A 57671-nucleotide genomic window follows, 5' to 3' on the forward strand; every position below is an offset into this window, starting at 1 on the left:
CGAGGAGGGCGAGGCCGCCGAGGACGGCCGCGATCCGGCTGCGCCGGGCGAGGGTGACGGCGGCGAGCGCGCCGCCGATGGTGAGGTACTCGGAGATCTTGCGCAGGTGGTGCGGCTCGCCGTGGGTGTACGTCGTCAGCTCGAACTCCGGCTTGCGGTCGATGCGCAGGGCCGCCGCGATCTCGATCGCCGCGCCGACGACCGCGAGCCGCCGGGCCGGGGCCGCCTCGGACACCGGTGCGCAGACCATCCCCAGCCCGGCTCCGCTGGCGGCGGCGGAGCCGGTGAACACGAACGGCAGTTCCCGGTACGCCTCGTGCCAGGCGGGCACCGCCGTGTCGGCGAGCAGGACGGCCGTGTACGAGGCGAGCGCGGGCGCGATCACGGCGGCGGAGATGCCGCTCACCCGTGCCGTCCACTTCACGATGCCGCCGATCTTCCCCTGCGTCCGCCATGCCTTCGGCAGCAGCTCGGCCATCCCGGCCAGCGAACAGCCCGGACCGTACGACATGAGAATCCAGGTGCCCATCGACATCGGGGAGGTCGGCTTGGCCACCCGCATCATGTGGTGGAAGCGCAGCGGCCGTCCGAGGTCGCCGATGAGCAGGTAGCTGCTGGCGAGCAGCGCGCCGAAGCTGCCGATCCGGCAGGACCGGCACAGGGCGGGCCGCTTGGTCACGTCGGCGCCGACCGACAGCAGGATGGCGCCCGCCGACAGCCCGCCGGTGAGGAGGTAGGCGGGGACCATCCACTCCCACACCGGGGGCTTGAGGACGGGCCGTCCGTAGTACGACTTGAAGTCGGCGTCGGGGACCATCGACTCCTCTCCGCCGCCCTTGTGGCCCTTGCGCTTCTTGCCTCCGTTGCCCTGCGGGGAGAACCCGGCGGGGGACCGCAGCTCGTGCCGCTGCTCGTCGCGTGCGCCGTCGCCCTCGCTCATCGGCGGCCTCCCTTGAAGAACACGGCGGCGGTCGCGGCCACCATGAGCGCACCGGCTACACCCGCGTGCTTCCACATGGAGACCACGTCCCGGGTGGTGACGATCGGGTCTGGCGGCAGTCCGTAGACCTCGGGCTCGTCCAGGAGCAGGAAGAAGGCGCCGTCGCCGCCCACGCCGTCGTCGGGGTCGCGGCCGTACAGCTGGGCGGAGGGGAAGCCCGCTTCCTGGAGGTCGACCAGGCGGCGGTCCGCCCGCTCGCGGAGTTCGTCGACCTCGCCGAACTGGATGGAGTCGGTGGGGCACGCCTTGGCGCAGGCCGGTTCCATGCCGTCCTTGAGCCGGTCGTAGCAGAGGGTGCACTTGAAGGCGCGGCCGTCGTCGGGGCGCCGGTCGATGACGCCGTAGGGGCAGGCGGAGACGCAGTAGCCGCAGCCGTTGCAGATGTCGGGCTGGACGACCACGGTGCCGAACTCCGTGCGGAACAGGGCGCCGGTGGGGCAGACGTCGAGGCAGCCCGCGTGGGTGCAGTGCTTGCACACGTCGGACTCCATCAGCCAGCGGAAGTCCTGCCGGGTCTCCTCGCCGCTCCCCGCGCCGGGCAGGTCGAAGCTGGGGAAGCCCAGGTCGACCGGCTCGGTGCCGAGTTCGCCTCCGGCGCGGTGGCCCTTGCTGATGGCCCCGGCGACCGTCTCGGCGGCCGTGTCGGTGCCGGACGGCCCGGTGGGCAGCCCCACCAGACCGGCGTCCTGGCTGCCCAGTCTCAGGTCCTGCTCGATGAAGGCGACATGCCGCCAACTGCTGGCGCCGAGCGAGCCGGTGTTGTCGTAGGACATGCCGAGGAGTTCGTAGCCGTCGGTGGGGACGGCGTTCCACTCCTTGCAGGCCACCTCGCACGCCTTGCAGCCGATGCAGATGGAGGTGTCGGTGAAGAACCCCATCCTGGGCGGATGGTCCTCGGGGTAACCGGCGTTCCCGGACGGGTCGGCGAGCGGGCCGAAGAGGCTGTTCTCGCTGTCGTCGACGCCGTCGCCGAGGGGCGTCCTGTCGTCTTCGATGGTCATGAGGAGTCCTCCGACCCGTGTCCGTCCGTGCCTTCGGCCGTCGGGACACCGTCGATGGTCAGCTCGTGCGTGCCGGTGTCGAGGGTGATCCCGGCGCGCTGCCGGTAGCCCGCGACGTAGTCCAGGAGTTCGGGGCCGCGCGGCCGCCGACCGGGCTGGATGTCGCAGGTGATCACCTTGCTCTCCTGGATCAGCACGTTGGCGTCGAGCACCACGCCGATCAGGTCGTTGGTGACGTCGCCCGTGGTGATCCCGAGGTTGCCCCAGTGGATGGGCATCCAGAGCTGGTGGACCTTGCGGCCCTCCAGCCTCAGTGGCGCCAGCCGGTCGGTGACGACCACCTTGGCCTCCACCGCGGTACGGCTGGTGATGACGTGCGCCCAGCCCATGTGGTGCAGACCCCGCTCGGCGGCCAGTTCCGGGGAGACCTCCACGGTCAGGCCCGGCTGCAGCTCCGAGAGGTAGGGCAGGGTACGGCTCATCGCACCGGCCGTGTGGTGCTCGGTGTACCGCGAGGCGGTGAACACGAACGGGAACACCTGGTCGTGCGGCTGGGGCGGCGAGGGGTTGTACGGGTTGTAGGTCTTGGCGTAGATCTTCCGCGTCGGGTTGGACTGCTGGGGGTAGAGCGGGTTGCGGACCGGGGACTCCTCCGGCTCGTAGTGGGTGGGCATCGGCCCGTCCACCAGGCCGGTCGGGGTGAACAGCGCCGCCTTGCCGTCGCCCATCATGATGAAGGCGTCGTCGCCGGTCAGCGCCTCGGGTCCGGCCGAGTCCGGTGGTGGCTCGTAGTGCGGCGGCTTGTGCCGCTGGAAGTCGGGCTTGTCGCCGCCGACCCACTCCTGGTTCGCCTCGTCCCACCAGATGAGGGCCTTGCGCTGGCTCCAGGGTTTCCCGTCGGGGTCGGCCGACGCCCGGTTGTAGAGGATTCTCCGGTTCAGCGGCCAGACGAAGCCCCACTCGCCGTCCGAGATCGGGTGCTCGAAGCGGGAGTTGCGGCGGCGGGCGTAGTTGTACTCGTTGGCGTAGACGCCGGTGTAGATCCAGCAGCCGCACGCGGTGGTGCCGTCCGCCTTCAGGTCCTCGTAGGTGCTGACGGTGCGTCCGGTGGTCAGGTCGATGCCGTTGATGTGGCGCAGGACGTCCGCGGCGGAGGGCTCGTCCCCCTCTTCCATGGCGTAGTCCCAGGCCACCTCGAGGATGGGCCGGTCGCGCGGGTCCTCGGAGTCCTCCAGCTTGGCCCGGATGATCCGGCCGAGGTGGTAGAAGAACCACAGGTCGGAGCGGCGGTCCTCGATCGGCTCCACGGCCTGGTCGCGCCACTGGATCATGCGCTGGGTCTGGGTGAAGGTGCCGGACTTCTCCACGTGCGAGCAGGCGGGGAAGAAGAACACCTCGGTGGGGCAGGTCTCGGTGGAGATCTCTCCCCGCTCGATCTCCGGCGAGTCCTTCCAGACCGACGCGCTCTCGATCATGGCGAGGTCGCGGACGACCAGCCACTCCAGCTTGGACAGGGCGAGCCGCTGCAGCTGCCCGTGCGCGGAGCCGACGGCGGGGTTCTGGCCGACCAGGAAGTAGCCGTAGACCTTGCCCGCGAGCATGTCCATGGTGGTCTGGTACGTGCCGTGGTCGCCGTTGATGCGGGGCAGGTAGTCGTAGCAGTAGTCGTTCTCGGCGGTGGCCGCGTCGCCCCAGTACTCCTTGAGCAGCGAGATCATGTAGGTGTCGGCGTTGTCCCAGTAGCCCCTGCGCATCACATGGCGCACGTCGTCCAGGAACATGTCGAGGGTCTCGTGGGTGACGTTGGGCATGGGCAGGTAGCCGGGCAGCAGGTTGTACAGGGTCGGGATGTCCGTGGAGCCCTGGATGCTGGCGTGGCCGCGCAGCGCGAGGATGCCGCTGCCGGGCCGCCCGAGGTTGCCGAGCAGCATCTGCACGATGGCCCCGGCCCGGATGTACTGCGCGCCGACGGTGTGCTGGGTCCAGCCGACGCTGTAGATCAGCGCGGTGGTCTTGTCCCGGCCCGAGTTCTCGGTCCAGGCACGGCACACGTCGAGGAACTGCTTCTGGGTGATGCCGCAGACCTCCTCGACGATCTCCGGGGTGTACCGGGAGAAGTGCCGCTTGAGGACCTGGAGCACACAGCGCGGGTGCTCCATCGTCGGGTCGGTGGCGATGCGTCCGGGCGGGCCGGGAGGGGACTCGTGGCCGCCGTCGGACTGGGCCGGGGTCGCGGAGATCAGCGTGCTGCCCTGCCGGCCGTCGTGGCTCGGGTCCTCGGTCTCGTACGCCCAGCTCGTACTGTTGTACTTCCCGGTCTCCGCGTTGTACCCGCTGAACAGGCCCTCCAGGTCCTCGGTGTCCTTGAAGTCCTCGTTCACCAGGAAGGTGGCGTTGGTGTACGCCCGCACGTACTCCTCGAAGTGGAGGTTGTGGGACAGGATGTAGTTGACGACGCCGCCGAGGAAGGCGATGTCGGAACCCACCCTGATCCGTACGTGCTGGTTGGCGTGGGCGCTGGTGCGGGTGAAGCGGGGGTCGATGTGGATGACCCGGGTGCCGCGCACCTTGGCCTCGGTGACCCACTGGAAGGCCACCGGATGGGCTTCGGCCATGTTGGAGCCCATGAGGATGATGCAGTCAGAGTTGGTGAGGTCCTCCGGATAGTTCGTCGCGCCGCCACGTCCGACCGAGGTTCCCAGACCGGGAACGGTGGCGGAGTGTCAAATGCGGGCCTGGTTCTCGATCTGGAGTGCGCCGAGTGCGGTGAACAACTTCTTGATGAGGTAGTTCTCCTCGTTGTCCAGCGCGGCGCCGCCCAGACCGGCGAAGCCCATGGTGCGGCGCAGGGTCCTGCCCTGCTCGTCCTTGTCCTGCCAGCCCCGGCGCCGGGCGTCCAGCACCCGGTCGGCCACCATGTCCATGGCCGTGTCGAGATCGAGGTGCTGCCACTCGGTGCCGTACGGCGGCCGGTAGAGCACCTTGTCCTCACGCTGCGGCCCGTTGACGAGCTGCTCGCTGCAGGACCCCTTGGGGCACAGCCTGCCCCGGGAGACCGGGCTGTTGGGGTTGCCCTCGATCTGGATGACCTTCTCGTCCTTGACGAAGACGTTCTGCGCGCAGCCGACGGCGCAGTACGGGCACACCGAGTGCGTGACCCAGTCCGCTTCCTGGGTACGGGGCTTCAGGTTCCGCGACCGTTTCGACTGGACGGCCAGACCACGTCCCAGCGGGTCGGGCCCGGTGAGCTGCCGGTACACGGGCCACATGTCCAGAAACCGCTTGATGCCCATCGCAGGCTCCTTCGCGCGGGGGTCCCCACTCTGTCGACGCTACCGCCTCGCAGACGCGCCGCAAGTCCTGGCCATCGGGTCGCAAATCAGCGGGCCGCCGGAGCGAGCGCGTGCACGGCGCCGACCAAGATCCCGGCGGCCCGGTCGACGTCCGCCGCCGTGGTCCAGCGGCCGAGCGAGAGCCGTACGGCGCCCAGTGCGCGGGCGTCGTCCAGGCCCATCGCGCTCAGCACGGGCGAGGGGGTGGCGGCCCCGCTGTGGCAGGCGGAGCCGGTGGAGGCGGCGAGGCCCGGCGCGGCGGCCAGCAGCTCGTGACCGGTGGTGCCGTCGATGCTGATGTTGAGGGTGCCGGGCAGCCGGTGGTGTCCGGCGCCGTTGAGGTGCGTCCGGCCGGGCAGGGCCTGGGCGAGCGCGCGGTGCAGGCGGTCGCGCAACTCCCGAAGGCGCTGGGCGCCGCCGTCCGCCAGTTCCGAGGCGGCGAGTTCGGCGGCGGTGCCGAGCGCCGCGGCGAGGGCGACGTTCTCGGTACCGGCACGCAGCCCGCCCTCCTGGCCGCCGCCGTACACCAGGGGTTCGAGGCGGACGCCGTCGCGTACGTACAGCGCGGCGATGCCCTTCGGGGCGTACATCTTGTGTCCCACCAGGGTCAGCAGGTCCACGCCGAGCGCGGTGACGTCCACCGGGATCTTGCCCGCCGCCTGGGCCGCGTCGCAGTGGAAGAGGGCGCCATGGTCGTGGGCGAGGCGGGCCAGCTCGGCAACGGGCTGGAGCGTGCCGGTCTCGTTGTTGGCGGCCATGACGGAGACGACGGCCGTCCGGTCGTCCAGCGCTTCGGCGAGGTCGGCGGGGTCGACCCGTCCCGTCCCGTCGACGGGCAGATACGTGATGTCGACCCCGTGCAGCCGGTGCAGCGCCCGGCAGGTCTCCAGTACGGCCGGGTGCTCGGTGACCTGGGTGATCACGCGCCGTCTGCCGTCCCCGGCGGCGAGTACGGCGCCACGCAGGGCGAGATTGTCCGCCTCGGAACCGGAGCCGGTGAAGACGATCTGCCCCGGCTCCGCCCCGATGAGGGCGGCGACCTGGCGGCGGGCCCGGTCCATGCCCTCGCGGGGTGCGCTGCCGTGGGCGTGAGAGCTGGAGGGATTCCCGAAGTCGTCCGTGAGGTAGCGGATCATCGCCTTGACCACGTCGGGGTCGACGGGGGTGGTGGCGTTGTGGTCGAGGTACACCACCGGGTGGCCGGTCGGGGACGGGCCGGGAGCGGCGGTGTGCGGTGCGGTCACGGCGGGCGCCTCACATGAAGTTACGGGTGTGCAGGGCGGACAGGGCGGCCGCCTCGTCGTCGGAGAAGCCCAGGCGGGAGAGGCGGTGGCGGCGCCCTTCGTCCATGTCGAGCTGGAGCCGCCGCACCGCCTCCCAGCCGTGCGCGATGTCCTCGGGCTCCCAGGACCCGGCGGCCAGCAGCACCAGGGAGTCGAACACGTCCTGGTTGAGGCCCGCCGTACCGGTCAGCGCGTCATGGCGCCGCTCCACCGCTGCCCGCAGCCGCCCGTGCAGCAGCGGGTCGACCGTCGCCCGGTGCTCCAGGTGCCCGACCCCGAACGCGACGTGCCGGGCCTCGTCCTGCCGGACCAGATGGCAGATGCGGCGGGTGACCGGGTCGGGGGCGTGCCGCTCCAGGAACGACAGCAGGTTGAGGAAGCTGCCCTCGCCGAGCACGGACAGCAGGAAGGACGCGATGGAGAAGTCCGGCTCGGTCAGCAGCGTCGCCAGCGAGGCCCGGCCGCCCGCCGAGGAGGTACCCATCTCCCCGCCCCGCAGCAGCGCCCGCCGGGTGAAGACCTCCACGTGCCGGGCCTCGTCGGCGGCCTGCACGGCGAGCAGTTGGAGCACCTCGCGGAAGTGCGGGTGGACCTGGATCAGCAGCCGCCCCGGCACCACCAGCGCGGCCTGCTCGTTCTCCACCAGGTACGTCATGACCTGGACGACGGCATCCTCGATCTCGTCGGCCAGCTCGAACTCCGCGTCCCACTCCACCGCCCCCAGCGGGTCCCACTGCGAGGCGGTCGCCTGCCGGTACAGCCGGGGCGCGAGGTCGGTCCAGGCCACGTCCCGGTCGACCACGGCGAAGGGCACGTCCGGACCGCCCGCCTCCACCAGCGCCCCGCGCGCCGCGAGCCCCCAGTGCAGCGGCGCCCGGTCGGCCAGCTGCCCGGCGGGCGGGCCCCCGGCGCGCTCGGCGCCGAAGAGTCGTCCCTCGGCCACGGGCCCCGGCCGTACCCGTGCCACCACGGGCGTCTCCCACGGCTCGGCGGGCTCCAGTTCGTGCCCCTGGTGTCGGCACCAGGCGGTGAGGTGGGTGAGCAGCGCGGGATCGGTCCCGGCCACCTCGACCCGGTCGCCGTGCGGCGCCCGCGCCAGGGCGCGGCTCAGCAGCAGCCGCGCCCCCTGCTCGAAGCCGAGCGGGCCGAGGTCGACCGGGACGGTGGTCATGGCCGGTAGTCCGCCGCGGTGACCCGGCCCTGGGGGTCGTAGAAGCCGGTGGTGTCGATCGCGGCGGTCAGCGGGCCGAAGCCGGTCTCCCGGCCCGGCATCCAGCGGGTGAGCCCCTCCAGGTCCAGCAGGTGCCGCACCTCCGGGTCGCTGTACGACATGGACAGCAGCAGTTCCGTGAACCGGTCCCCCAGCTCCGGGTCGAGGGAGGGCCCGGCGGCCAGGACGCAGTGGTCGAAGGGTGCGGTGCGGGAGAGCAGCCGGGTGCCGCCGGGCGGGAGGGTGCCCTCCTGGCCGAACAGCAGATGGTTGCTGTCGATCATGCAGGCGGCGTCGGCCTCGCCCGCCATCAGGGCGCGGGCCGCGTCCCGCTCACCGCCGATGTGGTCGCCGTGCAGGCCGACCCCGGTGTCGTGGCGCAGCACCTCGAAGTCGGTGCCCGCGACCAGGCCGAGGTCGGCCAGGTGCTGGAGCGGGATCAGGGTCGACTGCGGCGAGTCGACCGCGCCGACGGCGACCTTCTTGCCCTTGAGGTCGGCGGGCTCCCGGATCGTGCTGTCGGTGCGGACCACGACGACCGAGGTCAGATCGCGGTCGGTGTCCCGCATGACGAGCGGCCGCACCTCGACCCCCCGGGCGGCGGCGAGCCTGCGGGTGCGCAGCCAGGCCAACGGGGAGTCCCAGGCGGCGTCGATCCGCCCGTCGACCAGGTCCTCGGCCTGGCGTTCGTAGTGGGCGTAGAGCACGAAGTCGAAGGGGAGGCCCTGGTCGCGCAGCCAGGCACGGAAGCCGGACCAGATGGTCACGACCTTGGGGTCGTACGCGACGGCTCCGAGGACCAGCTCCGTCATCACGCCTCCTCGAAGAGCGGCAGGCCCAGCTCCACCCGGCCGCAGAAGTCGTGCAGGGCCTCGGTGGTGGGCGCCATCACCCGCGCCGCGAGCGCGTCGCGGAAGCGCCGCTCCACCCCGGTCTCGCGGCGGAAGGCGGAGCCGCCGCACAGCCGCATCGCGCCGTCCGCGACCTCGGCGGCGGTCTCGGCGGCGAGCGCCTTGATCTGGAGCACCCGCAGTGTGGCGTCCGGACGCCCGCTCTCGATCGCGGTCAGCGTCTCCTCCAACATGGCACGCAGGGCGTCGGCACGCAGCCGCAGTCCGGCGAAGTGCAGGCGCGCGGTGGGCTGCTGGGCCAGCGTCTGGTCCAGGTGCTCGAGCCGGGTCTTCTTCAGGTGCTCGGCGGTGATGTCGAGCAGTGCCTCGGTCACCCCGAGCGAGAAGGCCGCGTTCAGCACCAGGAAGTACGGCAGCACCTCCTGGAGGGCGGTGCTGAGTCCTTCCCCGTCGGTGCCGAGCAGCGCGGTGCGGGGCACCGAGACGGCTTTCCCGGAGACGGGGCTGGAGGCGTTGCCGCGCAGTCCGAACCCGTCGTAGTCGCCGCGTACGTCGAGGCCGGTGCTGTCGCTGGGCACCAGCCAGAGCGACATCACGCCGTCCGTCTCGAGCGGCTTGCTGGACCAGACATAGCTGTCGGCCTCACCGGCCGAGGTGATCCAGGACTTCTGCGCGTCCAGGCGTACGACGTCGTCGCCCTCGGGGGTGGCGGTGCCGACCGGGGCCCAGAAGTGGCTGCGGGAGCCGCGCTCGGAGAACGCCAGCGTGCTCAGGTGGCGGCCTTCGGCGATCTCGCGCCGTACGTCGTCGGAGGCGTGCCGGTCCAGGACGGCGACGGCCGCGTAGTGCATGAGCAGCACCATGGCCGTCGATCCGCACGCGCCCGCGAGCCGCTCGATCACCTGGGCGCCCTCGCGCAGCCCGCCGCCCGAGCCGCCGCTCTCCCGCGAGCTGAGCAGCCCCAGCAGCCCGGCCTCGCCCAGGGCCTGCATCGCCTCCCTGGGGAAGCGGCCCACCCGGTCCACCTCGTCGGCGAGCGGCTCGATGATGTCGCTGACCACGGTTTCGAACTGCACAATGCGCACCTTGTCAGGAAATAGTTACTGAACAGCGGATTTATTTTTCAGTGAAGCACTCGGTACGGCGGGATGGAAGCCTGCTTCACCCGGTTGGAGCATCTGCGTCCCGAACAAGCTGCATGACGCCGCACGTACGTCTCCGCTGGCCACTTCACCTTGCATATGCGAGGGGGCTCGCCTGTGTTCTCGGCCACACAGAAGGCTTGCCCATGGCTCTGCCGAGTGGGCACGCGGACGCCCATCGCCAGATGCAGCTCACCCTCAACTGCGGTTACTCAAAAGCCCGTTCACTCAATCCCCCTGCCGTCGGCAGCCGTAGCACCCGCACCAGGAGGCAACCAGAGGCCCCCCTCATAGGCAGCTCCTATCAGGCGGTTGAATTCCCCTCTTTGACCCCGCTGCCCGGACGGGGGGAGTGTGGTTTTCGGAACGGAAACCGGTAAGGAATTCCGGGGTTATTCCGTCATTCCAGAGGAGGAAATCGTGGCTAAGATTGTCTGCGTCCTTTACCCGGACCCGGTCGACGGATTCCCGCCCCGGTACGCCCGGACGAGTCTGCCGAAGATCGAGGGCTATCCCGGCGGGCAGACCCTGCCCAGCCCGCAGGGCATCGACTTCACCCCCGGTGAGCTGCTGGGCAGTGTCTCCGGCGAGCTGGGCCTGCGCGAGTTCCTCGAGTCCCGCGGCCACACCCTGGTCGTCACCTCCGACAAGGAGGGCCCGGACTCGGTCCTGGACCGTGAGCTGCCGGACGCGGATGTGGTGATCTCCCAGCCGTTCTGGCCCGCCTACCTCACCCCGGAGCGGATCGCGAAGGCGCCGAAGCTGAAGCTGGCGCTGACCGCGGGTATCGGCTCCGACCACGTCGACCTGGACGCCGCGATCGCCCGGGGCATCACCGTCGCCGAGGTCACCTACTCCAACTCCATCAGCGTCGCCGAACACGCCGTGATGATGGTGCTCTCCCTGGTGCGGAACTACCTCCCCTCGCACAAGATCGCGGCCGAGGGCGGCTGGAACATCGCCGACTGCGTCTCCCACTCCTACGACCTCGAGGGCATGGACGTCGGCGTCATCGCCGCCGGCCGCATCGGCGTCGCCGTGCTGCGCCGCCTCAAGCCCTTCGATGTCAAGCTGCACTACACCGACAAGCGGCGCCTGCCCAAGGAGGTTGAGGAAGAGCTGAACCTCACCTTCCACGCCACCGCGCAGGACCTGGCGAAGAACGTCGACGTGGTCTCCATCCACGCCCCCCTCCACCCCGAGACGCAGAACCTGTTCGACGAGAACCTGCTGAACAGCATGCGCAAGGGCTCCTACATCGTGAACACCGCCCGCGCCCAGATCGTCGACCGCGACGCCGTCGTCCGCGCCCTGGAATCCGGCCAGCTCGGCGGCTACGCGGGCGACGTCTGGTACCCCCAGCCCGCCCCCGCCGACCACCCCTGGCGCACCATGCCCTTCAACGGCATGACCCCCCACATCTCCGGCACCTCCCTGACCGCCCAGGCCCGCTACGCCGCAGGCACCCGCGAAATCCTCGAAGACTTCTTCGACAACAAGCCCATCCGCGACGAATACCTCATCGTCGACGGCGGAAAGCTCGCCGGCACCGGCGCCGCCTCCTACACCGCAGGCGACAAGAAGTAATAGGGATTCGTCTCACCGGAACACATTGCGGAAGGCCGTTTTATCCAGCGAAGAAACACCGGATAAAGCGGCCTTCCGCAGTTCTCCCGAGCCCTCTCATAAGCATCACCTATCTACACCAAGAGAACCAAGAGAGTCGACGTGCCCATTCCCCTTCCCGACGCCCTGGACGAGCAGGCCACCGCGGCGCGGGCCAAGGTGTCCCAGCTCCGCCGTCCCGGCCGCTACCTCCTGCTCTCCTGCCTCGCGGGCGCCTTCATCGGCGTGGCCGGGGTGCTCCTGATCACGGTGACCGGGCCGCTCAGCGCGGCGCACTCGCCGTGGACCAAGCTGATCCAGGGCGTGGTCTTCGGGGTGGCGCTGATCCTCGTGGTCTTCGCAGGCGCCGAGCTGTGCACCGGCAACGTCCTGACCATGACCCAGGGCCTCGCCCGGCGGCGGGTGTCGGCCCTCGGCGCGGCCGGGGTCATCGGCGTCTCCTTCCTCGGCAACCTGATCGGCTCGGTCGTCTTCGCCTGGATCGTGCACCGCGCCGGAGTGCTGGACATCGTGGCCGTCCCCGGGAAGCCCGCCCCCGGCTCCACGCTGCTGACCGGCATGCTCACCGCCAAGACGCACGAGAGCGCCGAAGCCCTGTTCTTCCGCGGGGTGTTGTGCAACTTCCTGGTCTGCCTGGCCCTGTGGATGGCCGGCCGGACCCGTTCCGACGGCGCGAAGATCGCCCTGGTCTTCTGGTGCCTGCTGGCCTTCATCGGCTCCGGCTTCGAGCACGTCGTCGCGAACATGACCTACTTCTCCCTCGGCCTGTTCGCCCACGTCCCCGGCGTGACGATCGCCGCCTACGCCCGCGACCTGCTCTTCGTCGGACTCGGCAACCTCGTCGGCGGCGGACTCCTGGTCGGTGCGGCATACGCCGTCGTCGCCCGCCCCGCCAAGGCCGCCTGACGCCCCACGGCCGGGATGAAGCACAGGGCGTGGCCATCGTGTTCGGCCGGTACCGGCTCAAGGGGCGTCCGGCCTGGTGGTTCCACCGGCGACCGGAGCAACGCCCTGTCCTGACCGGCCGGGCCGGGGGTGGGTGCGAGTTAGGTTAGCCTTCCTTCATGTTCAATCGTTCGATTTTCCCGGCCCGCGGGAGCCGTCTCGTGGCAGGTGCCCTGGCCGTCGCCGCTTCTCTCGTGGTCGCGGGCTGCTCTTCCGGCTCCGGTGAGGGCGAGAGCGCGCCCGGCGCGGTCGCCAAGGGGAACTTCCCCGCCAAGGTCGCCACCAAGTTCGGCGAGGTCACCGTCGAGAAGCAGCCGAAGCGCGTGGTGGCCCTCGGCTGGGGTGACGCGGAGACCGCGCTCGCCCTCGGCGTCGAGCCCGTCGGCGCCAGCGACTGGCTCGCCTTCGGCGGCGACGGGGTCGGCCCGTGGGCCAAGGGCAAGTACCGGAAGAGCCCCACGAAGATCGGCACGATGGAGCCCGCCTACGAGAAGATCGCGGCTCTCCAGCCCGACCTGATCCTCGACACCAAGTCGAGCGGCGACCAGAAGCGCTACGACACTCTCAGCAAGATCGCGCCGACGGTCGGCGTGCCCAAGGGCGGCGACCAGTACCTGACCGACTGGCAGGACCAGACCGAGATGGTCGCGGACGCGCTCGGCCTGCACGACAAGGGCCAGCAGCTCATCGCCCGCACCAAGGCCAAGTTCGCCGCGGCGGCCAAGGCCCACCCCGAGTTCAAGGGCCGGACGGTGACCTCCGGGTCCCGTACCTCCGAGGGCTACGGCGCCTACGTCCAGGGCAGCGGCCGGGTGGACTTCCTCCAGCGGCTCGGCTTCACGAACAACCCGTGGGTCGACAAGCAGGGCGGCAGCAGCTTCTTCGTCAACGTCTCCCACGAGAACGTGAACAAGCTCGACGCCGACCTGGTCGTCATGGAGCCCATCGGCGTGGCCGCCTCGGACATCTCCGGCGACCCGCTGTTCAAGAAGCTGCCGGCCGTCCACGCGGGCCACGACGTGGTCTTCGACACCGACTCCGCGCTCGCCAAGGCGTTCGCCACCGACTCGGTGCTCTCGGTGAACTACGCCCTGGACAAGGTCGTGCCCGAGTTCGCCAAGGCGATGAAGTAGATCCAACTCGCGCACGACGCTGTGCCATTGGCCCGGCACGTCCCTATGCTCGGCTCCCCACCGCAGACGCCTGCGAAGCGAAGGAGCCGCACGTGCCCACTGTCGAGGTCAATGGCGCAGCGATCGCGTACACGGACACCGGCGCGCCTCCCGGAAAGCCGGACGCGCCCGCCGTTGTCTTCGGTCACGGGCTGCTCTTCAGCGGCTGGATGTTCCATCCGCAGATCGAGGTGCTCCGGGAGCACTACCGCTGTGTGACCGTGGACTGGCGGGGCCAGGGCGACACCCCCGCCACACCGTCCGGGTACGACATGGACACCCTCACCGCCGACGCCGTCGCCCTGATCGGCCACCTCGGCCTAGGGCCCGTGCACTGGGTCGGCCTCTCCATGGGCGGCTTCGTCGGCCAGCGCATCGCGGCCCGGCACGGCGAACTCCTGCGCTCGCTCACGCTGTTGGACACCAGCGCGGACGGTGAGCCCGCGGACAAGGCGGGCGAGTACCGGCTGCTGGCCCGCGTCTACCGGTTCACCGGGGTCGGCCCGGTCCTCGGCAAGGTGAAGACCGCGATGTTCGGCCCCGGCTTCCTGGCCGACCCGGCGAGTGAGCCCGTCATCGACGAGTGGGTACGACGCCTGCGGCGCTGCGAGCGGGCGGGCATACGCAAGGCGGTGCTCGGCGTCATCGACCGGGCCCCCGTGCAAGCCGAGTTGGGCCGCGTCTCCGTACCCACGCTGGTCGCCGTCGGCGCCGACGACGTGGCCACTCCCCTGGCGGACGCGGAGCGGGTCGCGGCCGCCATCGAGGGGGCCCGGCTGGAAGTGGTGCCGGGGGCGGGGCACAGCAGCACGCTCGAACAGCCCGACGCGCTTACGGCGTTGATCGGCGACTTCCTGGCCTCGGTGGATGTCCGCCGCTGAACGGGGTGGGGCGGCGCCTTCGCTGAAGCCGCTGAGCGCCGAACTCGCTCCGGCCGTGCTGGCCTTCGAGCTGGCGAACCGGGACTACTTCGCGGCCGCCGTCTCCGACCGGGGCGACGAGTACTTCGCCCGCTTCACCGACCGGTACGACGCCCTGCTCGCCGAACAGGCCACCGGAGTCTGCGCGTTCTATGTGCTCGTCACCGAGGACGGCACGGTCCTGGGCCGCTTCAACCTCTACGACCTCCTGGACCGCACCGCCGACCTCGGCTACCGGGTCGCGGAGCACGCCACCGGGCAGGGTGTCGCGACTGCTGCCGTGCGGGAGTTGTGCGGTCTGGCGGTCACGCGGCATGCCCTGCACACCCTCCGGGCGGCCACCGGGCACGAGAACATCGCGTCCCAACGGGTGCTGCTCAAGGCCGGGTTCGTCCGGACCGGCCCGGCGGGTCCGGACGACCTCGGGGGCAGGTCGGGCAGCTGGTACCAGCTCGACCTGGCGTGGCGCGAGACGTCCGGGTGACTCACCACCCGGTCAGCAGAAGGCTGTTGAGCAGCAGGGCCAGGACTACCTGGGCGGTCAGCCACGCCCGGGGACGCGGAAGCAGGGCGCAGGCGGGCAGCAGCCACACCGCGAAGGGGAGCCAGATGCGTTCCGTCTCCGCCTTGCTCATGCCGGACAGGTCCGCGATCAGCAGCGCGGCCAGGGCTGCCGCGACGATCAGGGCCAGGCGGGTGGCGGGGCGGTCGGTCCGGTGGACGAGGGAGTCGGCGGTGCGCGGGAGGGCCGCTGCCGTCGCCGGGCCGGTGATGATGGCCGCGCAGGCGAGGTTGGCCCAGATCCAGTAGCCGTAGGGGCGGGTGCCGCCGACGCCCTGGTAGTAGCGGGTCACGAGGAGGTGGTAGGCGGTCCACCAGTTGAACCCGTACAGGGTGAACACGACGGGGACCACGGCCAGTCCGGCGAGGAACGGCAGCACCAACAGAGGGCGGGCCCGCAGGTCCGCGCGGGCGAGGACGACCACCGCGAGTGCGACGAGGGCGATCAAGGTGAGGCCGTAGGAGAGGTAGCCCGTCAGACCGGCCAGCAGGCCGGAGGCGCCCGCCCACAGCAGGGACCGCCGGGTGAGGGCGAGCGCCAGGCAGGCCAATGCCCAAGCAGCCACGGCCGCGAAGTAGGCGTCGGCCGAGGCACCCATCCAGACCGCGGCCGGTGCGAGGACCAGGAAGGGCGCCGCCCGCCGGGCGAGGCGCTCGTCCGCCAGCGCCCGCACGGCGACCACCACCGCGGCGGAGGCGGACGCGCCGAGCACCGCGCACCACGTCCCGGCCCAGCCGCCACCGCCCAGCCCGATCCGGTCCAGCAGGACGAAGGTGATCGTGGCCGCGGGGGGATGTCCGGCGACATGGGCGGGCCAGTTGCCGGGGACGCCCGCGAGGATGTGGTCGTCGAAGCCGCGCAGGGTGGCCGGGATGTCGTGGAAGCGGTCGATGACCTGGAGGTACTCGTTCGCGGTGGTCAGCCGGGTGGCGATGCCGTCGTGCCAGCCGTCGATCAGGGCGAGGGAGAAGATCCAGGCGGCCGACGCGGCCCAGGTAACCCAGGGCAGGGCATGCCAGGGCAGCCGGGCGGCGAGCGTAGGACCGTACGCCACTCCGGCGGCCGCGAGGATCAGCGCGGCCGGGGTGCCGGGGCCGAGGTGCGGGTCCCAGTCGGCGAAGAGCGGGGGCCAGTGCACGAACAGCGTGCGGTGGGCGTCCTGGATGTGACGGCCGACCAGGACGGCGGCGGTCACCAGCAGGACGGCTGCCGCTGCGGCGTACAGGTCACGGCGTGTGGTGTGGGGCTGGCGGTGGATCACACCGGCACGCTAGGCCGTAGGGGCGGCTCCGGTCCGCCTTCCGGGCCGGACGTCAGCGTTTCGTCATGGGTCGCACGCCCGTTTCGGGGTGTCGTCGGGCCTACGGTCGGATCATGCGCGACGATCCCCGGCTTCCCACCTCTCCCCGCTTCTGGCGCAGCCCCCTGCGCGGCACCTGGTTCACGGCGGTGCTCGGGCTGGTGCTGCTCGGCGGCATCAGCGTGCTGTTCGTGACCGGCCTCGTGTCGTACGCCGCCTACAACCCGGACCTCTCGCCGGTGAACGACACGACTCCGGACAAGGGGGTGCTCGGCTTCTACCTGTTCGACTGGCCGGCCGGGCCGTCCTGGCTGTACCGGCTGAGCCAGGGCGTCCACGTCACGCTGGGCGTCGTGCTGGTCCCGGTGCTGCTGGCCAAGCTCTGGTCGGTGGTGCCGAAGCTGTTCACGCTGCCACCGGCCCGATCGGTGGCGCACGCGCTGGAGCGGATCTCGCTGCTGCTCCTGGTCGGCGGCGCCCTGTTCCAGTTCGTCACCGGTCTGCTCAACATCCAACTGGAGTACGTGTTCCCCGGTTCGTTCTACCCCCTGCACTTCTACGGCGCCTGGGTCTTCATCGCCGCGTTCGTGGTCCACGCGGCGCTGCGGACCCCGATGGCGCTACGGGCCGTACGGGCGCGGCGGCGGGACGAGGCCGAGCTGACTGCCCCCGCCCCCGCACCACCCACCGTTTCCCGGCGTGGTGCGCTGTGGCTGGTCGGCGGTGGTTCGCTGCTGCTGTTCGTCACGACCGTGGGGCAGAGTCTCGGCGGCCCGTGGCGCCGTACCGCGCTGCTCGCGCCGCACGGCGGGTCCGATCCCGGAGGCGGTCCGAACGGTTTCCAGATCAACAAGACGGCCCGCTACGCCGGGATCACCGACGCGGACACCCATCCGGACGCCTGGCGACTGGTCGTCACCGGACCGGCAGGCACGGTACGGCTCAGCCGCGCCGACCTGCTCCGCCTGCCGCAGCACAGCTCGTCGCTGCCGATCGCGTGCGTGGAGGGCTGGTCCACGGCGGACCAGTGGTGGCGCGGGGTGCGGCTGCGCGACCTCGCGGGGCTGGCCGGGTACGACGGCGCTCCGCCCGACGTGCTCGTGGAGTCACTCCAGCGGCACGGGGCGTTCCGCAGTGCCGCGCTGCGCGCCAACCAGGTGTCCGACCCGCGTTCCCTGCTCGCCCTGTCCGTCAACGGCGAGGAGCTGTCCCTCGACCACGGCTATCCGGCGCGGATCATCGTGCCCGCCGCACCCGGCGTCCACAACACCAAGTGGGTGGGCCGCCTGACCTTCGGAGACCTGTGATGCGCGTACCGAGGTTCCGTGTCCCGCTCGGCAGCCCGCTGCAACTCCTGCTGCTGGTCTGCTCGTTCGCGCTCGTCGCCTATGCCGGTGTACGCCTGCTGAAGGACGACTGGCTCGGGGTGGCCCTCTGGTTCGTGGGCGCGGCACTGCTGCACGACCTGGTGCTGCTGCCGCTCTACTCCGCGCTCGACCGTGCGCTGCGGGCCGGGGCTCCCGCGCGGTGGACGCTGTACGTACGCGTGCCCGCCGTGCTGTCCGGGCTGGCGTTGCTGGTGTGGTCCCCGCTGATCCTCGGCCTGTCCGCCGACGGCTACCGGTCGGCGACCGGACTCGACCCGGACGTGTTCCTGCCCCGCTGGCTGCTCATCACGGCCGTACTCTTCGGCGGATCGGCCCTGCTGCTCGTCCTGCGGCTGCGCAGGGCCACGAAGCACCGCTCGCCGTCGGTCCACTGAACGGTCTCCGGCCAGCCCCCGCGCCGCGCGCGTTCCAGCAGCGCGGGGGTGCCGACGCGGGCCCAGGGGAAGGGCTCGCCCACCGCTCCCCCGCCGTGGGCCATGTCCACCACCCGTACGCGGGCCCGCTCGTCCACGTCTCCGGGCACCGTCTCGATGATCAACAGGCCGTCGGGGCAAAGAAGCTCACGCATCCGGTGCAGCAGAGCGGCCACGTCGCCGCCGATGCCCACATTGCCGTCCATGAGCAGCACCGTGCCCCAGCCGCCCTCGCCGGGCAGCGGGTCGAACACCGAGCGGTGCAGCGCCCGCCCACCGGCCGTGTGGGTACGGGCCACCGCGGCCTCGCTCACATCGACGCCGAGGGCGTGGCGGCCGCGCACGGCGAGTTCCGCCACCAGTCGGCCGGGTCCGCAGCCCACGTCGAGCACGGCCCCCTCGCAGCGGTCCAGCACCGCCCGGTCCACGGCGTCGGCGGCCGCGCACCAGCGCTCCACGTCCAGCGGCAGCAGCCAGCCGTCGCCCCGCCGCAGGAACAGGGGGCCCCGGCCGGTGCGCAGCGCGGTGGCGTACGGGTCGGAGGCCGCCCAGGCGGGCGCGGTCACGGTGCTCATGCTGCTCCGGGGTGGGTGAGGGCCGCCAGGCGCGCGGCGAAGGCGGTGTCCGGGGCGAGGGCGGCGACGGCGTGGGCGTCGGCCGCGGTGTCGACGTCCCGTAGCCGGGGCAGCTCGCGTACCCGCAGCCCGGCGGCGGCCAGCCGCTCGCGCTGCATGGTGCCCGTCTCGGGCACGGACATCGGTACCCCGCGCAGCAGCTCGGGCTCGGGGCGCGCCAGGCCGAGGGCCCAGAAGCCGCCGTCCTCGGCCGGGCCGAAGCGGGCGTCGCAGTCGGTGAAGTCCAGGGCCAGCAGGTCCGGGGTGATCTGCGGGGTGTCCATGCCGACCAGCAGTGCGGGTCCGGCGCAGCGGGAGAAGGCGTCGGCGAGCCGTTCGTCGAGGCCGCCCGCGCACTGCGGGACGACCTCGAAGCCGTCCGGCAGCCAGGGCCCAGGGCGTCCCTCCAGCACCAGTATCCGGCGGCGGGCCGGGGCGGCGGCCACCGCGCGCAGTGTGTCCGTGAGCGCGGCCTCGGCGAGCGCGGCGGCCTCAGCGGGCGTGAACGGCGGGGTGAGCCGGGTCTTGACCCTGCCGGGCCGGGGTTCCTTGGCGATCACGAGGAGAGTGGTCATGGGCGTTCTCCAGGTACCGCAGCGCCCGTGGGAGGCCCTGCCCTCACCGGGTACCCCCCGGCGCCGTCCGCTCCCGTTCCGCCGGGGGCGTGTCGCGCAGGACCCGGCTCATGTCGCGTACCGCCTGCCAGGTGCCGCGCCAGGTGCCGGTCACCTTGGAGGCGCCGGAGCGCGGCAGGTACGGCACGTCGTGCTCGGTGACCCGCCAGCCCGCGTCGGCCGCGCGGACCACCATCTCCAGGGGGTAGCCGCTGCGCCGGTCGGTGAGGCCGAGGGTGAGCAGCCGCTCCCGGCGGGCGGCGCGCAGCGGGCCCAGGTCGCGCAGGGTCAGGCCGGTACGGCGGCGCAGCAGCAGGGACAGCGCGAGGTTGCCCGCGCGGGCGTGCGCGGGCCAGCTCCCCCGCCCCTGCGGCCGACGGCGCCCGAGCACCAGGTCGGCCCCGCCCGCGCGCACCTCCTCGACGAAGGGCGTCAGCAGGCGTGGGTCGAGGGACGCGTCGCAGTCGCAGAAGCAGACCACGTCGGCGGTGGCGGCGAGCAGCCCCGCGTGGCAGGCGGCGCCGAACCCGCGCCGTTCCTCGCGTACGACGGTCGCGCCCAGGGCGCGGGCGACCTCGGCGGAGCCGTCGGTGGAACCGTTGTCCACGACGAGGGCGCGCCAGCCCGCCGGGATACGGGCCAGCACCCAGGGCAGGGCCTCGGCCTCGTCCAGGCAGGGCAGCACGACGTCCACGTCGGGAGCGGCGGAGAAGGGTGAGGTGGTCACTCCTTCACCCTACGAACCCGAACCGGTACGAACCGGACTCGCGCTCCTTACGAAACGCGGACGTCCGTGCTCCGCGGCGGTCCGGCCCCGGTCGTGGTGCCAGGCTGGGGGCATGCAGCAGCCATACACAGCACCGGCCACCGGCCGCGTCCTGGTCGTGGACGACGACCCGACCGTCGCGGAGGTCGTCGCCGGTTACCTGGCGCGCGCCGGGCACGAGGTGGACCGCGCCGCCGACGGCCCCTCCGCCCTCGCGCGCGCCGCCGGACACCGGCCCGACCTGGTGGTGCTCGACCTGATGCTGCCCGGCATGGACGGCCTGGAGGTGTGCGCGCGGCTGCGCGAGCGCGGCCCGGTTCCGGTCATCATGCTCACCGCGCGCGGCGACGAGGACGACCGCGTGCTCGGCCTGGAGGTCGGCGCGGACGACTATGTGACGAAGCCGTTCAGCCCGCGCGAGCTGGTGCTGCGCGTGGAGTCGGTGCTGCGCCGCACCCGCCCCGCCGAGCGGGCGTCGGCCGCCTCCGGACCGCTCGCGGCGGCGGGCCTGATCATCGACGCGGATGCCCGTCGGGCCACCAAGCACGGGACCGAACTCTCGCTGACGCTGCGGGAGTTCGATCTGCTGGCGTTCCTCCTGCGGCATCCGGGCCGTGCCTTCGGCCGCGAGGAGCTGATGCGGGAGGTGTGGGGCTGGGACTTCGGCGACCTGTCCACGGTGACCGTCCATGTCCGCAGGCTGCGCGGCAAGATCGAGGACGACCCGGCCCGGCCCCGGCTGATCCGGACCGTCTGGGGTGTCGGCTACCGGTTCGAACCGGACGCCTCCGCCGAGGAGTTGGCGGACCGGCATGCGTGACAACCTCCTCATCGCCCTCTACGCCTTCCTCGGTGCCGCCGCCTCCGGTCTGCTCGGCGCCGCCGTGCTGCGGCTGGTGCGGCGCCGCTCGCTGACCACCTCGCTCACCGTGGTGGCCGGGGTCGGTGTGTTCGCCATGCTGGCGGGCACCATCTCGGTGGCGTGGGCGATGTTCCTGTCCCCGCACGACCTGCGGGTGGTGACCACGGTCGTCGCCATGGCGGCGGTGGTCTCGCTGGCGAGCGCGCTCCTCCTGGGCCGCCGGGTGGTCGCCCGCAGCCGGGAACTGACCGACGCGGCAAGGAACTTCGGCGACGCCGGCGCCTTCGCCGCGCCCGTCGCACCGGCCACCGCCGAACTGGACGCCCTGAGCCGGGAACTGGCCGCGACCAGCGCCCGCCTGGCCGCCTCCCGTGAACGCGAACGTGCCCTGGAGGCGTCCCGGCGGGAACTCGTCGCCTGGATCTCGCACGATCTGCGGACCCCGCTGGCCGGTCTGCGCGCCATGTCGGAGGCGCTGGAGGACGGGGTGGCCGCCGATCCGGCGCGCTATCTCCGGCAGATCCGCACCGAGGTGGAACGCCTCGACGGCATGGTCGGGGACCTCTTCGAACTCTCCCGCATCCACGCCGGGACGCTCCCGCTCAGCCCCGCCCGGATCTCGCTGTACGACCTGGTGGGCGACGCCCTCGCCGGGGTCGGCCCGCTCGCCCGCGAGCACGGCGTACGGCTGGTGGGCGACGGGGTCCGGCCGGTGCCGGTCGAGGTGGACGGCAAGGAGATGAGCCGGGTCATCGCCAACCTGCTGGTCAACGCCATCCGCCGGACCCCGGCCGACGGCACGGTGGCCGTCGCGGCCCGGCGGGCGCCGGAGGGTGTGGTGCTGTCGGTGACGGACGGTTGCGGAGGCATCCCCGAGGAGGATCTGCCGCGCGTCTTCGACACCGGCTGGCGGGGCACGGACGCGCGGACGCCACCGGCGGGGGCGGGGCTCGGGCTGGCCATCGTGCGGGGCATCGTGGAGGCGCATCAGGGGCGGGCGAGCGTGCGGAACATCCCCGGCGGCTGCCGCTTCGAAGTGACGCTGCCCGCCCCGGCCTCCTGACTCAGCCGGACCCCGCGAACTCCGCCATCCCCTCGGCGAAGCCGACCCGGGGCCGCCAGTCCAGTTCGGCGCGCAGCCGGGCGGAGTCGGCGGTGATGTGCCGTACGTCGCCGAGCCGGTACTCGCCGGTGACCACCGGCTCCGGGCCGCCGTGCGCGGCGGCCAGCGCCTGCGCCAGTTCGCCGACCGTACGGGGCTCACCGCTGCCGGTGTTGTACGCGGTGAGCGTGCCGGGCCGGTCCGGTGCCCCGAGCGCGGCCAGGTTCGCCGCCGCCACGTCCCGCACATGGACGAAGTCGCGCCGCTGGCCTCCGTCCTCGAACACCCTGGGCGCCTCGCCCCGTTCCAGTGCCGAGCGGAAGAACGCGGCGACTCCGGCGTACGGGGTGTCGCGGGGCATGCGGGGGCCGTAGACGTTGTGGTAGCGCAGGGAGAGCGCGGTGCCGTCGGTGGCGCGGGCCCAGGCGGCGGCCAGGTGTTCCTGGGCCAGCTTGGTGGCGGCGTAGACGTTGCGCGGGTCGGCCGGGGCGTCCTCGCCGACCAGGCCGGGGACGAGCGCGGTGCCGCAGAGGGGGCAGGGCGGCTCGAAGCGGCCCGCCCTCAGGTCGGCCTCGGCGCGCGGACCGGGCCGTACGACGCCGTGAGCCGGGCATGCGTAGCGGCCCTCGCCGTACACCACCATCGACCCGGCCAGCACCAGCCGTCGTACGCCCGTCTCCGCCATCACGGCGAGGAGGACGGCGGTGCCGAGGTCGTTGCGGGAGACGTACTCGGCCGCGTCCCTCACCCCGTCGCCGAGGCCGACCATGGCCGCCTGGTGGCAGACGGCGTCCACGTCGGCGAGGGCGCGGGCCACGGCCGCGTGGTCGCGGACGTCGGCGGCGGGATCGTCACGGACGTCGAAGACCACGGCCTCGTGCCCGGACGCCCGGAGCGCGTCCACGACATGCGATCCGATGAACCCGGCACCGCCGGTGACCAATACACGCATGGCCCCAAACTAGGCCCGGCCTCGCCTGTTTCCCCGGTACACCGCCCCGACGTCACCACTCGGTAAGGTCCGCCTACCTCACCTGGAGCGAGTCGTCGCGGTGCAGCACGAAGAAGTACGGGGTGCGCAGGCCGCGCATGTCCATCAGGCCGATGACCGCGTCGTCGGAGAGGCGGCGGAAGACATCGTTGACGGGGACCTGGTCGTAGATCATCGTCGCGGTGTCCCTGCCACGGTGCCGGGTGGTGCGCAGCCGGGCCTTGGGCGACCGGGTGCGCAGGGCGGGCCGGAGGTTGCTGATCGGCGCGGCCATCGACCGGTTCCGCAACACCGGCAGTTTCCGGGTGAGCCCGAGCCCGAGGAACGCCTTGGCCGGGTCGAACGCCCACAGCGACCTGCCGTCCGCCGACGGGAAGAGCAGCGGGTGAACGGTCTCGGCGTCGACGAACTGCTTGCCCCACCATCCGCTGGCCCCGAGAAGCCCGTCCATCGGGTGCCCGGTGGGCAGTTCGTCGCCGTGCCACGTCCCGAGCATGAACTCCGGCTCGACCGTCCCGGCCGCGTCGAACACGTCCAGGGCCTCGGCGGCCGTACGCGGCACCTCGTCGAACAAGTCCTGCAGCATGCGTGCTCTCCTTCGTCCGGCGCCGTCGATCCGGTCAGTATGCCGGGCGCCCCCACACCCGCCGCTTTGGCAGTGGTTTGGCGTAGCTGCCCGTGCGGCTCGTGGTGAGGGACAGGGCGACGAGGGACTCGGCGAGTTTGACCGCTGCCGCCACTCCGTCGACGACCGGGAGGCCGAGTTTCTCGGAGAGGGTTCGCTGGAGGCCGGTCATGCCCGCGCAGCCGAGGACGAGGACTTCGGCTCCGGCCGCGTGGGCTCGTTCGGCGGCGGCGCGGAAGGCGGATTCGGTGCGGGTGGGGTCGGCGGTCAGGTCGAGGACGCCGAGGCCGGTGCCGACGACGGCGGCGCAGTTGCGGGCGACCCCCGCTGTCTCCAGGCTGTCCTCGATCTGGCCACGCGAGCGGTCGAGGGTGGTGACGACGCCGTAGCGGCGGCCGATGAGGCAGGCGAGGTGGGCGGCGGCCTCGGTGATGTCGACCACGGGTACGTCGACCAACTCCCGTACGCCTTCCCGCCCGTGTTCGCCGAACCCGGCCATGACGACGGCGTCGTACGGCGGTCCGTCGTAGGTGCGCAGGGTGTCGAGGACGGCGGCGGCCGAGAGGTGGCTGTCGAGCCAGCCCTCGGCGGACTCGGGTCCCCAGGCCGGGGTCAGGCCGGTCACCACGGTGCCCGGTGCGGCGGCGGCGCGGGCGCCCTGGACGATCTCCTCGGTCATCTCGGGGGTGGTGTTGCAGTTGGTGACGACGATCCGCACGGCCCTCACGCCTCCGCTCCGGTCCGGCTCCGGTTCAGCAGCCAGTAGAGACCCGCCCCGAGCGCCGTGCCGATGAACCAGGAGTACGGGGCGACGTCGCTGAAGTCCTTCACCAGCGCCAGCACGGCGGCGACGGCGGCCGAGGGGAGGAAAGCGCCGAGGGCCTTCAGGTTGACGCCCCGGTGGTAGTGGTAGCGGGAGCCGGGGGTGGCGTCGAAGAGTTCGTCCACGTTCACCCGGCCGCGCTTGACCGCGTAGTAGTCGACCATGATCACGCCGAACAGGGGGCCCAGGAAGGCGCCGAGGCCGCCGAGGAAGTAGTTGACGACGGTCGGGTTGGAGAAGAGGTTCCAGGGGGTGACGACCAGGGCGGCGACCGTGCTGATCATGCCGCCGACCTTGAAGGTGATCTTCTGCGGCCAGACGTTGGCGAGGTCGTACGCCGGGGAGACGAAGTTGGCGACGATGTTGACGCCCATCGTGGCGATGGCGAAGGTCAGCGCGGCGATCGCCAGGACCCAGGTGTTGCCGACCCGCGCGACCAGTTCCGCCGGGTCGGTGACGGCCTCGCCGAACACCTCCAGCGAACCGGCGGTGACGATGACCGAGAGGACGACGAACGCGGTCGAATTGACCGGCAGACCCCAGAAGTTGCCGCGCCGCACGGTCCGGTGGTCGGGTGCGAAGCGGGAGAAGTCGCAGAAGTTGAGCATCAGCGTCCCGTAGGTCGCGAGAATCAGCCCGATCGCGCCGAACCACTGCCGCCACTGCTCCCCCGTGGAGACCGGATGCAGGGTGGCGGTGAGCGAGATGGTCCAGTGGGCCTTGGCCAGCACCCACACGGCGAGCGCGATCATCACCAGCCAGATCGCGGGCCCGCAGAAGTCCTGGAACCGGCGTACGGACTCCATGCCCCGGCTGATGATCAGCGCCTGGACCAGCCACAGGGTCAGGAAGGAGATCCAGCCGAGGGCGTCCAGGCCGAGGAAGGAGTGGTGGGTCAGCGGCTCCAGGCCGGGCCAGGCGGCCAGCAGCATCACGTTGACGGCGACGGAGGCCAGGTAGGTCTGGATGCCGTACCACATGATGGCGATCAACGCCCGGATCAGGGCAGGGATGTTGGCGCCCCAGACGCCGAAGGCGATCCGGCTGACCACGGGGAACGGCACCCCGTGGCGCTGGCCGATGCGGCCCATCCAGTTCATCCCGATGAAGATCAGCACGAAGCCGACGAGGAGGGAGGTGAACACCTGCCAGACGTTCATGCCGAGCACCAACAGGCCAGCGGCGAAGGTGTAGTTGCCCAGGTTGTGGACGTCCGACATCCACAGCGCGAACAGGTCGAAGACCTTCCAGTTGCGCTGGGCGGCGGGGGCGAGGTCCTCGTTGGTCAGGCGTGGGTCGGGGGTGAACGCGGGTGCGCCCGCTGCTTCGGCGCGGTCGGCGAGGGACACGGGACCTCCAGGGGCGACGGGGGCGGAGGGGCGGAGGGCGACGGCCGTTTGGTATACCAAACTGCCGTCATGGTTCCGCCGTCAACCGTTCCGACCGATGTCGTCGCCGTTACGGCTCCGTAAAAGCACCACCCGGCAGCGAGGATGAGCCCATGAGCCCCCTTACGGCGAAGACCGAACCGCTCGGCTCGGTGCGCGAACGCGTCCTCGCGGCGCTGCGGCAGGACATCATCGCGGGCCGCCTCGGCCCCGGAGACCGGCTGGTGGAAAGGGAGTTGGCCGAGCGGTACGGCGTATCCCGGGTCCCGGTCCGCGAGGCGATCCGGGCGCTGGTCGGCGAGGGCTTCGTCCTGTTCGAGTCCGCCCGCCGCACGGTGGTGCGCCGACTGACCCCGGACGACGTACGTGAACTCTTTGAGCTGCGCGAGGCGTTGGAGGTGTACGCGGCCGGGCTGGCGGCAGCCCGGGCGACCCCGGAGGCGCTGGAGGAACTGCGGGAACTGCTCGCGGAGGCGGCGACGGCCACCACAGCGGGCGAGGCGGAGGCGATCACGGACGTCAACACCCGTTTCCACGACCGCATCCTGGCCATGGCGGGCAACGGGCTGCTCGTCTCGGTCCTGGAGCCGGTCGACGGCCGCCTGCGCTGGCTCACCCGGCGCAACGCCGAGTGGCCCCAGCTCCTCGCCGAGCACCACGAGCTGTACGAGGCCATCGCCTCCGGCGACCCGGACCGCGCCCGCGCCCACGCGCTGGACCACGTCCGCGCCAACTACCGCTCGACGGTGCGCCATCTGTTCGGCGAGGAGAGCGACGAGGCCGAGTGACCCGGCACTGCGCCACCCGCCCCACCGGTTCACCCGTCCGGATCAATCCACCCCGCCGCACCGTTACCGCCCCCCGCGCCGGGGCACAGCGGGACCATGGGTAACTACGACAACTCGATCACCGTGGCCGTCCCGGCGGACCGCCTCTTCGACTACCTCTCGGACGTGGAGAACCTCCCGTCCTACCTCCCCCGGCTGACCTCGGTCGAGCCGGAGGGCGGGGACCGGGTCACGGTCACCGCGCACATCGACCCGCCCGGCGAGCCGGAGCAGGACGTCACCAGCGAGGCGTGGGTCCATGTGCTGGAGGCGGGCAAGAGCCTGGAGTGGGGCGCGCCCGGCCCCGACGACTACCACGGCCGACTGCATGTGGCCGCGGGTGACGAGGCGGGCAGCTCGCGGCTGACCGTCGAGCTGCACACCGACAACGTCGAGGGCGAGCACGTCAGCCGCGGCCTGGAGGAGGCCCTGCACGGCATCAAGCGCGCCGCCGAGCAGTCCGCCCGCTAGCCCGCGGTTCCCCCCTTCCCCGGCGCGGGCAGGAAGCCCGTGCGCTGGAACCAGGTGAGGTAGCGGGCGAGGATCTCGTCGGTCAGCTCGGGCTGGTGGACGCCCAGGACGCCCACCGCCTTGGCCGTCTGGTGGGAGTCGAAGCGCCGCCGGTCCATCGCCTCGTGCCGGGTCTGCGGCTCGTCGCCGAGGAAGAGCTGGGCCGCGTTGCCGGGGTCGGCGGCGACGCGGGCCTGCCATTCCTCGACGGGTACGGTGCTCAGCTCATGGCCGAGCCGGGCGGCCGCCGCGAAGACGCGGCCCAGGTCCGGGGCGTCCGGGTTGGTGAAGTGATACACCTCGCCGCCCGGCTGCGCCGATTCGGTGAGCGCCACGACCGCCCGGCTGACGTGGTCCACCGGCACCCAGTCGGTGGAGCCGTACGGCAGGTCGGGCACCGCCCCGGCCTGGAGGCAGCCCTTGATGAGCTGCCAGAGCAGGTCCCGGTCCTGGCAGGCACCGGTGGCGGTGTCGCCGCTGATCCGGCCGGGCCGGTGCACGGTGACCGGCAGACCGCGTTCGGCGGCGAGTCCGACCAGGCCCTCCGCGACCCACTTGCTGCGGGCGTACCCGTCGGGCAGGTCGGCCGGGGGCCCGGTCGGGGTGGACTCGGTGATGACGACCGGGTCGGGTCCGGTCGCCGGGGCGAACACGCTGGTCGTCGAGATGTAGTGCATGCCGGGTGACGCCGAGTCGGCGAGCAGCCGCAGCAGCTCCTCGGTGCCCGCGACGTTGGGGGCGCGCAGATCCCCGTACCCGGCGGCGAAGTTGACGCGTGCGCCGTTGTGCAGGACCGGACCGAGGCGGCGGACCAGCGCGGCCCGGTCCTCCGGGGTCAGGCCGAGACCGGGGGCGGCGAGGTCGCCCGGCACCGCGTTGATCAGGGTGTCGTAGCGGGGCTGCCAGAGGCCGTAGTGCTCCAGGTTGGCGCGCAGTCGCTCGGCGGCCCGGCGGGGGTCCTCGGCGCGGACCAGGCAGTCGACCGGGCCGTCCGTGCTCTCGATGAGGTCCCGCAGGAGGAACGCGCCCAGGAACCCGGAGGCACCGGTGAGCAGCGGGCGTGCGCCGGGGCGGGCGCTCCTGCGGGCGGTGGCCGTGACGTCCGGTGCGAGGCGGACCTCGGCGGCGAGGTCGAGTCCGCCGCCGTACCCCTGCTCCCCCGGTGTCCGCTCCAGCAGGCGGGCGACGCCCTCCACCGTCGGCGCGGCGAAGAGGTCCCGCAGGGACAGGCGGCGGCCGCAGCGCTCCTCGATCCGCTGGGCGAGGGTGACGGCGAGCAGGGAGTGGCCGCCGAGGGCGAAGAAGTCGTCCTGGACGCCGACTTGGGGCACACCGAGGGTCTCGGCGAACGCCGTGCACAGCTCGCGTTCCAGGTCGGTGCGCGGGGCGATCCCCTCGCCGGGTGTCGTCCGCTCAGGGGCGGGCAGGGCCTGCCGGTCGGTCTTGCCGTTGGGGGTGAGAGGCAGGGCGTCGAGCGTGACGTAGGCCGCCGGGACCATGTGGTCGGGCAACGTCTCGGCGAGACGGGCGCGCAACTCGGCCGCTTCCGGCACCTGTTGGGCCTCCTCGGGCACGGTGTACGCCACCAGGCGCCGGTCGCCGGGCCGGTCCTCGCGGACCATCGCGCAGGCGGACCCGATGCCGGGCAGCGCCGTCAGGGCGGCCTCGATCTCGCCCAACTCGATCCGGAAGCCCCGCAGTTTGACCTGGTCGTCCACGCGGGAGACGTAGACGAGTTCGCCGTCGGCGGTCCAGCGGGCCAGGTCGCCGGTGCGGTACATCCGGCCGCCCGCGCGGTCGAAGGGGTCGGCCACGAACCGGGTCGCGGTCAGGGCGGCCCGCTCGTGGTAGCCGCGGGCGAGGCTGGCGCCGGAGACGTACAGCTCGCCGACCACGCCGGGCGGTACGGGGGCCAGCCGGTCGTCCAGGACGTGGACGCGGGTGCCGTCGACGGGGACGCCGATGGGCACGGTGCGGTCGGGGGCGAGGGGGCCGTCGGCGTGCTGGAAGGGGCTCATGGTGGCGCAGACGGTGGTCTCCGTGGGCCCGTACGCGTTGACGAGGTGCCGGTCGCGCGCCCAGGTGTGCACCAGGTGCGGCGGGCACGCCTCACCGGCGAGGACGATGGTGGTGCCCTCGGGCAGCGAGCCGGGCGGCATCACCGCGAGCGCGGCGGGCGGCAGGGTGAGGTGGGTGACACCGCGTTCCCGGACGGTGCCCGCGAGGGCGGGGCCGGGCAGCAGGGCGTCACGCTCGTCGATCTCCAGGCAGGCCCCGGTGAGCAGGCCCATGCACATCTCCCAGAACGCGGCGTCGAAGCTGACCGACGCCAGGTGCAGCGCCCGGTCGCCGGGGCCGACCCGCAGCCGCTCGGCATGCGTCCGGGCCAGCGCGCCGACCCCCTGGTGGGTGACGACGACGCCCTTGGGCAGCCCGGTCGAGCCGGAGGTGTAGATGACGTACGCCGGGTGCGCCGGGTCGGGGTCGCTGGAGGCGGGCGCCGTGCCCTGCGTGAGGTCCCGCACGTGGACGTACGGCACCGGCAGCTCGGGCAGCCGCTCGCGCACCTCGGGGGTGGTCAGCAGCAAGCGCGGCAGGGAGTCCCCGACCATGTGGGTGAGGCGGCGGGCCGGATAGTCGGGGTCGAGCGGGACGTACGCGGCTCCGGCCTTGAGGACGCCGAGCAGGGTGACCAGGAGTTCGCGGGTCCGGGGCAGGGCGACGGCGACCCGGTCCTCGGGGCCGATGCCGCGTGCGGCGAGACCGGCGGCGACGGAGTCCGCGAGGGCGTCCAGTTCGCGGTAGGTGAGCGTGGTGGTGGCGTCGCGGACGGCGGGGGCGTCCGGGGTGTCCCGGACCCGGCGCCGGAAGAGGGCCGGGACGCTCTCGGGCCGGTCGGCCTCGGGGCCGGTGCCCCAGGCGGTGACGCGGGCGCGGTCGGCGTCGGTCAGCACGTCGTAGGCGCGCAGCGGCAGGTCGGGGTCGGCGGTGACGGCGGTGAGCAGCCTGGTGAGGCGCTCGCCGAGGGCGTGCACGGTGGTGGCGTCGAAGAGTTCCGTCGCGTAGTCCACCGCGGCCCGCATGGCGCCCGGTGCGCCCTGGTCGTCGTGGGTCTCGGTGAAGGTGAAGGACAGGTCGAACTTGGCTACGTCCAGCTCGACCGGCACCGGGCTCACGGTGAGGCCGGGCAGTTCGACCGGGGCGGCGGGGCTGTGGTTCTGGAGGACCAGCATGGTCTGGAAGAGCGGGTGGTGGCTCTGCGAGCGGGCGGGGTTGAGGAGTTCGACCAGGCGCTCGAAGGGGAGGTCCTGGTGGGTGTAGGCGGAGAGGTCGAACTCCTTCACGCGGTCCAGGAGTTCGCGGAAGGTGGGGTCGCCGGACAGGTCGGTGCGCAGGACGAGGGTGTTGACGAAGAAGCCGACCAGATCGGTGGCGGCCTCGTCGGTGCGTCCGGCGACTGCGGTGCCGAGCGGGATGTCCTCGCCCGCGCCGTGCCGGGACAGCAGCAGGGACAGCGCGGCCTGGAGCACCATGAAGACGCTGCAGCCGCTGGTGCGGGCGAGGTCCGCGATCCGGCGGGCGGTGTCGGCGTCCAGGGTGAAGTCGTGGGTGGCGCCGATGTGCTGGGGCACGGCGGGGCGCGGCCGGTCCCACGGCAGGTCGATCAGCTCGGGCAGCCCGCCCAACGCCCGCTTCCAGTGGTCCAGTTGCCCGGACAGCACGCTGTCGGGGTCGTCCTCGTCGCCGAGGAGGGCCCGCTGCCACAGCGCGTGGTCCACGTGGTCGACCGGCGGCGCGCTCCACGCCGGGGCCTGACCGCCGACGCGGGCCCGGTAGGCGGTGCCGAGGTCGCGGGTGAGGGGCGCGAGGGAGGAGCCGTCGGCGGCGATGTGGTGGACGACGAGGGCCAGCACATGGGAGTCGTCGGTGAGTCGCAACAGCGTTGCCCGGAGCGGGAGTTCGGTCTCGATATCGATGGCCTCGGCGGCGATCTCCGCCACGGCCGCGTCGAGGCGGTCCTCGTCGGCGTCCTGGACGGTGAACGGCACGCTCGCCGCGCCGGGTTCGGTGATGTGCTGGTGCGGCCCCTCCCCGTCGGCCGGGAAGAGGGTGCGCAGCGCGGAGTGCCGGGCCACCACGTCGTCGAGTGCGGCGCGCAGGGCCTCCTGGTCCAGCGGGCCGTCGAGGCGTACGGCGAAGGGGATGTTGTAGGTGGCCGAGGGGCCGTCGAGCCGGTGCAGGAACCACAGGCGCCGCTGGGCGTAGGACAGCGGCAGCACCTCGGGGCGCGGCTGCGGGACCAGGGCGGGGCGGGCCGGGCGGTCGCCGTCGGCGAGGACGGCGGCGAAGGACGCGACGGTCGGGTGCTCGAAGAGGGTGCGGATCTCGGTCTCGGTGCCCAGCGCGGTACGGACCCGGCCGACGAGCCGGGTGGCGAGCAGGGAGTGGCCGCCGAGGGCGAAGAAGTCGTCATCGACGCCGACCTGGGGAACGCCGAGGACGTCCGCGAACAGTCCGGCGACGATCTCCTCGTGCGCTCCGCGCGGCGCCCGCCCTGCGGCTTCCGGTCCGGTCGAAGCGGGCGCGGGCAGCGCGGCCCGGTCGATCTTGCCGTTGACGGTCAGCGGGAGGGCGTCGAGCGGCTGGATGGCGGACGGCACCATGTAGGAGGGCAGGTGGCGGCCGATGTGGGCGGCCAGCCGGTCGGGGTCCGGGGTGTGGCCGGGGGCGGGGACGACGTACGCGGTGAGGGTGCGGTCGCCGGGGAGGTCCTCGCGGACCAGGACGCAGGCGGCGCGCACGGACGGGTCGGTGCGCAGGACCGCCTCGATCTCGGCGGGCTCGATGCGGTGGCCGCGCAGCTTGATCTGCTGGTCGGCGCGGCTCACGTAGTGGATCAGGCCGTCGGTGTCCCGGCGGACCACGTCGCCGGTGCGGTACATCCGGGTGCCGTCGCCCTCGAAGGGGTCGGCGACGAACCGGGTGGCGGTGAGGTCGGGGCGCCCGAGGTAGCCGCGGGCGACTCCGGGGCCCGCGATGTACAGCTCGCCCTCGGCGCCGGGCGGTACCGGGCGCAGCGCCGCGTCCAGGACGTGGGCCCGCATGCCGTCCAGCGGGCGGCCGATCGGGGGCATGCCGGGCGGGGCGTCGGCCGGGACGTGGTGGAGGGTGGCGAAGGTGGTGGTCTCGGTGGGCCCGTAGGCGTTGAGGACCGTCGTGTCCGGGTGGGCGGTGGCCAGTTGCTGGAGCACACCCGGTGTGGCGGCCTCGCCTCCGGCGGCGGCCAGCCGGAGCAGGCCGAGGGCGCCGGGGTCGGTCTCGGCGATGACGTTGAACAGGGCGGTGGTCAGGAAGGCCGCGGTCACCCCGTGCCGGGCGACGAGGTCCCGGAGCGTCTCGGGCTGGAGCGTTCCCGACGGGGCGACGACGACCCGGCCGCCGCTGAGCAGGGGCGCCCAGATCTCGAAGGTGGCCGCGTCGAAGACGTACGCGGAGTGCATGAGTACGGCGTCGGCCACCCCGTCGGCCCAGGTGCGGTCGGCGGCGAGGGCGGTGATGTCGGCGTGGGTGACGCCGACGGCCTTGGGCAGGCCGGTGGAGCCGGAGGTGAACATGACGTAGGCGAGCCGGTCGCCGCCGGACAGGGCGGGCAGCGCGCCGGGGGCGAAGGGGCCGCCGCTGAGGACGCGTCCGGCGGGGTCCACGGTGAGGACGGGGATGTCGAGCCCCCGCACCCAGGGGTTGTCCCGCGTGGACTCGTCCACGACGAGGGCGCGCAGCGGGGCGGACTCGGTGACGCGGTCGAGGCGTTCGGCGGGCCAGCGCGGGTCGAGCGGGACGTAGGCGGCGCCCGCGCGCAGGACCGCGAGGGAGGCGGTGACCTGGGCGGAGGAGCGGCCGAGCAGGATGCCGACCCCGTCCTCGGCGCCGACCCCGGAGCCGGTCAGGGCCTGGGCCAGTCCGGTGGACAGCTCCTGGAGCTGCTCGTAGGTCAGCTCCTCGCCCGCCCCGGTGACGGCGACCGTGCCGGGGTGCCGCTCGGCCTGCCGGGCCACGGCCTCCGGGACGCTCAAGCTCCTTACGTTCAGCCGAAGTTCGTCGCCGCGCCCGAGCGCCAGCAGCCGTTCCCGCTCCCCCTCCAGCAGCAGCGGCACGTTGTCGGCCCGTACGTCGAGACCCTCCGCCATCCGGGACAGCAGGCGGTGCATGCGGGCCACGGTCTGCTCGATCTCGGCGCGGTCGAGCAGGGCGGCGCGGTAGCCGAAGGTGATGCGGAGGCTGTCCTCACCGGGGGCGATGGTGAGGGTGAGCGGATAGTGGGCGGCGTCGGTGCCGTCGATCCCGGCGACGGTGAGGCCGGACATGCCCTGCTGGGCGGTGCGCAGGGCCTCGGCGTCGAGCGGGTAGTTCTCGAAGACGGCGAGGGTGTCGAAGAGCCGGTCGAGTCCGGCGGTCCCGCAGATCTCGGTGAGGCCCACGTACTGGTGGCCCAGCAGCCTCGCCTGCTCCTCCTGGAGCCGGGTGAGCAGCGCGGCCAGACTCTCGCCGGGCTCGGGGCGCAGCCGTACCGGGACGGTGTTGATGAACAGGCCGACCATCGTCTCGATGCCGGGTATCTCCGGCGGCCGCCCGGAGACGGTGGTGCCGAACACCACGTCGGAGCGTCCGGTGAGGTGGGCCAGCACCAGGCCCCAGGCGCCCTGGACCAGGGTGTTCAGGGTGAGCCGGGAGGCGCGGGCCGTGTCGCGCAGCCGGTGTGTGGTGTCCCGGTCCAGCTCCAGCACGAGGGTCTCGGGCAGCTCGGCGGAGTCCGGCCCCTCGGGCGTGCCCCGCCCGGCGAGCAGGGTGGGCGTCTCCAGCCCGTCCAGCGCGTTCCGCCAGGTGTCCAGCGTGGCGGCCCGGTCCTGCGCGGCCAGCCAGGCGAGATAGGTGCGGTACGGGGTGACGCGGGGCAGCGTGAGGTCGTCGCCCTGACGCGCGTACAGCTCGAACAGCTCGCGCACCAGCAGGGGGACGGACCAGCCGTCGAAGAGGAGGTGGTGGCTGGTCATCACCAGGCGGTGCCGGCCGGGCCCGGTGTGGACGAGGGTGAACCGCATCAGGGGCGGGGTGGTGAGGTCGAACCGGCGGGTGCGGTCCTCGGCGAGGAACGCGTCCAGCGCCTCGGGACCACTCGCCGTGAGGTCCAACTCCTCCAGTGGTACGGGCACTTCGGCGGCGACCGCCTGGACGGGCTGGTCCAGGTCCTCGTGGAGGAAGCCGACCCGGAGGTTGGCGTGGCGGCGCAGCAGGGTGCCGATGGCGGAGCGCAGCCCGTAGACCCTGACGGTGCCTTCGAGGTCGAACACGAACTGGGTGGTGTAGACGTCCACGGCCTGGGAGTCGTAGAGCGAGTGGAAGAGCATGCCCGCCTGCAACGGCGTCAAGGGCAGTACGTCCTCCAGCTGGAACCCGGTCACTTGCGTCCACCCCACTTGTTCTGAAGTCGGTCGATCTGGGCCTGGTCGAGGGAGACCAGGGGAAGGTCGGACGGCGTGTAGCCGCCCGCGTCGGGCTGTTCGGCGTGCTCGGCGACGGCGCGCAGGGCGCGGGCGAAGGCGTCGGCCAGGTCGGCCACGTCCTCCTCCTTCAGGAGGTCGCCGGGCCACGCCCAGCGGGTGACGAGGACGGGCCCGTCGGGGCGGTCCTCGGTGTGCGCGTTGATGTCGATGACGTGGTGGACCGGCATGTCCGGGTCCTGGCTGCGCGGCTGGCCGCCGTCGAGCAGGACCTCCCAGTCGCCCGCGTCCTCGGCCGAACCGGCGTACCGGCCCAGGTAGTTGAAGCCGATCTGCGGGTCCGGGGCGGTGAGCCGGTCACGGGTGGCGGGGTTGAGGTGCCGCAGCATGCCGTAGCCGACGCCGTGGTCGGGTATCGCCCGCAGCTGTTCCTTGATCAGCTTCACGGCGCGGTCGATCAGGGTCGCGTCGAAGCGGGCGGGTTCGACGACCCGGCCGGGGCCGGGGTCGAGCCGGACGGGATAGAGGCTGGTGAACCAGCCGACGGTGCGGGAGAGGTCGATGTGGTCGGCGAGCTGTTCCCGGCCGTGGCCCTCCAGGTCGATCAGGACGGCGGTGTCGTCCGTGCGGCCGGTGCCCCGGTCCTCGCGCCAGGCGCGGATCGCCAGGGCGAGCGCGGTGAGCAGGACGTCGTCGACCCCGGCGTGGAAGGCGGCGGGCGCGGTGGTGAGCAGCGGGCCGGTCCAGCGGGCGTCCAGGTGGGTGGTGAGGGTGCGGGTGTGCTCGGCGGTGTCGCGCTCCGCGTCGAGCGGCCGGTGTCCGATGCGCGGGTCGGGGGTGTCCAGCACGCTTTCCCACAGCGGGAGTTCGCGTTCCCGCTCGGGGGTGCGGGCCTGGGTGGCGAGGAGGCGGGCCCAGCTCCGGTACGGCGTGGCGACGGACGGCAGTGCCGCGGGCGTGCCGGTGGCCGTCCGCCAGGCGGTGGCCAGGTCGGCGCCGAGCACCCGCCAGGAGACCGCGTCGACGGCCAGGTGGTGGACGACGATCAGCAGCCGGCCGGGCGTGCGCGGGCCCGCGTCGCCCCACACGGCCTCGATGACATGGCCGTCGGCGGGCCGCAGCCGGGCGCGGGCCTGTTCGCCCGCCTCGGTGAGCGCGGCGGTCGCGGCGGCGCTGTCGAGCCCGGTGATGTCGAGCCGGGTGAGGCGCTTGCGGGCCAGGACCGAGCCGGGCGGCTGGGCGTACAGGACCGGCTCCTCCTCGGTGGAGCGGGCGACCCGCATGCGGAGCATGTCGTGGTGGTCGATGAGGAGTTGGAGGGTGTCGACGAGGGATTCCTCGTCGGCGTCGGCCGGGGTGCGCAGGACCGCGGACTGGTTGTAGCCGTCCGTGGCGCCGGGCCGCTCCAGGAACCAGGCCGCGATGGGCGTGGGCGGCATCTCGCCGGTGCCCGCCTCGGCGGGTTCGGCGGAGTCCGCGGTCAGCACGGTGGCGACGGCCGCGATGGCCTCCGGCGTGCGGTGCACGAAGACGTCGCGCGGGGTGACGGCCAGCCCGGCCTGCCGGACCCGGCTGACGAGCTGGATGGACAGGATGCTGTCGCCGCCGAGTGCGAAGAAGTCGTCGTCGGTGCGCACGGCGTCCGCCCGCAGCACGGAGGCGAACACCTCGCACAGCACGCGTTCGCGCTCGGTACGCGGTTCCCCGCCCGGCCTGCTGCCGGTGGCGCGGGCCGGGGCGGGCAGGGCGCGCCGGTCGGTCTTGCCGTTGGTCATCAGCGGCAGCGCGTCCAGGTGCACGAAGACGGCGGGCGTCATGTAGGGCGGCAGCGCATCGGCCAGCCCCCGGCGCAGCGCGTCGTCGGCCACGTCCGCGCCCTCTCCCCCGCCGGGCACGACGTAGGCCACCAGGCGCCGTTCGCCGGGCTGGTCCTCGCGGACGAGGACGCAGGCGGCGGTGATGCCGGGCAGGGCGGTGAGCGCGGTCTCGATCTCGCCCAGCTCGATGCGGAAGCCGTTCAGCTTGACCTGGTCGTCGGCGCGCGAGACATAGCTGAGCAGGCCGTTCGGGTCGCGCCGGACGAGGTCGCCGGTGCGGTACATCCGGCTTCCGGCGGGGCCGTACGGGTCGGCGACGAAGCGGGTGGCGGTGAGCCCGGCCCGGCCCAGGTAGCCGCGCGCCAGGCCGTCGCCCGCGAGGTACAGCTCCCCGGTGACGCCGGGCGGCACGGGCTGGAGGCGGGCGTCGAGGACATGGGCGCGGGCGTTGTCGATGGGGCGCCCGAGCGGCACGCTCCCCTCGGCGGTGTCGGTGTCGTCGTCGGTGTGGTGGTGGGCGGTGGCGTCGATGGTGGTCTCGGTGGGCCCGTACAGGTTGTGCGGCTCGGCCCGCCAGGCGTCCCGGATACGCCGGGCCAGGGTGCGCGGCAGGGGTTCGCCGCCGCACAGGACGGCCCGCAGGGTGGTGGGCGCTTCCTCGCCCGCCGTCTCGGTGAGGACCAGTGAGAGGTGCGAGGGCACGAACTGGGCGATGGTGACGCCCAGTTCACGCGCCCGGCCTAGCAGTCCGGCGGGGTCGTGGTTGAGGGCGCCCGGTACCGGGCAGGTGGAGCCGCCGTGCAGCAGCGGCAGCCAGGTCTCCCACACCGAGGCGTCGAAGCTGGGCGAGGTCCGGGCGAGGACCCGGTCGTCGTCGGTGAGGGCCAGGTGGTCGGCCATCCACGCCATGTGGTTGGTGAGCGAGGCGTGGGTGACGACGACGCCCTTGGGTCGGCCGGTGGAGCCCGAGGTGTAGATGACGTACGCGGCGTCGCGCGGGTCGGGCGCGGTCGCGGGCGGGGCGATGTGGCCGGTGGACCAGGTGGTCCGGTCGTCCAGCGCGAGGAAGGGCAGGGGCAGTCGGCGCTGTTCGGCGCGGTGGGCGTGGGTGAGCAGGAGGACGGGGCGGGCGTCGGACAGGGTGTACGCGATGCGTGCCTCGGGGTGGTCCAGGTCGATCGGCAGGTAGGCGGCCCCGGCCTTGGTGACGGCGAGCATCGCCACCACCTGGTCCGGGGTGCCCTCCAGGGCGAGGGCGACGAGGTCGCCCCGGCCGATACCCCGGCCGCGCAGATGGTGCGCGAGGTCGTTGGAGAGCTGGTCGAGTTCGGTGAAGGTCAGACCGTGGTCGCCGCCGCGTACCGCGACGGCGCCGGGGGTGCGGGCGCACTGGGCGCGGAACGCCTCGGGTGCCGTGCGCGCGGACACCGGCCGGACCGGTCCGAGGGCCGCTTCCGCCAGCCGCTGCCGTTCGTCCGCACTCAGCACCTCGGTCTCGTGGACCCGCTGGCCGGGATCGGCGGCGAGGGAGGCGAGGAGGCGGGTCAGCCGGTCGGCGAGGGTGTACGCGGTCGCGTGGGTGAACAGTTCGGTGGAGAACTCCAGGACGCCGTCGAGCCCGGTGGGCCGCCCGGCGGTGTCCTCGGTCTCGGTGAAGGTGAAGGTGAGGTCGAACTTGCTGATGCCGGTGCGCACCGGCTGCTCCGAGACGGTGAGACCGGGCAGCTCGATGTCGGCGCCCGCCTGGTTCTGGAGCACCAGCATGGTCTGGAACAGCGGGTGGTGGTTCTGCGCCCGGTCCGGGCTGAGGGCGTCCACCAGCCGCTCGAAGGGCACGTCCTGGTGGTCGTAGGCGGCGAGGTCGAACTCCCGCACCCGGTCCAGTACTTCGTCGAAGGTGGGGTCGCCGGTGAGGTCGGTGCGCAGCACCAGGGTGTTGACGAAGAAGCCGACCAGGTCGTCCAGGGCCTCGTCGGTGCGTCCGGCGACGGCGGTACCGAGCGGGATGTCCTGCCCGGCGCCGTGCCGGGACAGCAGCACCGACAGGGCGGCCTGGAGCACCATGAAGAGGCTGCACCCGCGTGCGCGGGCCAGCGCGGCGAGGGCCTGGTGGGTGGCGGCGTCCACGGGGAAGGGGAACGCGTCCCCGCGGTGCTCGGTGACGGCGGGGCGCGGCCGGTCGGCGGGCAGCTCCAGCAGCTCGGGCGCTCCGGCCAACGCCGCGCGCCAGAAGGCGAGTTGCCCGGCGGCCCGGCTGTCCGGGTCCTGCTCGTCGCCGAGCAGCGCGTGCTGCCACAGCGTGTAGTCGGCGTACTGGACGGCGAGATCCGTCCAGCCGGGTTCCTCGTGCGCGAGGCGCGCCCGGTACGCCTCGCCGAGGTCGCGGGCGAGCGGGGCGAGCGAGGAGCCGTCGCCCGCGATGTGGTGCAGGACCAGTACGAGGACATGGGCCTCGGCGCCGAGCCGCACCAGCCGGGCCCGCACCGGTGCCTCGGCGCTCACGTCGAAGGTGTGAGCGACCTCGGCGGCGAGCACCTCGTCCAGGCGGCCGGGGTCGGTGTCGCGGGGCGTGAGGTCGAGGTCGGCCGCCCCGGCGTCGAGGATCAGCTGCCGCGGCACGCCGTCGGTGTCGGGGAAGACGGTACGCAGGCTCTCGTGGCGTCCGACCACGTCGGCCAGCGCGCTCTCCAGGGCCTCGGCGTCCAGCGGGCCGTCCAGCCGCAGCACGAGCGGCACGTTGTAGGTGTCGCTGGGGCCCTCGAACCGGTTGAGGAACCACAGCCTGCGCTGGGCGAAGGACAGCGGCAGCGGGTCCGCCCGGTGCCCGGCCCGCTCCAGCGGCAGCCGCGCCTCCTCGGCGCCGTCGAGCACGGCGGCCAGCGCGGCCGGTGCCGGGTGCTCGAACAGGGTCTTGACGGGGACCTCCACGCCGAGCGCGGCCCGGACCCGGGCGGTGAGCCGGGTGGCCAGCAGGGAGTGGCCGCCGAGCGCGAAGAAGTCGTCGTCGGGGCCGACCGCGTCGAGACCGAGCACGTCGGCGAAGAGTCCGCAGAGGATCTCCTCGCGGGCGCTGCGGGCGGGGCGTCCGCTCACCGGCGCGTGCTCGGGGACGGGCAGCGCGCGCCGGTCCACCTTGCCGTTGGGGGTGAGCGGGAGCGCGTCGAGCAGGACGAAGGCGCTGGGCACCATGTAGGCGGGCAGCGACCGGCCGACGGCGCGGGCGAGGTCGGCGGGGTCGGGGCTCGCGCCGCTCGCGGGGACCACGTAGGCCACGAGACGCCGGTCGCCCGGCGTGTCCTCGCGGACCACGGCGAAGGCGTCCGCGACCCCCTGGCAGGAGGCGAGGGTGTTCTCGATCTCGCCCAGCTCGATCCGGTAGCCGCGCAGCTTCACCTGGCCGTCGGACCGGCCGACGTAGGCGATCTGCCCGTCCGGGGTCCAGCGGACCAGGTCGCCGGTGCGGTACATCCGGCCGCCCGACGCGTCGAACGGGTCGGCGACGAAACGGGTGGCGGTCAGGCCGGGGCGGCCCGTGTAGCCACGCGACACCCCTTGTCCGGCGAGGTACAACTCGCCCACCACGCCCGGCGGTACGGGCCGCAGCGAGCCGTCGAGGACGTGCAGCCGCATGCCGTCCAGCGGGCGGCCGATGGGCGGCGGTCCGGCGGGCAGGTCGGCGGTCACCGGGTAGCGGGTGGCGAAGGTGGTGGTCTCGGTGGGGCCGTACACGTGCAGGACGCGGGTGTCGGGCGCGAGGACCGCGACCCGCTGCATGGCGTCCGGGGAGGCCAGTTCACCACCGGCGCACACCAGCCGCAGACCGGTGAAGGCGCCGGGGTCGGTCTCGGCGATCACGTTGAACAGGGCGGTCGTCATGAAGACGGCGGTCGCCCCGTGGGTGTGCACCGCGTCGTCGAGGGTGCGGGCGTCCAGGACGCCCTCGGGGGCGACGACGATCCGGCCGCCGTGCAGCAGCGGGGCCCAGATCTCGAAGGTGGAGGCGTCGAAGACGTACGCCGAGTGCATCAGCACGGCGTCGGCGGCGCCCTCCCGCCACGCGGAGTCGGCGGCCAGCGCGACCACGTCGGCGTGGGTGACGCCGACGCCCTTGGGCAGACCGGTCGAGCCGGAGGTGAACATCACGTAGGCCAGGGCGGCGGGGTCCGGTACGGCCACCGGGCGGCCGGGGTGCTCGGGGCCGCCCCGCAGGACGCGGCCGAGCCGGTCCAGTACGACGACCGGTGTCCGTGCGGCGGCCGCGCCCACCCAGGGTGACTCCCAGGCGGCCTCGTCGACCAGCAGGACCCGGACTCCGGCCGCCCCGGCGACCTGGTCGAGCCGCTCCTCGGGCCAGCGCGCGTCCAGCGGGACGTAGGCCCCGGCGGCGCGGACGGTGCCGAGCGAGGCCGTCACGACGGCCGGGGACCGGCCGAGCAGTACGCCGACTCCGGTCTCGGGGCCGACGCCGAGGCCCGCGAGGGTGTCGGCGAGTTCGGCGGAGAGGGTGTCCAGTTCGGCGTAGGTCAGGGTCGCGTCGGCGGCGGTGACGGCCGTCGCGTCCGGGGTGCGGGCCGCCTGGGCCGCGAACAGCGCGGGCAGCACGGCGGGCTCGTCGGTCGCGGGCAGGGCGCGGCCGGTGCCCCAGCGGGCGACAAGGGTGTGCTCGTCCGGGGTCATCAAGTCGTGCTCGGCGACCGGGCGTTCGGGGTCGTCCGCGACCCGCTCCAGCAGGCGCAGCAGCCGGGCCGTGAGGTTCTCGACGCTGCTCCGGTCGAACAGCGCGGTGGCGTACTCGACCCCGGCGCCGAGGCAGCCGTCGCGGTCCTCGGTGAAGGCGAAGGTGAGGTCGAACTTGCTCAGCCCGTTGTGCACGAGCCGGTCCTCGACGGTGAGGCCGGGCAGTTCGGGGCGGGCGCTGTCCTGGTTCTGGAGCACCACCATGGTCTGGAACAGCGGGTGGTGGTCGCGGGCCCGGACCGGGTTGAGGTGCTCCACCAGCCGCTCGAAGGGCACGTCCTGGTGCGCGTAGGCGGCGAGGTCGAACTCCCGCACCCGTACGAGCAGTTCACGGAAGGTGGGGCGGCCGGAGAGGTCGGTGCGCAGCACCAGGGTGTTGACGAAGAACCCGACCAGGTCCTCCAGCGCCTCGTCCGTGCGACCGGCGACGGGTGAGCCGAGCGGGATGTCGTCGCCCGCGCCGTGCCGGTGCAGCAGGGTGGCCACGGCCGCCTGGAGCACCATGAACAGGCTGCTGCCCGACTCCCGTGCCAGCCGCTTGAGCCGGGTGTGCAGCTCGGCGGGCACCTCGAAGGTGTGCGTCCCGCCCCGGGGGTCGACGGCGGCCGGGCGCGGCCGGTCCAGCGGGAGGTCGATCAGGCCGGGCATCCCGGCGAGCGCGGTGTGCCAGTGGTCGAGCTGGCCGCGCAGCACGCCGTCGTCCTCGGCGTCCCCCTCGCCGAGGAGGGCGCGCTGCCAGAGGGTGTAGTCGGCGTACTGGAGCGGGGTGCCGACGGTCAGCCCCGGCTCGGCGCCCTCCAGCCGGGCTCGGTAGGCGGTGCCGAGGTGGCGGGCGAGCGGGGCGAGGGACCAGCCGTCACCGGCGATGTGGTGGACGACGAGGACCAGCACATGGTGTTCGGGCGCGGAGCGCAGCAGCAGGGCGCGCAGCGGCAGGTCGGTGGTGACGTCGAACGTCTCTTGCACGGCGGCCAGCACGGTGGCGTCCATGTCGGCCGGTGCCGTGCTCACCACCAGCAGCGCGGGCGTGGCCGCCTCGGCGGGCAGCACCGTCTGGTGCGGTACGCCGTCCCGCTCGGGGAACAGCGTGCGCAGCGCCTCGTGCCGCTCGATGACATCACCGAGCGCGGCCCGCAGGGCGTCCGGGTCCAGGGCACCGTCGAGTTCGAGGACGAGCGGGATGTTGTACGTGGAGCTGGGCCCCTCCAGCCGGTTGAGGAACCACAGCCGCTGCTGGGCGTAGGACAGCGGCAGCGGCTCGGGGCGGTGCGTGGCGGCCAGGACGGCGGGGCGGGCCCGGCCGGGGGTGTCCAGGGCGCGGGCCAGTCCGGCGACGGTCGGGTGCTCGAAGAGGGTGCGCACCGCGACCTCCGCCCCGAGGACGGCGCGGACGCGGCTGACGACGCGCATGGCGAGCAGGGAGTGGCCGCCGAGGTCGAAGAAGCTGTCGTGCGGGCCGACGGCGGGGCGGTGCAGGACGTCGGCGAAGATCCCGGCGAGCAGCTCCTCCTGCGGGGTGCCCCGGCCGGGGGCCACCGAGGTCTCGGCCTCCGGCTCGGGCTCGGGTGCGGGCAGAGCGCGCCGGTTCACCTTGCCGTTGGGCAGCAGCGGCAGTTCGTCGAGGACGACGACGGCGCCGGGCACCATGTAGTGCGGCAGCGCCTCCGCGAGGTCGTCTCGCAGGGTGAGGGCGCGCGGCGCTCCTTCGGCGGTGACGGCGTAGGCCACCAGTCGGCGGGTGCCGGGGGTGTCCTCGCGGATGACGGCGCAGGCGGCGCTGACGCCGGGGCGGGCGAGGAGCGCGGCCTCGACCTCGCCCAGCTCGATGCGGAAGCCGCGCAGTTTGACCTGATCGTCGGCGCGGGCCACGTACTCGATGAGCCCGTGCCGGTTCCACCGTACGAGGTCGCCGGTGCGGTACATGCGGGCACCGTCGGGGTCGAACGGGTCGGCGACGAAGCGTTCGGCGGTCAGGCCGGGGCGGCCCAGGTAGCCGCCCGCGAGGTTGGGTCCGGTGAGGTACAGCTCCCCGGTGACCCCGGCCGGGACGGGCCGCAGCCGGGTGTCGAGGACGTAGGCGCGCATGGTGTCGACGGGACGGCCGATCGGCACGGTCTCGGACACCGGGCCCTCGCCGGTCGCGGGGACCCGGTGGGCGGTGGCGTCGATGGTGGCCTCGGTCGGGCCGTACAGGTTGTGCGCCTCGGCGTGCCAGGTGCGGGTGATGTCGTCGGCGAGGGCGCGGGGCAGCGGTTCGCCGCCGCACAGCACGGCGCGCAGCGCGGGCAGCGGCGCCGCGTCGGCGGCCTCGGCGAGGACGAGCGCGAGGTGGGAGGGCACGAACTGGGCGACGGTGACGGCGAACCGGTCCATCCAGCCGACCAGGGCGCGCGGGTCCTGGTTGGCGCCGTCAGGCAGCACGCACACCTCGGCGCCGTTCATCAGCGGCAGCCACAGCTCCCACACGGAGGCGTCGAAGCTGGTGGAGGTGCGGGCCAGGACCCGGTCGCCCCGGGTGAGGGACAGGTGCCGGGTCATCCAGGCCATGTGGTTGGCGAGCGCGCCGTGCGGCACGGTCACGCCCTTGGGGCGGCCGGTGGAGCCGGAGGTGTAGATGACGTAGGCCGGGTCGGCGGGGTGGAGCCGCTGCTCCGGCTCGCTTCCGCCGTCGCCCGGCAGACCGGGGTCGAGCCACGGTACGTCGGTGTGCGGCAGCGTCTCGTGGACGTCGCTCGTGGTGAGCAGGAGGACCGGGCGGGCGTCGGCGAACATGTGCCGGATGCGGGTGGCCGGGTAGCGCGGGTCCACGGGCAGGTAGGCGGCACCGGCGCGCAGGACGGCCAGCATGGCGACGACCGAGGTGACGGACGGGGGCAGGGCGAGCGCGACGAGCGTCTCGCGTCCCGCACCGCGTGCGCGCAGCACCCGGGCCAACGCGTCGGCCCGCGCGTTGAGTTCGGCGTAGGTGTAGTGGGTGTCCGCGTCCCGTACGGCGATCGCGTCGGGGGTGCGGGTGGCCCACTCGCGGACGGCTTCCGGTGCGCTCGTGGTGGGGAGCGGGCGGGCGGTGCCGTGTCCCTGGGCGAGCAGCCGGTCGCGTTCGCCGGGGCCGAGCGGGTCGAGGTCGCCGACGCGGCGGTCGGGGTGCTCGACGGCCTCGGTGAGGACGCGGGCGAACCGGTCGCACAGGGCGCGGGCGGTGGCCTCGTCGAAGAGGTCGGTGGCGTACTCGAGGTAGCCGCCGATGCCCTGGGCGGGCTCGGTACGGTCGGCGGACGCCGCGTTCTCGGTGAGCGAGAAGGTCAGGTCGAACTTGCTGATCCCGGTGTGCCCGGAGCGGTCGCGGCTGGTGATGCCGGGCAGGTCGATCCCGGCCCGCTCCTGGTTCTGGAGGACCAGCATGGTCTGGAAGAGCGGGTGGTGGTCGCCGGAGCGCTCGGGGTTGACCGCCTCCACGATCCGCTCGAACGGGATGTCGCCGTGGCTGAACGCGGCGAGGTCGAACTCCTTGACCCGGCCCAGGAGTTCCCGGAAGGTCGGGTCGCCGGACAGGTCGGTGCGCAGCACCAGCGTGTTGACGAAGAAGCCGACCAGGTCGTCCAGCGCCTCGTCGGCGCGTCCGGCGACGGCGGTGCCGAGCGGTATGTCCTCCCCCGCGCCATGGGCGCGCAGGGTCACCGCGAGGGCGGCCTGGAGCACCATGAACGGGGTGCAGCCGGCCGCACGGGCCAGCCCGGTCAGCGCGGTGTGCGCGTCGGCGGGCAGTTCGAAGGGCACCGCCCCGCCGCGGTGGCTCGGGACGGCCGGGCGGGGCCGGTCCAGCGGCAGTTCGAGCAGGTCCGGGGCGCCGTGCAGTGCCTGGCGCCAGTAGGCGAGCTGCCGTCCGGCGAGGCTGTCCGGGTCATCGTCCTCCCCGAGCAACTCCCGCTGCCACAGGGCGTAGTCGGCGTACTGCACCCGCAGCGCGGGCCAGTCGGGGGTGGCCTCCCCCGCCAGCCGGGCCCGGTAGGCGGCGCCGACGTCCCGGCTCAGCGGGGCGAGGGACCAGCCGTCGGCGACGACGTGGTGCGGGACCAGGACCAGGATGTGCCGGTCGACAGCGAGCCGCAGCAGCCCGGCGCGGAAGGCGACGCCCCCGGCCAGGTCGAAGGGGGCACCGGCCAGCCGGGCCACCGCCTCCTCGGCCCACGTCTCGGCGTCCGCCCCGGCCGGGGGCTCCTCCACGGCGAGCGGGACCAGATCGGCGGCGTGCGCGGCGGCCAGGACGACCTGGCGGGCCACCCCGTCCTCCTCCGCGAAGACGGTGCGCAGGCTCTCGTGCCGGACGACGACATCGGCGAGGGCGCCGCGCAGGGCGTCGGTGTCCAGCGGGCCTTCGAGGTCGAGGACGAGGGGGACGTTGTAGGTGTCGCCGGAGTCCTCGGCCTGGTTGAGGAACCACAGCCGCCGCTGGGCGAAGGACAGCGGCACCGTGTCGGGCCGGTCCTGCGGGACGAGCGCGGGGCGGGCCGCGCCGGAGGTGTCGAGCACGGCGGCGAGCGACGCGACCGTGGGGTGCTCGAAGAGGGTCCGCAGGTCGAGTTCGGCGCCGAGCGCGGTGCGTATCCGCCCGGTGAGCCGGGTGGCGAGCAGGGAGTGGCCGCCGAGGACGAAGAAGTCGTCGTCGACGCCGACCGTGTCCCGGCCGAGCACATCGGCGAACAGGCCCGCCAGCACCTCCTCGTGGGCGGTGCGCGGGGCACGCCCGGCGGCCGTGGTGGCCCGGGGTGCGGGCAGGGCCCGGTGGTCGAGCTTGCCGTTGGCGTTCAGCGGCAGCGCGTCGAGCAGCACGAACGCCGACGGCACCATGTAGGCGGGCAGCGTCCGGCCCACGGCACGCGCGAGCGCGGCGGCGTCCGGTGCGGTACCGGGCTCCGGCACGACGTAGCCGACGAGGCGCGGGTCGCCGGGCACGTCCTCGCGGACCAGGACGCGGGCGGAGCGTACGGCGGGGTCGGCGAGCAGGGTGTTCTCGATCTCGGCGGGCTCGATACGGAACCCGCGCAGCTTGACCTGCCCGTCGACGCGCCCGGCGTACTCGAGGTCGCCGTCGGCGGTCCAGCGGGCGAGGTCGCCGGTGCGGTACATACGGGCGCCGCTCGGCCCGTACGGGTCGGCGACGAAGCGGGTGGCGGTGAGCGCGGCACGCCCCTGGTAGCCGCGGGCCACGCCCCGGCCGCTCACGTACAGCTCACCCACCACGCCGGGCGGCACCGGGCGCAGCCGGTCGTCGAGGACGTACGCGTTCATGCCGTCCAGGGCCCGGCCGATCGGGGGCACGCCCGGCGTGTGCGCGGTGACCTGGTGGCGGGTGGCGAAGGTGGTGGTCTCGGTGGGCCCGTACACGTTCAGCACCCGGGTGCCGGGCGCCGCCTCCGCGACGCGCTGGGTCAGGCCGGGGGCGGCGGCCTCGCCGCCGGTGGAGACCAGCCGGAGCCCGGCGAAGGCGGCCGGGTCGGTCTCGGCCACGATGTTGAACAGGGAGGTCGTCAGGAACAGCGAGGTGACGCCGTACCGCTCGGTCATCTCCCGCAGGACGTGCGGCTCCAGGCCGCCGGGCGGCGCGACGACCACCCGGCCGCCGTTCAGCAGCGGCACCCAGATCTCGAAGGTGGAGGCGTCGAAGACGTACGCGGAGTGCAGCAGCACCGCGTCCGAGACCCCGTCCCGCCAGGCCGAGTCGGCGGCCAGCGCGAGCACGTCGGCGTGGGTGACGCCGACGCCCTTGGGCAGGCCGGTGGAGCCGGAGGTGAACATCACGTAGGCGAGGCGGTCGCCCCGCTCCACCTCGGCCGGGGTCCCGGGCCGCTCCGGGGCACCGCGCAGGAGGCGGCCGCGCTCGTCCACGACGAGGACGGGGAGCGTCCCGGCCGCCGCCGCGACCCAGTCCGCGTCGGCGTTGGCGGCGTCCACCACCAAGGCACGGACCCGGGCGGTCCCGGCGACCCGGTCCAGCCGTTCGGCGGGCCACGCGGCGTCCAGCGGTACGTACGCGGCGCCCGCGCCCACCGCGCCGAGCGTGGCCGTCACGACGGCGGCCGAGCGGTTCACCAGTACGCCGACGCCGTCCTCGGCGCCGACGCCCCAGCCGCTCAGCGCGCCGGACAGCTCGGCCGCGGTCTCGGCCAGCTCACGGTAGGTGAGGGTGTGCGCCCCGCTCACCACGGCCGGGGCGTCCGGCGTACGACGGACCTGCGCGGCGAACGCGCGCGGGAGGGCGGTGTCCATGGCGGGCAGTTCGGTGCCGCGCCCCCGCGCGAGCACGGCGGCGGTGGCGGTGTCGTCGAGCAACGACAGTTCGGAGAGCGGGGTTTCGGCGTCCGCACCGGCCAGGGCCGTCAGGAAGGAGACGACGGCGTGCTGGTGCAGCCGGACGTCGTCCGGGTGGTACAGCTCCGGGTTGGTGTCGAAGCCGATCAACGGCCCCTGTCCCTCGGAGCGTTCGGAGACGAAGAGGGACACGTCGTCCACCGGGCCGATGGACAGCAGCCGGGAGGTGGCGGGGCTGCCGCCGAAGTCGAGGCCGTACTCGAAGCCCATGATGTTGACGACGACGTCGGTGAGGCGGGCCCCGTCGTCGGCCATGCTCAGCTCGCGGGCGAGCTGTTCGCGGGAGAAGCGGCGGTGCCGCATCGCGCCGCGCATCTCGGTGGCGACGGCGCGGACCAGGGCGCCGACGGTCATGTCCGGGGTGACGGACAGGCGCAGCGGCAGGATGTTGGAGGTCATGCCGACGATGTGGCGCAGTCCGGCGTGCCGTCCGTGGGAGGCGAGTCCGACCCGGACGTCCTGGGTCCCGGTGACGCGGGCGACGTAGGCGGCGACCGCGCTGACGAGGACGGCGGTCCAGGTGGTGCGGCTGTCGCTCCCCAGGCGGCGCAGCTCGTCCAGGACGGTGACGGGGAGGGTCTCGCCGGAGTGCAGCTGGACCGGCGCGTCGGAGGTGGCGTCCGGGGCCGGGGTGTCGGTGCGGCGGCGGATGAGCGGGGTGGCGGCGCGGGTGTCCGCGTCGGCCTGCGGACCGTCCCCGGCGGGGGTGGTGAACCGGCCGGTCCAGTAGGCGCGGTCGGTCTCGGTGCGGCCGGAGGCGCGGTAGGCGGCTTCCTCGTCCACCAGGTCACGCAGGGGTGCGGCGGTGATCTCGGCGGGGTCCCCGCCCTGGACCGCGCGGGTGTAGAGGTCGGCGACGGTGCGGGCGAAGAGGGCGCCGCTGAGGCCGTCGACGGCTATGTGGTGGTACCGGATGTACCAGTAACGCAGCGTGGGGCTGAGGCGCAGCAGCGCGAAATGGTGCTGCGGACGCGTGAGTCGGTCGACGGTGGCCATGTCGTCGGCCATGTACCGTTCGGCCGCGGCGGTCGGGTCTTCCTCGCCGCTCAGATCGACCCGGTGCAGTCGGCTCGGGGCGTCCGGTCCGGGGCGGACCACCCGTTGGCGAATCGTTTCACCGTCAGTGACGAACTCCAGGTGAAAGCTGTCGTGGAGGAAGACCGCCCGGTCCACCGCGGCGGCGAATAACCCCTCGTCGAGGCCGCCACGGATCTCCAGGCATTCCCCGATGTTGTATTTGGGGCTGTCCGGATCGACCAGTTGCCCATACCACACACCCTGCTGGGCGATGGTGAGTTCGAACGGTTCTTCGGGCGTCACAGCGAACGCGTCCGAGCGGTTTTCACGCATGCGGGATCAACCTTTGGGGAGAGGTTCCGGGGACGGTAAGGAAAGCCCAGGGAGAACGCATGCGCGTGCAGCGATTCGCCCCATGGCGTTTCCGTGACGGTGAAAGAAAGAAAGTGCGTCTGCGAGATGTCGAAACGGCCGCGCCCATCCGCACTTCCGCTTACCGGCGCACGAGTGCCCGTCGTATCCACGCGCGTCGACCCCGCGGCCGGGCGGGCCGCCGGGACCTTGGCGAGCGGGAACGGGAACCGGCGCGAGCGTCTCGCCGGCGGTGACGGTCGTCCGGCGCGCCGACCGGGTGGCCCCCAGGGCGAGAGCGGCGCCCAGGGGATCACTTGGCGGCGAAATGCCGTGCGACCAGGCATGACACCCCGGACGGGCCGGGGTCGCGGGACGGCCTAGCCGTCGGCCGCCATCGCCCGCACCAGACTGGCGGGCCGCATGTCGGTCCAGTTGGCCTCGATCGCGTCCAGGCACTCCTGGCGCGACCCCTCCGGGCCCTCGGCGCGCCAGCCGCCCGGCACGGCGAGCGTCGCCGGCCAGAGCGAGTACTGACCCTCTTCGTTCACGAGCACGAGGAACTTGCCCGACTCATCGTCGAAAGGATTGACCACGACGCCCCCCTTGGCGGCACGTACATCAGCTTGTTTCTCCGAGCCGCCGCGCATTCCGTTTCCGCGGCTCCCGGACTGCTTGTCCGATCCGAACGGAGCGTCAGATCGAACGAAGGAGCGAATCGCTCCATCCCCGAGATGACAGTTCCCGTGCGGCCGGTCGGAACCAGACTGCCCGGACCCTGTTCATTCACACTCATCACACTAAGGGAAAGTCCACGATCGGAGGTACTCGTTCGATCGATTACCGATGGGTAATAGAGCACGCAATAATCATCTGTGCTGCCCCAGGCATATGCCTAACGGCGTTCATCACCCACCATTCGGCCAACAGGCGCCCCGAGTGCGGCAGTTCAGCCGCATATGACCCACGTCGATCCGGCCGATCCGGCGCATGTGCCGCCGCGCTCTCACTTGAGCGCACACGACTCCACCACACGCTCCCGTGCGCCGACCGTGCGCCCCGTTTTCGCCCCCGACACCCCGGCGGACCGACCAGATCAGGACATCGGAACCGAAGAACCGACCGCGCGCCCCGCTTTCGGCCGACCAGTATCCGGCCAAGGCGGGCACCGTGCCCCAGTCGAAGCCTTCAGGGGGTGTCATGGCTGACGAATGATCAATAACCTTACGGAACACGTCATTCCCGGTCCCGACGGAGCATCATGACCACTGCGGCACAGATACCCGACATCCTCTCGCCCGAGTTCGCGGCGAACCCCTACCCCGTGTACCGCCTCATGCGGGACACCTCGCCCCTCATCTGGCACGAGGCCACGCAGAGCTACATCATCTCGCGGTACGAAGACGTCGAGCGCGTCTTCAAGGACAAGGAAGGCGAGTTCACCACCGACAACTACGACTGGCAGATCGAGCCGGTGCACGGCAAGACGATCCTCCAGCTCAGCGGCCGTGAGCACGCCGTGCGCCGGGCCCTGGTCGCCCCCGCCTTCCGGGGCCGGGACCTCCAGGAGAAGTTCCTGCCCGTCATCGAGCGCAACTCGCGCGAACTGATCGACGCCTTCCGGCACACCGGCTCGGCCGACCTGGTCACGGACTACGCGACCCGCTTCCCGGTCAACGTGATCGCGGACATGCTGGGCCTGGACAAGTCCGACCACGCCCGCTTCCACCGCTGGTACACCACCGTCATCGCCTTCCTCGGCAACCTGTCCGGCGACCCGGAGGTGGCCGCCGCGGGCGACCGCACCCGGGTGGAGTTCGCCGAGTACATGCTGCCGATCATCAAGGAGCGCCGCGAGAACCTGGGCGACGACCTGCTGTCCGTGCTGTGCGCCGCCGAGGTCGACGGGGTGCGGATGAGCGACGAGGACATCAAGGCGTTCTGCAGCCTGCTGCTCGCGGCGGGCGGTGAGACCACCGACAAGGCGATCGCCAGCATCTTCGCCAACCTGCTGGCCCACCCCGACCAGTTGGCCGCCGTCCGGGCCGACCACAGCCTGATCCCGCGGGCGTTCGCCGAGACCCTGCGCTTCACCCCGCCGGTGCACATGATCATGCGGCAGTCCGCGACCGAGGTGCAGCTCAGCGGCGGCACCATCCCGGCCGGGGTCACCGTCACCTGCCTGATCGGCTCGGCCAACCGCGACGAGAACCGCTACCGCGAGCCCGACCGCTTCGACATCTTCCGCGAGGACCTCACCGCCACGAACGCCTTCTCGGCGGCCGCCGACCACCTGGCGTTCGCGCTGGGCCGGCACTTCTGCGTGGGCGCGCTGCTCGCCAAGGCCGAGGTCGAGATCGGCGTGGCCCAACTGCTGGACGCCATGCCGGACTTGCGGTTCGCGGACGGCTTCGACCCGGTCGAGCAGGGTGTGTTCACCCGTGGACCCCAGGCGCTGCCGGTGCGGTTCACCCCGGTGAACGCCTGACCGCCTTGCCAGCGCGGTACCGCTGGGCCCCGAGCGGGGCCCAGCGGCGACCGGCTAGCCGTCGACCGGGGTGAACCGCACCGGCAGGGTCGTCAGGCCCCGCATCCAGATCGACGACCGCCAGGTCAGCTGCTCCGGGTCCACCGCCAGCACCAGGTCGGGCAGCCGCTCCAGCAGCGTCTCCACGGCGGTACGCGCCATGACGTCCGCGAGCAGCGGGGCCGGGTAGGGGCACCGGTGCTCGCCGTTGCTGAACGACAGGTGCGCGGCGTTCTCCGCGCCCACATGGCCCTCCGGCCAGAGCCCCGGGTCGGTGTTGGCGGCCGCCAGCCCGAGGACCAGGCAGTCCCCGGCCTTGATCCGGCGGCCGCCGAGCTGGGTGTCCCGTACGGCCCAGCGGCCGATGAAGTTCTGCGTGGGCGTGTCCAGCCAGAGCACCTCGTTCAGCGCCTCGCCGACGCTGACCCGGCCGCCGGACACGCTGAGTTCGAACCGCTCGTCGGTCAGCAGCAGCCGCAGCGCGTTGCAGATCCAGTTCGCGGTCGGCTGCTGCGCGGCGGCGATGATCGAGATCAGGTCCTGGACGATCTCCTCGTCGGTGAGCCCCGCCGGGTGCAGCACCATCCGCGAGGTGACGTCCTTGCCGGGGTCGGCCCGCTTGTCCTGGACCAGCCGCACCAGCCGCTCACCCACACGCCCGTAGGCCGCCACCGGGTCGTCGCCCTCGGCCGCGTCCAGGGAGATCCGCAGGTCGTCCACGAGCTGCTCGGTGTCCGCGCCCGAGAGCGGCATGCCGCACACCTGCACCACGGCCCGCATCGGCAGCATGTGCGCGTACGAGGACATCAGCTCGGCCTGGCCGCTGCCCGCGAACCGGGCGATCAGCTCGTCGGCGATCAGCTCGCAGTCGCGGGACAGCTCGAACTGGTCCACCCCGGACAGCGCCTCGGTGATCACCCCGGCCCGGCGCCGGTGCTCCTCCCCCTCGGTGAACAGCACCGAGGGCTGGTAGCCGACGAAGGGCATCAGCGGCCAGTCCGGCGGGATGTTGTCCCACTGGTTCCAGCGCCGCGAGTCCCGCGCGAACAGGTCGTCGTGGGTGGTGACCTGGGCGACCTCGTGGTAGCCGAGCACCAGCCAGGCGGGGATGTCGCCGTCCAGCAGCACCGGCGCGACCGCACCGTGCTCGCGGCGCAGCGCCCGGTACATCTGCGACGGCGTCTGCTGGTACTCCAGGCCCGCGAGGCGCACCGCGTCGGTGTGGGCGGGGCAGCCGGGCGGCGGGGCCGGGTGCGCGGAGAAGGAGCCGGGGTCGGTCACGGGGTCGCCTCCTGGGCGGTGGCCAGTGTGTAGACATGGTCCACGAGGGTGATCAGCACGTCCTTGCCCGACTGCCGGAGCCGTGCGTCGCAGTCGATCATCGGCACGTGATCGGGCAGGGCGAGTGCCTGCCGGATCTCGTCCAGGGAGTGGTGGGTCGCGTCGTCGTCGAACCGGTTGACGGCCACCACGAAGGGTGTGCCGTGGTGTTCCAGCCGGTCTATCGCGTACCAGGAGTCGTCCATCCGGCGGGTGTCCACCAGGACGACGGCGCCGAGGGTGCCGGAGAAGAGCCGGTCCCACAGGAACCAGAAGCGCTTCTGGCCGGGCGCGCCGAACAGGTACAGCACCATGGTGTCGTTGAGGCTGATCCGGCCGAAGTCGAAGGCGACGGTGGTGGTCGACTTCGCGGCGACGCCGCTGGTCTCGTCGATGCCGACACCGGCCTCCGTCATCACCTCCTCGGTGTTCAGCGGCCGGATCTCGCTCACGGAGCGGACCAGCGTGGTCTTGCCCACGCCGAATCCGCCCACGACGACGATCTTCAGACCGATTTCCGCCGCGTCGGCCAGTGGCGTGCGGTGGGCGGGCAGCTCAGAGATTGCGGAGCCCATGGAGCACTTCCTTGAGAAGGGCGGGATCGGGGAGCGAGGGGTTCACGGGTGGGTGCCGTGCGGTGATGCGGCCGGTGTCGAGGAGGTCGGCCAGCAGAATCCGCACGACCATGATCGGCAGTTCCAGTTCGGCGGAGATCTCGACGACCGAGGTCGGGTGCTGGCAGAGGGTCAGGATGCGGGAGTGCTCGGACTGCATGCCCGTGGTCGGCTGGCACTCCGCGACGATCAGGGTGACCAGGTCCAGGGTGTCGTCGACGCTGCTGCGCCCGCCGGTGACCGTGTAGAGCCGGTCGGGGGCGCCGGTGTCCACCGGCTTGCGGGTCACGAGGGGGTACTCCCCTGGAACGGCTGCCGGGGCGCGGCCCGCAGATGCTCGCCGATCTTGTCGACCAGGCCGGTCATCTCCTCGCCGAGGCGGCCGGGGTCGGCGTCCTCGGCGGCGACGACGGCCAGGTGCGCGCCCTCACCGGCCCCCACGATGCACAGGAGGCCGCCGTGGAAGGCGGTCATGGAGTGGAGTACGCCGCCGGAGCCGTCCCCGAACTCCACGGACGCGCCGTGGGACAGGGCCTGCAGGCCGGAGCAGATCGCGGCGAGCTGGTCGGCCTGATCCGCGGCCAGGTCGGGGGTCCAGCACAGCTTGAGGCCGTCGCGTGACAGGACCAGGGCGTGCCGGGCACCGGGGGTCTGCTCCAGCAGGTTCTGCAGCAGCCAGACGAGGCTGTTGTCGGTGGTCTGCATGATGGGTGATGGGACGGTGGTGTCCGGCTGATCGGTCACCGACCCGTTCCTCCAATCTCATGGGCACGAGGGGGGCGTGGCTGCCGGGCGCGGGCCCGGTGGGGCTTGGGGGGCTAACCGGCGGTCGGCGGCTCGGGGTCGGGGCGGCCGCCGAGGGTGTCGCCCGAGGGCTTGCGCGAGCGGTGGAAGGCGCCGAAGCGGGAGCCCACGTCGTGCACGGGCCGCTTCCGGGGCGGGGTGGCCTCGGGGGCGGACCGCTGGCCGCGCTCGGCGTCGCTCATGGTGCGGCCGGGCCTTCGGACGGGGAGTCCGTTCGGGGTGGCGGAGGCGGGCGGCTCCTGCCGGGTCTGCCCGGGTACTTCCGGCGCGGTGACGGGCGGCTCGGGCCGGACGGGTGCCTCGGCGACGGGGGCCGGGGCGGGCGTCGGTGCCTTGGGGGCGGGGGCCTCGGGAGCGGGGGCCGCTTCGGGTGCTGGGACCGGGCGGGCGGTGGCCGGGCGGGCCGCCTCCCGCTGCGCGGGCCACGGGTCGCGCTGCTGCGCGATGAGGTGCCGGGGCAGCAGGACGACGACGCCGGTGCCGCCGCGGGAGGAGGGGCGGTAGCTGACGTTGATGCGGTACTTGAGCGCGAGCAGTCCGACCACGGCGAGGCCCAGCCGGGTGCCCTGGAGGGAGGCGAGGTCGGCCATGCTTCCGGCGACGGCGCCCTCGGCGTGCTTCATCGCCGCCTCGGACATGGTCAGTCCGCTGTCCTCGACGGTGACGACGATCCCGGCCCGGTGCTCCTCCACGTAGACGTGGACCTCGTCGGTGGGCGGGGAGAAGTTCGCCGCGTTGTCGACCAGTTCGGCGAGGAGGTGCATCACGCCCTCGGCGGCGAAGCCGGAGATCGCGGCCTGGGAGGTGAAGTGCAGCCGGACCCGCTGGTAGGCGGCGATGCGGCCGATGGCGCCCCGGAGGATGCTCTCCATCCGGATCGGCTTGTTCCAGGTGCGGCTGGTCTTGCCGCCCATGAGCAGCGCCAGCCGGTCGGCGATCAGCACGAGCTGGGAGGTCTTGTGGTCCAGCCGCATCAGGTCGCCGAGCATCTTGCCGTCGTGCTCGTCCTGCATCGCCCGCAGGTCGGCGAGCATGCTGACGGCCTTGGCCTGCACCCGGCTGAGCGCCTTGGTGGAGGCGATCCGGGTACCGCCCTGACGCCGCTCGCTGCGGGCCAGTTCGCTGACGAACCGCTCGCTCAGGTCCTGGAGCAACGGCACCTGGGGCAGCTTGAGTTCACCCAGGACCGTGTCGGCGGAGCGGCCCTCGGCGAGGCGGGCCACGGCGACGGGCAGCGTCTCCCGCGCGAGCCGGTCCACCTCGGACAGCACCTCGTTGAGCGCGTCCTGGGTCTGTCGGCACTCCTCGTCGGCGGCGGCCGCGCGGCCCACCGCCTCTTCCAGGGCACCGGCGGAGAGCTGGGCGACCCGACGCAGGTTCTGGTCGTTGGGCATCGACACGCCCGCGAGCGCGTCGGCGGCGCCGCTGCCGGTCAGCACCAGGTTGTGCAGGGAGGGCAGCGTCACGTTGACCAAGTGGCCGTTCTGCGCGGCCGTTTGCTGCGCCTGTGCGCGGAGCCGGTCGTTCTCGGCGGCCTGGGTGGCGGCGGCATGCCTGGCCCGGCGCAGGAGGAGGTGTCCGACGAGCACCGTCACGGCGACGCACGCCCAGCCCGCGCCCGCCACGACGAGCGTCCATCTGCGGGTGCCGGACGGTGCCGCTCCGACCGCGACGGCGGCCGCGACGGCGGTCACCGCCACCACGGCCGCGGGCACCGCCCACGAGCTGCGCCGGACGGCCGTCGAGCGGTGTTGAACGGACGGTGCAGGAACTGACATTCCGCGGTCCCTCGGTCTGCGAGCAGAAGAATCGGCGACCGAACGCTCGATCGCGGGTCCGGAAGCGGCCGCCCTAGGAGGAAGGCGATCTTCCAGCCGGTTACGCCCACATGCTAGTCACACCGGAGTGCGCCACGTTCCGAATGGCCCCTCCTGGGGCCCCGGACCTGAAGTCGTCGTGAAGCAACCATTGCGACGGCGGGCCGTGATAGAGGGCCACGCGGCCTCCACCGCTGGTGCCGGGCCCGGAAAAACCCCATGCGCCCCCGATGCCCCGCCACCGCGATAGCTGCCGCAAACCCCGCCCGAGGCGTCAACCCCCACGGGAAGGAGCCCTTTCCAGCCAACCAGCCACGGTCACCGGAAGAGGGCGATGACACCGATCACCCAGATCGCCAGAAATGCGAGCACCAGTACCAGACACCCGAGGGCCGCCGGAGTGCCCTCTCAGTGGCATGAGCAGATGATCGGCCGTGTGGTGGGTGGAGTCGAACGGGTTTCCACTCCTACGGGCGAACGTCGTCGCCAGGGGGGCGCGGGTACCGGGAGGTAGTGTCCGCAGCATTGCCCAATTCCGGGACATTCAAGAGAATTTCCGATAAGGGGCGAAGAAATGAGTAGTACGGACGACCGCTTCAAGGTGACGACCGGGATCGCCCGGCTGTGCGCGGTGCCCGGACTCGCCGGACCCGGTCGGCTCGGGCTGGTGACCAACCACACCTGTGTCCTGCCCGACCTGCGCCCGACGGCACCCGCGTTGTTGGAGGCGGGAGTGAACCTGGCCGCCCTGTTCGGCCCCGAGCACGGGCTGTACGGCACCGCCCAGGCGGGCGGGAGTGAGTCCCACGAGGTCGACCCGGCCACCGGGCTGCCGATCTACGACACGTACCGCCGCGACGGCGACCGGCTCGACAAGCTGCTGATCAACAGTGGCGTGGACGCGCTGGTGTACGACCTCCAGGACGTCGGGGCGCGCTTCTACACCTACGTCTGGACGATGTTCGACCTGATGGTCTCCGCCGCGCGCACCGGCGTGCGGTTCGTGGTGGCCGACCGGCCCAACCCCCTCGGCGGGCTCGTCAGCGAGGGCCCGGTGCTCGACCCGGCGTTCGCGAGCTTCGTCGGGCGGGCGCCGGTGCCGATCCGGCACGGGCTGACCTGCGGGGAACTGGCCTGGTGCGTCAACAGGTCGGCCGTGGCCGAAGTCGTCGGGAGACAGGCCGACTTGACGGTGATCAAGGCGGCCGGGTGGCGCCGGGAGATGGACGCGGAGGCCACCGGTCTCCCCTGGATCGCGCCCTCGCCCAACATGCCGACCTACGCCACCGCCGTCGTCTACCCCGGCACCTGCCTGTTCGAGGGCACCAACGTCTCCGAGGGCCGGGGCACCACCCAGCCCTTCGAGACCGTCGGCGCACCGTACGTCGACGCCCGCTTCGCCCCCGCGCTCGCCGAACTCGAGCTGCCCGGTGTGCACTTCAGGGAGGTGCGGTACGTGCCGACCTTCGACAAGCACGCCGGACGCCCCGTGCGCGGGGTCCAGCTCCACGTCACGGACCGCGAGGCGTTCG

At 72.8% G+C, this 57671-nt stretch carries 35 protein-coding genes (2 of these 35 running past the window's edge); 12 read left to right on the forward strand and 23 right to left on the reverse strand.

Annotated features, from left to right (window positions below):
• From nrfD to ACI2LY_RS02525, 7 genes are all read right to left on the reverse strand, one after another.
• Window positions 1-940: the 5' portion of an NrfD/PsrC family molybdoenzyme membrane anchor subunit gene (gene nrfD / locus ACI2LY_RS02495; RefSeq protein WP_404705474.1), read on the reverse strand. The gene continues 173 nt to the left of window position 1, outside the view; 940 of the gene's 1113 nt are visible here — the first part of the coding sequence; the start codon lies at window positions 938-940; its stop codon lies beyond the left edge, outside the window.
• Window positions 937-2001 carry a 4Fe-4S dicluster domain-containing protein gene (locus ACI2LY_RS02500; RefSeq protein WP_404705475.1) on the reverse strand — a complete coding sequence of 355 codons (1065 nt, stop codon included), beginning with the start codon at window positions 1999-2001 and terminating at the stop codon, window positions 937-939. Before ACI2LY_RS02500 ends, nrfD begins: the two co-directional genes overlap by 4 nt.
• A complete protein-coding gene (gene fdh / locus ACI2LY_RS02505) occupies window positions 1998-5294 on the reverse strand; it encodes a formate dehydrogenase (RefSeq protein WP_404705476.1) in 3297 nt (1098 codons plus the stop codon). The genes ACI2LY_RS02500 and fdh overlap by 4 nt, the downstream gene beginning before the upstream one ends.
• An 86-nt stretch (window positions 5295-5380) precedes the next feature.
• Window positions 5381-6577, reverse strand: coding sequence for a cysteine desulfurase family protein (locus ACI2LY_RS02510; protein ID WP_404705477.1), 1197 nt, complete (start codon window positions 6575-6577; stop codon window positions 5381-5383).
• A gap of 10 nt (window positions 6578-6587) precedes the next feature.
• Window positions 6588-7787 (reverse strand): ferritin-like domain-containing protein, encoded by a 1200-nt coding sequence (locus ACI2LY_RS02515; RefSeq protein WP_404705478.1) that lies wholly within the window; start codon window positions 7785-7787, stop codon window positions 6588-6590.
• The gene (locus ACI2LY_RS02520; RefSeq protein WP_404705479.1) at window positions 7784-8638 is read right to left on the reverse strand and encodes a phosphate/phosphite/phosphonate ABC transporter substrate-binding protein; all 855 of its coding nucleotides are present in this window, start codon (window positions 8636-8638) and stop codon (window positions 7784-7786) included. The genes ACI2LY_RS02515 and ACI2LY_RS02520 overlap by 4 nt, the downstream gene beginning before the upstream one ends.
• Window positions 8638-9753: an acyl-CoA dehydrogenase family protein gene (locus ACI2LY_RS02525; RefSeq protein WP_404705480.1), complete on the reverse strand. Its 1116-nt coding sequence runs from the start codon at window positions 9751-9753 to the stop codon at window positions 8638-8640. Before ACI2LY_RS02525 ends, ACI2LY_RS02520 begins: the two co-directional genes overlap by 1 nt.
• A gap of 486 nt (window positions 9754-10239) precedes the next feature.
• Here ACI2LY_RS02525 and ACI2LY_RS02530 point away from each other — a divergent pair, with 486 nt between their 5' ends.
• The 5 genes from ACI2LY_RS02530 (at window position 10240) to ACI2LY_RS02550 (ending at window position 14966) form a co-directional block, all read left to right on the forward strand.
• The gene (locus tag ACI2LY_RS02530) at window positions 10240-11406 is read left to right on the forward strand and encodes an NAD-dependent formate dehydrogenase (protein ID WP_404705481.1); all 1167 of its coding nucleotides are present in this window, start codon (window positions 10240-10242) and stop codon (window positions 11404-11406) included.
• A 141-nt stretch (window positions 11407-11547) separates the two neighbouring features.
• On the forward strand, window positions 11548-12351 hold the full coding sequence (locus ACI2LY_RS02535) for a formate/nitrite transporter family protein (RefSeq protein WP_404705482.1): 804 nt from the start codon (window positions 11548-11550) through the stop codon (window positions 12349-12351).
• A 158-nt stretch (window positions 12352-12509) separates the two neighbouring features.
• A complete protein-coding gene (locus ACI2LY_RS02540) occupies window positions 12510-13523 on the forward strand; it encodes an iron-siderophore ABC transporter substrate-binding protein (RefSeq protein ID WP_404705483.1) in 1014 nt (337 codons plus the stop codon).
• A gap of 92 nt (window positions 13524-13615) precedes the next feature.
• Window positions 13616-14443: an alpha/beta fold hydrolase gene (locus tag ACI2LY_RS02545; protein WP_404705484.1), complete on the forward strand. Its 828-nt coding sequence runs from the start codon at window positions 13616-13618 to the stop codon at window positions 14441-14443.
• Window positions 14430-14966 (forward strand): GNAT family N-acetyltransferase, encoded by a 537-nt coding sequence (locus ACI2LY_RS02550; protein WP_404705485.1) that lies wholly within the window; start codon window positions 14430-14432, stop codon window positions 14964-14966. Before ACI2LY_RS02545 ends, ACI2LY_RS02550 begins: the two co-directional genes overlap by 14 nt.
• A gap of 1 nt (window position 14967) precedes the next feature.
• Here the strand turns inward: ACI2LY_RS02550 and ACI2LY_RS02555 are convergent, their stop codons facing one another.
• On the reverse strand, window positions 14968-16305 hold the full coding sequence (locus tag ACI2LY_RS02555) for a hypothetical protein (RefSeq protein WP_404705486.1): 1338 nt from the start codon (window positions 16303-16305) through the stop codon (window positions 14968-14970).
• 113 nt (window positions 16306-16418) lie between these two features.
• Between ACI2LY_RS02555 and ACI2LY_RS02560 the strand changes: the two genes are divergently transcribed.
• The gene (locus ACI2LY_RS02560) at window positions 16419-17651 is read left to right on the forward strand and encodes a molybdopterin-dependent oxidoreductase (RefSeq protein WP_404705487.1); all 1233 of its coding nucleotides are present in this window, start codon (window positions 16419-16421) and stop codon (window positions 17649-17651) included.
• A gap of 310 nt (window positions 17652-17961) precedes the next feature.
• Here ACI2LY_RS02560 and ACI2LY_RS02565 read toward each other — a convergent pair whose 3' ends face one another.
• The 3 genes from ACI2LY_RS02565 to ACI2LY_RS02575 are packed head-to-tail and all read right to left on the reverse strand — an operon-like array spanning window position 17962 to window position 20100.
• Window positions 17962-18720: a class I SAM-dependent methyltransferase gene (locus ACI2LY_RS02565; RefSeq protein WP_404705488.1), complete on the reverse strand. Its 759-nt coding sequence runs from the start codon at window positions 18718-18720 to the stop codon at window positions 17962-17964.
• Complete coding sequence (locus ACI2LY_RS02570) at window positions 18717-19334, reverse strand: DUF2064 domain-containing protein (protein WP_404705489.1); 618 nt, start codon at window positions 19332-19334, stop codon at window positions 18717-18719. The genes ACI2LY_RS02565 and ACI2LY_RS02570 overlap by 4 nt, the downstream gene beginning before the upstream one ends.
• A gap of 43 nt (window positions 19335-19377) precedes the next feature.
• On the reverse strand, window positions 19378-20100 hold the full coding sequence (locus ACI2LY_RS02575; RefSeq protein WP_404705490.1) for a glycosyltransferase family 2 protein: 723 nt from the start codon (window positions 20098-20100) through the stop codon (window positions 19378-19380).
• A 112-nt stretch (window positions 20101-20212) separates the two neighbouring features.
• Between ACI2LY_RS02575 and ACI2LY_RS02580 the strand changes: the two genes are divergently transcribed.
• Window positions 20213-20959 carry a response regulator transcription factor gene (locus ACI2LY_RS02580; protein WP_404705491.1) on the forward strand — a complete coding sequence of 249 codons (747 nt, stop codon included), beginning with the start codon at window positions 20213-20215 and terminating at the stop codon, window positions 20957-20959.
• Window positions 20952-22064, forward strand: coding sequence for a sensor histidine kinase (locus ACI2LY_RS02585; RefSeq protein WP_404705492.1), 1113 nt, complete (start codon window positions 20952-20954; stop codon window positions 22062-22064). The genes ACI2LY_RS02580 and ACI2LY_RS02585 overlap by 8 nt, the downstream gene beginning before the upstream one ends.
• 1 nt (window position 22065) lies before the next feature.
• On the opposite strand, the gene ACI2LY_RS02590 is transcribed toward ACI2LY_RS02585, so the two are convergent.
• The 4 genes from ACI2LY_RS02590 to ACI2LY_RS02605 all read right to left on the reverse strand — a co-directional run bounded on the left by ACI2LY_RS02590 (window position 22066) and on the right by ACI2LY_RS02605 (window position 25891).
• Window positions 22066-23055: an NAD-dependent epimerase/dehydratase family protein gene (locus ACI2LY_RS02590; RefSeq protein ID WP_404705493.1), complete on the reverse strand. Its 990-nt coding sequence runs from the start codon at window positions 23053-23055 to the stop codon at window positions 22066-22068.
• Between the two features lie 73 nt (window positions 23056-23128).
• Window positions 23129-23680 carry a DUF4334 domain-containing protein gene (locus tag ACI2LY_RS02595; RefSeq protein ID WP_404705494.1) on the reverse strand — a complete coding sequence of 184 codons (552 nt, stop codon included), beginning with the start codon at window positions 23678-23680 and terminating at the stop codon, window positions 23129-23131.
• Window positions 23681-23714: 34 nt separating this feature from the next.
• Window positions 23715-24437: an aspartate/glutamate racemase family protein gene (locus ACI2LY_RS02600; RefSeq protein ID WP_404706466.1), complete on the reverse strand. Its 723-nt coding sequence runs from the start codon at window positions 24435-24437 to the stop codon at window positions 23715-23717.
• A gap of 5 nt (window positions 24438-24442) precedes the next feature.
• A complete protein-coding gene (locus ACI2LY_RS02605; protein WP_404705495.1) occupies window positions 24443-25891 on the reverse strand; it encodes an NCS1 family nucleobase:cation symporter-1 in 1449 nt (482 codons plus the stop codon).
• A 152-nt stretch (window positions 25892-26043) separates the two neighbouring features.
• On the opposite strand from ACI2LY_RS02605, the gene ACI2LY_RS02610 reads away from it, so the two are divergent.
• Both ACI2LY_RS02610 and ACI2LY_RS02615 read left to right on the forward strand, forming a co-directional pair.
• Entirely contained in the window at window positions 26044-26718 is a 675-nt protein-coding gene (locus ACI2LY_RS02610) for a GntR family transcriptional regulator (protein WP_404705496.1), read from the forward strand.
• 96 nt (window positions 26719-26814) lie between these two features.
• Window positions 26815-27228: an SRPBCC family protein gene (locus ACI2LY_RS02615; protein ID WP_389005467.1), complete on the forward strand. Its 414-nt coding sequence runs from the start codon at window positions 26815-26817 to the stop codon at window positions 27226-27228.
• Here ACI2LY_RS02615 and ACI2LY_RS02620 read toward each other — a convergent pair.
• The 3 genes from ACI2LY_RS02620 to ACI2LY_RS02630 form a co-directional block, all read right to left on the reverse strand.
• Window positions 27225-34727: an amino acid adenylation domain-containing protein gene (locus ACI2LY_RS02620; RefSeq protein WP_404705497.1), complete on the reverse strand. Its 7503-nt coding sequence runs from the start codon at window positions 34725-34727 to the stop codon at window positions 27225-27227. The genes ACI2LY_RS02615 and ACI2LY_RS02620 overlap by 4 nt on opposite strands.
• Window positions 34724-49039: an amino acid adenylation domain-containing protein gene (locus tag ACI2LY_RS02625; protein ID WP_404705498.1), complete on the reverse strand. Its 14316-nt coding sequence runs from the start codon at window positions 49037-49039 to the stop codon at window positions 34724-34726. The genes ACI2LY_RS02620 and ACI2LY_RS02625 overlap by 4 nt, the downstream gene beginning before the upstream one ends.
• A 398-nt stretch (window positions 49040-49437) precedes the next feature.
• Window positions 49438-49653: an MbtH family protein gene (locus tag ACI2LY_RS02630; RefSeq protein ID WP_389005473.1), complete on the reverse strand. Its 216-nt coding sequence runs from the start codon at window positions 49651-49653 to the stop codon at window positions 49438-49440.
• Window positions 49654-50318: 665 nt separating this feature from the next.
• On the opposite strand from ACI2LY_RS02630, the gene ACI2LY_RS02635 reads away from it, so the two are divergent.
• Window positions 50319-51545: a cytochrome P450 gene (locus tag ACI2LY_RS02635; protein ID WP_404705499.1), complete on the forward strand. Its 1227-nt coding sequence runs from the start codon at window positions 50319-50321 to the stop codon at window positions 51543-51545.
• A 54-nt stretch (window positions 51546-51599) separates the two neighbouring features.
• On the opposite strand, the gene ACI2LY_RS02640 is transcribed toward ACI2LY_RS02635, so the two are convergent.
• From ACI2LY_RS02640 to ACI2LY_RS02660, 5 genes are all read right to left on the reverse strand, one after another.
• Entirely contained in the window at window positions 51600-52865 is a 1266-nt protein-coding gene (locus ACI2LY_RS02640) for a cytochrome P450 (protein WP_404705500.1), read from the reverse strand.
• Window positions 52862-53479: a GTP-binding protein gene (locus ACI2LY_RS02645; protein WP_404705501.1), complete on the reverse strand. Its 618-nt coding sequence runs from the start codon at window positions 53477-53479 to the stop codon at window positions 52862-52864. Before ACI2LY_RS02645 ends, ACI2LY_RS02640 begins: the two co-directional genes overlap by 4 nt.
• A complete protein-coding gene (locus ACI2LY_RS02650; protein WP_389005480.1) occupies window positions 53460-53807 on the reverse strand; it encodes a DUF742 domain-containing protein in 348 nt (115 codons plus the stop codon). The genes ACI2LY_RS02645 and ACI2LY_RS02650 overlap by 20 nt, the downstream gene beginning before the upstream one ends.
• Complete coding sequence (locus ACI2LY_RS02655; protein WP_244336046.1) at window positions 53804-54262, reverse strand: roadblock/LC7 domain-containing protein; 459 nt, start codon at window positions 54260-54262, stop codon at window positions 53804-53806. Before ACI2LY_RS02655 ends, ACI2LY_RS02650 begins: the two co-directional genes overlap by 4 nt.
• A 74-nt stretch (window positions 54263-54336) precedes the next feature.
• On the reverse strand, window positions 54337-56100 hold the full coding sequence (locus ACI2LY_RS02660; protein WP_404705502.1) for an ATP-binding protein: 1764 nt from the start codon (window positions 56098-56100) through the stop codon (window positions 54337-54339).
• A 613-nt stretch (window positions 56101-56713) separates the two neighbouring features.
• Between ACI2LY_RS02660 and ACI2LY_RS02665 the strand changes: the two genes are divergently transcribed.
• Window positions 56714-57671, forward strand: partial view of an exo-beta-N-acetylmuramidase NamZ domain-containing protein gene (locus ACI2LY_RS02665; protein ID WP_404705503.1) — the 5' portion only. Its footprint extends 209 nt past the window's final position; 958 of the gene's 1167 nt are visible here — the first part of the coding sequence; the start codon lies at window positions 56714-56716; the stop codon falls past the right edge of the window.

The sequence above is a fragment of the Streptomyces sp. NPDC002176 genome (assembly GCF_044903645.1).
GTDB lineage: Bacteria > Actinomycetota > Actinomycetes > Streptomycetales > Streptomycetaceae > Streptomyces.

Coding starts and splice junctions, on each gene's coding strand:
- ACI2LY_RS02500 (WP_404705475.1), bottom strand. CDS start 2,001: ATGACCATCGAAGACGACAGGACGCCCCTCGGCGACGGCGTCGACGAC.
- ACI2LY_RS02515 (WP_404705478.1), bottom strand. CDS start 7,787: ATGACCACCGTCCCGGTCGACCTCGGCCCGCTCGGCTTCGAGCAGGGG.
- ACI2LY_RS02520 (WP_404705479.1), bottom strand. CDS start 8,638: ATGACGGAGCTGGTCCTCGGAGCCGTCGCGTACGACCCCAAGGTCGTG.
- ACI2LY_RS02540 (WP_404705483.1), top strand. CDS start 12,510: ATGTTCAATCGTTCGATTTTCCCGGCCCGCGGGAGCCGTCTCGTGGCA.
- ACI2LY_RS02550 (WP_404705485.1), top strand. CDS start 14,430: ATGTCCGCCGCTGAACGGGGTGGGGCGGCGCCTTCGCTGAAGCCGCTG.
- ACI2LY_RS02560 (WP_404705487.1), top strand. CDS start 16,419: ATGCGCGACGATCCCCGGCTTCCCACCTCTCCCCGCTTCTGGCGCAGC.
- ACI2LY_RS02565 (WP_404705488.1), bottom strand. CDS start 18,720: ATGAGCACCGTGACCGCGCCCGCCTGGGCGGCCTCCGACCCGTACGCC.
- ACI2LY_RS02570 (WP_404705489.1), bottom strand. CDS start 19,334: ATGACCACTCTCCTCGTGATCGCCAAGGAACCCCGGCCCGGCAGGGTC.
- ACI2LY_RS02580 (WP_404705491.1), top strand. CDS start 20,213: ATGCAGCAGCCATACACAGCACCGGCCACCGGCCGCGTCCTGGTCGTG.
- ACI2LY_RS02585 (WP_404705492.1), top strand. CDS start 20,952: ATGCGTGACAACCTCCTCATCGCCCTCTACGCCTTCCTCGGTGCCGCC.
- ACI2LY_RS02590 (WP_404705493.1), bottom strand. CDS start 23,055: ATGCGTGTATTGGTCACCGGCGGTGCCGGGTTCATCGGATCGCATGTC.
- ACI2LY_RS02595 (WP_404705494.1), bottom strand. CDS start 23,680: ATGCTGCAGGACTTGTTCGACGAGGTGCCGCGTACGGCCGCCGAGGCC.
- ACI2LY_RS02610 (WP_404705496.1), top strand. CDS start 26,044: ATGAGCCCCCTTACGGCGAAGACCGAACCGCTCGGCTCGGTGCGCGAA.
- ACI2LY_RS02615 (WP_389005467.1), top strand. CDS start 26,815: ATGGGTAACTACGACAACTCGATCACCGTGGCCGTCCCGGCGGACCGC.
- ACI2LY_RS02625 (WP_404705498.1), bottom strand. CDS start 49,039: ATGCGTGAAAACCGCTCGGACGCGTTCGCTGTGACGCCCGAAGAACCG.
- ACI2LY_RS02635 (WP_404705499.1), top strand. CDS start 50,319: ATGACCACTGCGGCACAGATACCCGACATCCTCTCGCCCGAGTTCGCG.
- ACI2LY_RS02645 (WP_404705501.1), bottom strand. CDS start 53,479: ATGGGCTCCGCAATCTCTGAGCTGCCCGCCCACCGCACGCCACTGGCC.
- ACI2LY_RS02660 (WP_404705502.1), bottom strand. CDS start 56,100: ATGTCAGTTCCTGCACCGTCCGTTCAACACCGCTCGACGGCCGTCCGG.